The organism is Galbibacter sp. L-19 (assembly GCF_056857615.1).
Window position 1 is genome coordinate 57672 of record NZ_JBSXNL010000072.1, and the last position, 57671, is coordinate 115342.

40 protein-coding genes (2 of these 40 cut by a window edge) are annotated in these 57671 nt (G+C 33.5%); 18 read left to right on the forward strand and 22 right to left on the reverse strand.

The features are described from left to right. A protein-coding gene (locus AC13CQ_RS16335) for a triple tyrosine motif-containing protein (protein ID WP_474507059.1) crosses the window boundary here: on the reverse strand, positions 1–2145 show its 5' portion. It extends 744 nt beyond the left edge of the window; 2145 of the gene's 2889 nt are visible here — the first part of the coding sequence; it begins with the start codon at positions 2143–2145; the stop codon falls past the left edge of the window. 317 nt (positions 2146–2462) lie between these two features. Here AC13CQ_RS16335 and AC13CQ_RS16340 point away from each other — a divergent pair, with 317 nt between their 5' ends. From AC13CQ_RS16340 to AC13CQ_RS16360, 5 genes are all read left to right on the forward strand, one after another. Further along, positions 2463–5567: a SusC/RagA family TonB-linked outer membrane protein gene (locus AC13CQ_RS16340; protein ID WP_474507058.1), complete on the forward strand. Its 3105-nt coding sequence runs from the start codon at positions 2463–2465 to the stop codon at positions 5565–5567. 20 nt (positions 5568–5587) lie between these two features. Then, positions 5588–7120 (forward strand): RagB/SusD family nutrient uptake outer membrane protein, encoded by a 1533-nt coding sequence (locus AC13CQ_RS16345; protein ID WP_337901816.1) that lies wholly within the window; start codon positions 5588–5590, stop codon positions 7118–7120. Between the two features lie 261 nt (positions 7121–7381). After that, positions 7382–9097 (forward strand): cellulase family glycosylhydrolase, encoded by a 1716-nt coding sequence (locus AC13CQ_RS16350; RefSeq protein ID WP_474507057.1) that lies wholly within the window; start codon positions 7382–7384, stop codon positions 9095–9097. Positions 9098–9100: 3 nt separating this feature from the next. Beyond that, a complete protein-coding gene (locus AC13CQ_RS16355) occupies positions 9101–10501 on the forward strand; it encodes a glycoside hydrolase family 30 protein (protein WP_474507056.1) in 1401 nt (466 codons plus the stop codon). A 90-nt stretch (positions 10502–10591) separates the two neighbouring features. Then, entirely contained in the window at positions 10592–12901 is a 2310-nt protein-coding gene (locus AC13CQ_RS16360) for a glycoside hydrolase family 3 N-terminal domain-containing protein (RefSeq protein WP_474507055.1), read from the forward strand. A 97-nt stretch (positions 12902–12998) separates the two neighbouring features. Here AC13CQ_RS16360 and AC13CQ_RS16365 read toward each other — a convergent pair whose 3' ends face one another. The 5 genes from AC13CQ_RS16365 to AC13CQ_RS16385 form a co-directional block, all read right to left on the reverse strand. Further along, entirely contained in the window at positions 12999–13775 is a 777-nt protein-coding gene (locus AC13CQ_RS16365) for an enoyl-CoA hydratase/isomerase family protein (protein ID WP_335587075.1), read from the reverse strand. A gap of 12 nt (positions 13776–13787) precedes the next feature. Beyond that, on the reverse strand, positions 13788–15215 hold the full coding sequence (locus AC13CQ_RS16370) for an ATP-binding protein (RefSeq protein WP_040879545.1): 1428 nt from the start codon (positions 15213–15215) through the stop codon (positions 13788–13790). Positions 15216–15401: 186 nt separating this feature from the next. Then, positions 15402–16010, reverse strand: coding sequence for an FAD-dependent oxidoreductase (locus AC13CQ_RS16375; RefSeq protein ID WP_337901812.1), 609 nt, complete (start codon positions 16008–16010; stop codon positions 15402–15404). After that, positions 16010–16213 (reverse strand): hypothetical protein, encoded by a 204-nt coding sequence (locus AC13CQ_RS16380; RefSeq protein WP_474507054.1) that lies wholly within the window; start codon positions 16211–16213, stop codon positions 16010–16012. Before AC13CQ_RS16380 ends, AC13CQ_RS16375 begins: the two co-directional genes overlap by 1 nt. 27 nt (positions 16214–16240) lie before the next feature. Next, positions 16241–16813: a MarC family protein gene (locus AC13CQ_RS16385; RefSeq protein ID WP_008611700.1), complete on the reverse strand. Its 573-nt coding sequence runs from the start codon at positions 16811–16813 to the stop codon at positions 16241–16243. A 125-nt stretch (positions 16814–16938) separates the two neighbouring features. Between AC13CQ_RS16385 and AC13CQ_RS16390 the strand changes: the two genes are divergently transcribed. From AC13CQ_RS16390 to AC13CQ_RS16405, 4 genes are all read left to right on the forward strand, one after another. After that, a complete protein-coding gene (locus tag AC13CQ_RS16390) occupies positions 16939–17508 on the forward strand; it encodes a DUF3109 family protein (RefSeq protein WP_008611701.1) in 570 nt (189 codons plus the stop codon). 489 nt (positions 17509–17997) lie between these two features. After that, complete coding sequence (locus AC13CQ_RS16395; protein WP_008611702.1) at positions 17998–18978, forward strand: ribonucleotide-diphosphate reductase subunit beta; 981 nt, start codon at positions 17998–18000, stop codon at positions 18976–18978. Between the two features lie 114 nt (positions 18979–19092). Beyond that, positions 19093–21525, forward strand: coding sequence for a ribonucleoside-diphosphate reductase subunit alpha (locus AC13CQ_RS16400; RefSeq protein ID WP_008611703.1), 2433 nt, complete (start codon positions 19093–19095; stop codon positions 21523–21525). Between the two features lie 321 nt (positions 21526–21846). Continuing rightward, the gene (locus AC13CQ_RS16405) at positions 21847–22473 is read left to right on the forward strand and encodes an SDR family oxidoreductase (protein ID WP_008611705.1); all 627 of its coding nucleotides are present in this window, start codon (positions 21847–21849) and stop codon (positions 22471–22473) included. A 168-nt stretch (positions 22474–22641) separates the two neighbouring features. On the opposite strand, the gene AC13CQ_RS16410 is transcribed toward AC13CQ_RS16405, so the two are convergent. Further along, positions 22642–23598 carry a phytanoyl-CoA dioxygenase family protein gene (locus AC13CQ_RS16410; RefSeq protein ID WP_335587078.1) on the reverse strand — a complete coding sequence of 319 codons (957 nt, stop codon included), beginning with the start codon at positions 23596–23598 and terminating at the stop codon, positions 22642–22644. 218 nt (positions 23599–23816) lie between these two features. Between AC13CQ_RS16410 and AC13CQ_RS16415 the strand changes: the two genes are divergently transcribed. After that, entirely contained in the window at positions 23817–24659 is an 843-nt protein-coding gene (locus AC13CQ_RS16415) for an AraC family transcriptional regulator (protein ID WP_474507632.1), read from the forward strand. Positions 24660–24737: 78 nt separating this feature from the next. Here AC13CQ_RS16415 and AC13CQ_RS16420 read toward each other — a convergent pair whose 3' ends face one another. Together AC13CQ_RS16420 and AC13CQ_RS16425 are read right to left on the reverse strand one after the other, a co-directional pair. Further along, positions 24738–27017 carry an inorganic phosphate transporter gene (locus tag AC13CQ_RS16420; protein WP_008611710.1) on the reverse strand — a complete coding sequence of 760 codons (2280 nt, stop codon included), beginning with the start codon at positions 27015–27017 and terminating at the stop codon, positions 24738–24740. Between the two features lie 142 nt (positions 27018–27159). Further along, positions 27160–28362 (reverse strand): porin, encoded by a 1203-nt coding sequence (locus AC13CQ_RS16425; protein WP_474507052.1) that lies wholly within the window; start codon positions 28360–28362, stop codon positions 27160–27162. A 329-nt stretch (positions 28363–28691) separates the two neighbouring features. Between AC13CQ_RS16425 and AC13CQ_RS16430 the strand changes: the two genes are divergently transcribed. Continuing rightward, complete coding sequence (locus tag AC13CQ_RS16430; protein ID WP_456868155.1) at positions 28692–30032, forward strand: deoxyguanosinetriphosphate triphosphohydrolase; 1341 nt, start codon at positions 28692–28694, stop codon at positions 30030–30032. A 90-nt stretch (positions 30033–30122) separates the two neighbouring features. On the opposite strand, the gene AC13CQ_RS16435 is transcribed toward AC13CQ_RS16430, so the two are convergent. Both AC13CQ_RS16435 and dxs read right to left on the reverse strand, forming a co-directional pair. After that, on the reverse strand, positions 30123–31151 hold the full coding sequence (locus tag AC13CQ_RS16435; RefSeq protein ID WP_335587082.1) for a DUF3078 domain-containing protein: 1029 nt from the start codon (positions 31149–31151) through the stop codon (positions 30123–30125). A gap of 52 nt (positions 31152–31203) precedes the next feature. Further along, positions 31204–32973 carry a 1-deoxy-D-xylulose-5-phosphate synthase gene (gene dxs / locus AC13CQ_RS16440; protein ID WP_474507051.1) on the reverse strand — a complete coding sequence of 590 codons (1770 nt, stop codon included), beginning with the start codon at positions 32971–32973 and terminating at the stop codon, positions 31204–31206. 331 nt (positions 32974–33304) lie between these two features. On the opposite strand from dxs, the gene AC13CQ_RS16445 reads away from it, so the two are divergent. Further along, positions 33305–33754: a nucleoside deaminase gene (locus AC13CQ_RS16445; RefSeq protein ID WP_335588845.1), complete on the forward strand. Its 450-nt coding sequence runs from the start codon at positions 33305–33307 to the stop codon at positions 33752–33754. A 394-nt stretch (positions 33755–34148) separates the two neighbouring features. Here AC13CQ_RS16445 and AC13CQ_RS16450 read toward each other — a convergent pair whose 3' ends face one another. The 5 genes from AC13CQ_RS16450 to aspS form a co-directional block, all read right to left on the reverse strand. Further along, positions 34149–34307, reverse strand: coding sequence for a hypothetical protein (locus AC13CQ_RS16450; RefSeq protein ID WP_008611724.1), 159 nt, complete (start codon positions 34305–34307; stop codon positions 34149–34151). Positions 34308–34401: 94 nt separating this feature from the next. Continuing rightward, positions 34402–34596 carry a cold-shock protein gene (locus tag AC13CQ_RS16455; protein ID WP_008611726.1) on the reverse strand — a complete coding sequence of 65 codons (195 nt, stop codon included), beginning with the start codon at positions 34594–34596 and terminating at the stop codon, positions 34402–34404. An 83-nt stretch (positions 34597–34679) separates the two neighbouring features. Further along, positions 34680–34934 carry a cytochrome b family protein gene (locus AC13CQ_RS16460; RefSeq protein ID WP_008611727.1) on the reverse strand — a complete coding sequence of 85 codons (255 nt, stop codon included), beginning with the start codon at positions 34932–34934 and terminating at the stop codon, positions 34680–34682. Between the two features lie 4 nt (positions 34935–34938). Further along, positions 34939–36732 (reverse strand): chloride channel protein, encoded by a 1794-nt coding sequence (locus AC13CQ_RS16465; protein WP_008611728.1) that lies wholly within the window; start codon positions 36730–36732, stop codon positions 34939–34941. A gap of 63 nt (positions 36733–36795) precedes the next feature. Continuing rightward, positions 36796–38544 carry an aspartate--tRNA ligase gene (gene aspS / locus AC13CQ_RS16470; RefSeq protein ID WP_474507050.1) on the reverse strand — a complete coding sequence of 583 codons (1749 nt, stop codon included), beginning with the start codon at positions 38542–38544 and terminating at the stop codon, positions 36796–36798. Positions 38545–39018: 474 nt separating this feature from the next. Here aspS and AC13CQ_RS16475 point away from each other — a divergent pair, with 474 nt between their 5' ends. From AC13CQ_RS16475 to nadD, 4 genes are all read left to right on the forward strand, one after another. Further along, entirely contained in the window at positions 39019–39375 is a 357-nt protein-coding gene (locus AC13CQ_RS16475) for a toxin-antitoxin system YwqK family antitoxin (protein ID WP_335588843.1), read from the forward strand. A 151-nt stretch (positions 39376–39526) separates the two neighbouring features. Further along, the gene (locus tag AC13CQ_RS16480) at positions 39527–40399 is read left to right on the forward strand and encodes a YicC/YloC family endoribonuclease (protein WP_008611731.1); all 873 of its coding nucleotides are present in this window, start codon (positions 39527–39529) and stop codon (positions 40397–40399) included. Positions 40400–40432: 33 nt separating this feature from the next. Continuing rightward, positions 40433–41032: a guanylate kinase gene (gmk, locus tag AC13CQ_RS16485; protein WP_008611732.1), complete on the forward strand. Its 600-nt coding sequence runs from the start codon at positions 40433–40435 to the stop codon at positions 41030–41032. Positions 41033–41180: 148 nt separating this feature from the next. After that, positions 41181–41768, forward strand: a complete 588-nt coding sequence (gene nadD / locus AC13CQ_RS16490; RefSeq protein ID WP_008611733.1) for a nicotinate (nicotinamide) nucleotide adenylyltransferase — start codon at positions 41181–41183, stop codon at positions 41766–41768. A 240-nt stretch (positions 41769–42008) separates the two neighbouring features. Here nadD and lysM read toward each other — a convergent pair whose 3' ends face one another. After that, positions 42009–42506, reverse strand: coding sequence for a peptidoglycan-binding protein LysM (lysM, locus tag AC13CQ_RS16495; RefSeq protein ID WP_008611735.1), 498 nt, complete (start codon positions 42504–42506; stop codon positions 42009–42011). Between the two features lie 414 nt (positions 42507–42920). On the opposite strand from lysM, the gene AC13CQ_RS16500 reads away from it, so the two are divergent. Beyond that, a complete protein-coding gene (locus AC13CQ_RS16500; RefSeq protein ID WP_008611737.1) occupies positions 42921–43922 on the forward strand; it encodes an NAD(P)H-dependent glycerol-3-phosphate dehydrogenase in 1002 nt (333 codons plus the stop codon). A gap of 311 nt (positions 43923–44233) precedes the next feature. Here the strand turns inward: AC13CQ_RS16500 and AC13CQ_RS16505 are convergent, their stop codons facing one another. The 5 genes from AC13CQ_RS16505 to AC13CQ_RS16525 form a co-directional block, all read right to left on the reverse strand. Continuing rightward, positions 44234–44758, reverse strand: a complete 525-nt coding sequence (locus tag AC13CQ_RS16505) for an RNA-binding protein (protein ID WP_474506766.1) — start codon at positions 44756–44758, stop codon at positions 44234–44236. A gap of 641 nt (positions 44759–45399) precedes the next feature. Then, the gene (locus AC13CQ_RS16510) at positions 45400–47055 is read right to left on the reverse strand and encodes a glycerol-3-phosphate dehydrogenase/oxidase (RefSeq protein ID WP_474506765.1); all 1656 of its coding nucleotides are present in this window, start codon (positions 47053–47055) and stop codon (positions 45400–45402) included. 494 nt (positions 47056–47549) lie between these two features. Further along, complete coding sequence (gene pbpC, locus AC13CQ_RS16515; RefSeq protein WP_474506764.1) at positions 47550–49931, reverse strand: penicillin-binding protein 1C; 2382 nt, start codon at positions 49929–49931, stop codon at positions 47550–47552. Between the two features lie 158 nt (positions 49932–50089). Beyond that, entirely contained in the window at positions 50090–55621 is a 5532-nt protein-coding gene (locus tag AC13CQ_RS16520; protein WP_474507633.1) for an alpha-2-macroglobulin family protein, read from the reverse strand. A gap of 231 nt (positions 55622–55852) precedes the next feature. Beyond that, complete coding sequence (locus AC13CQ_RS16525; protein WP_474506762.1) at positions 55853–56920, reverse strand: isoaspartyl peptidase/L-asparaginase family protein; 1068 nt, start codon at positions 56918–56920, stop codon at positions 55853–55855. Between the two features lie 466 nt (positions 56921–57386). Here AC13CQ_RS16525 and AC13CQ_RS16530 point away from each other — a divergent pair, with 466 nt between their 5' ends. After that, positions 57387–57671: the 5' portion of a 3-hydroxyanthranilate 3,4-dioxygenase gene (locus AC13CQ_RS16530; protein ID WP_474506761.1), read on the forward strand. The gene runs 258 nt beyond the window's last position; the window shows 285 of its 543 coding nt (coding positions 1–285); it begins with the start codon at positions 57387–57389; its stop codon lies off the right edge, out of view.

The following is a 57671-nucleotide window of genomic DNA, read 5'->3' on the forward strand; positions in this document are numbered from 1 at the left end:
ACCAGGTTGTAAATGCGAGTATTCTTTAAAATTGGTTTCTGTCCATTCAGACCAGCCTAAATTAAGGCCTTCTAATTGGTATTGATATTCTATCTCGCTTCCCGAAATTAAATTGGGAGCGGCAAAGTCAATTCTGATAACATCGGTAGCATTTGGTAATTTATTTGTTCCCTTCTTATTTAATGGGATCTGTTGTTTTTGTTGTCCTTGAAACATACTTACTTGGGTAATTTCAGTTTGTTCTTCTACATTGTTATTGTCTTTTAAATCAAACAAATAAACTCCGTCTGTAGTTCCAATTAATACTTTATTGTTAGGGACGGGTAAAATACTTTCCATTCCTCTATTTAACTGCCCTTTTGCTTTTAAAAAAGGACGATTTTTTAGTGTAGGAATTGAGTCGCTATTTATAAAATAAGAAATTTCATTATCTTGAACAGCCCACGTAGTATCCTTTTTCTGAAGGATTTTACGGGTGTTTTTTGTTCGGTCAAAAACAGAATTTAATCTTTCGTAGGGTTTAAAAGTATTGTTGGTGTTATTGTATCTGTAAATTCCAGTATTACTGGTAAAAACTATTTCTCCCTCCCATTTAAAAACATTAATATTGAAAGGCGATTCAAAGCCATTGGTGTCTGTGTAATGATCTATTGAAAAAACATGATTATAATTATCATTAATTTTTATTTTGAAGACTCCTTTGTAGCCATGACATACCCAAAAAGTGTTGGATTCTTCTGATGCTATAATGTCTCGTGTAGACTCTTTAAAACCATCTATTTTATTTACCAGTTTAAATTCGTCTCCCTCTTTTTTTATCAAAAATAAACCGGCATAACCGCATGCCAGAAGTTGGTTTTCTTTGTTAGGAATTGCTAAGATTTTCCATGTTCCAAAAGTAGTTATTCGTTTTGCTTCTCCCTCTTTTAGATGGTATAAGCCTTTGTGGTGTGCAAGGAGTAGATTTCCTTTATATTCGTTTAAAGCCCATGCTTGGCCTTGAAGTCCTTCGATTAATTTAAATGAAATTTTAGTAGGATTTTCAGCTTTAAAATCAGAAACATACACCCCTTTATTGGTGGCAACATATAGTTTTTTATTGAATAATTTAAGGTCGTATACTTTAGAAGATTCAAAGAATTTATAAGAATTTGTATCGTAATTAATATAATCTAAGCCATTATAAAGCATTACCCATAAACCATTTTTAACTGGTAGAAAATCCAACACAGATGGATTTTGAATTTGGTTAAAAGCTTCGGGGCTTTCAACTAGTTTCCCATTAGAATTGAGCATTTTTATTTTAGAACCTAAAGTTCCAATTAAATAATTGTTGTCTTTTTGAACAGTGCTTACTACTTGATCTTCATGCCCATCAGTAAAAATATCTTCCCATAAAATAACTTCATTGGTTTTAAGGTTTCCTTTAAAAACTTCTCCATTTTCTAAAACGATAAATAGTTCATTTGGATTTTTTGTAGGAAGAATACCTTTAATGGCTATATTTTTTAGTTTTTCTGTTTGTAGAACTAGCGTAAGCTCGTCTGCTTTTGGATTGAAGCTTAAAATTCCAACCTTCATATCCTGTACGTAATAAGTGTTATTTAATATTGTTGCGTACATGAAATCTGTGGTTGATGGAATAATAGTTTTCCTGTTTTCATTAATCACAATGAGTTCTTTATAAAACCTCATTATTATAGTGTTGTCTATTTCATGTGCCTGTTCAAGATTTTCTAATTCTTTCCCTTCTAAGTTGAGCTTTTTTATAAATGAATTGTAATGATAATTACCAACGCTATCCTTTTTTATAGTTCCAAATTCGTTAAAACCACCTGCATATATAGTTCCGTCGGTAGCGGCTAAAAGAGAGCGTACAGAAGAGCTATTTGGAAGTTTAATTTTTTTCCAATTTTCTCCATCATATATTAGAACTCCGTCGTTATTCCCAAAGTAAAGTACCCCATCATTACCTATACAAGAGGACCAAAATTCGGTATCCCCCTTAAAGTCATTTCTAGTGTAATGAACTACTTCAGGTTGATTGGAAATTTCATTAAATATTTCTGAAAAATTAGACTGACAAATCCCATTATAAGCAAAAAGGAGTGTCAGAAATTGAAAATATAGTATGCGTAACTTCATTTTAACATTAAATAAAGCGCAAATTAACATTGATATTTTCAGAAAAGCCAATTAAAAGTTAAAAAATGTGAATTCTTAATTCATTTTATATCAGCTTATTATTTTTTTTGACGTGGTTATTGCGTAGTTGATTTTTTGATTGACGTAATTAAAGCGTATTGCGATATTCAAACAACACATTATCAAATTCTAATTTAGAACCCTTAGAAATTATGCCGAAATCGTTTTCGACCATGCCTATTTTATCAATATGATAATTGAAGTGTTAAAAATGATGATGGCAACAAGTAAACTAACTCATTTAATTCTAACTATTTATGAAGATTAACAAGTATTTATGGTTGTTCTTTATGTTTACGGCAACACTACTAGTTGCGCAGACTAAAGATATAACCGGAACAGTGACTGAAGAAGGTGGCGTTCCGCTACCTGGAGCTAATGTAATGGTAGAAAATTCCTCTAAAGTTACCATAACAGACTTTGATGGAAACTATTCAATTAAAGCTGAAGAAGGAGATGTTTTGACATTTTCTTATATAGGATATTTAACTAAAAGTATAACGGTAGGAGCAAATAGCACTATTAATGTTTCTTTAGCTACAGATACACAAGCTCTTGACGAGGTAGTAGTTGTTGGTTATGGTACGCAAAAGAAAAGCGTAGTAACGGGAGCAATTTCTAGTGTAAAAGCAGAAGATTTACAAAGTATGCCAATTAATGATGTTGGAGACGCACTTCAAGGAAGAACTTCTGGAGTTACTATGGCAGCAAGTAGTGGGCAACCTGGATCTGGATCTACTATACGTGTAAGGGGAATTACAAGTAGAGGAAACAGTGATCCTTTATGGGTTGTTGATGGTGTGGTTGTAGATAACGGCGGAATTAATTATTTAAATCCTTCGGATATAGAATCAATGGAGGTTTTAAAAGATGCTGCTTCTCAAGCTATTTATGGTGCAAGAGCTGCTGCAGGTGTTATTCTTGTAACTACTAAAAAAGGGAAACAAGGTAAAATGTCGGTGAGCTATAATGGTTATGCTGGGTTATCATCCCCTTCGCAAAAAGTAGATCTGACAAATGCATCGCAATATGCAATGTTGCAAAACGAAGCTTCTGTAAATGATGGAGGAAGTATTATATATTCTGATCCTTCAAGTTTAGGTAACGGAACAGATTGGCAAGATGAGATTTTTAATAAATCTGCTTTTAGACAGAATCAAGAAATAAGTATTAGTGGCGGAAATGAAGTATCTACTTTTTATGGTTCTTTTGGGTATTTAGATCAGGAAGGGATTGTAGCTTCAGATATTTCAAATTATGAGCGCTATAATGTAAGATTAAACTCAACTCATAATATTACAGATTGGTTAAGAGTAGGGGAGAATTTAGGATATTCTTATGAGAAAAGTGTAGGGCTTGGAAACACAAATAGCGAATTTGGAGGGCCGTTAAGTTCTGCATTAAACTTAGATCCTTTAACTCCTGTTGTTATTACAGATCCAAATGTGGCAAGTCAAGCGCCATATACAAATACTGGAGCTGTTAGAGATGCTAACGGTAACCCTTATGGAGTTTCGAGTTTGGTACAACAAGAAATGGCAAATCCATTAGCGTATATAAAAACTAGAGAAGGAAATTATGGTTTCTCTAATAATATTGTTGGGAATGCATTTTTAGAAGTAGAACCTATAGCTGGTTTAAAGTTTAGATCTAGTATTGGAACTAAGATGTCTTATTGGGGTGGAGAAAGTTTTACACCTATTTATTATTTAAATGCTTCTACAAATACAAACCAAACGAGCTTTAATAGAAATACAAGTAGTAAAATGGATTACAATATTGAAAATACTGTAATCTATACAAAAGATTTTGAAAACCATGGTTTTAGTATTCTTTTAGGGCAAGGAGCTTATAGAGATAGCTATAGTAAGAGTCTTGGTTTGACTAAATATGATATCCCTGTTGATAATTTTGATGATGGGTCTTTAAACTTTGGGGTTCCAATTTCTTCAACAGATCCTAGTGGTTCTGAAGGGACAGAACATAAAGTATCTTCTTTGTTTACCAGAGTTACTTACAATTACAAAGAGAAATATTTATTCAACGGAATTTTAAGACGTGATGGTTCTTCTAGATTTGGGGGGAATAATAAATATGGAGTTTTCCCATCAGTCTCTTTAGGTTGGGTGGTTTCAAAAGAAGGATTTTGGCCAGAGAATGAAGCTGTAAATACTTTAAAACTTAGAGGAGGATACGGTGTTGTAGGAAATGATAATATTGGAGACTTTGCTTACACATCTACTATTGGTTCAGGAAGAAACTATACTTTTGGAAGCGAATCTACAGATTATAGTCCAGGATATAGCCCGAATGCACCAGCAAACCCAGATCTAAAGTGGGAAGAAACGAGTCAGTTAAACATTGGTTTTGAAACACGTTTGTTTAGCAATTTTAGATTAGAATTCGATTGGTATAAAAAGGAAACTTCAGACATGCTTCAAAGACCATACATTCCATTATACGTAGGAGCTATAGAAAATCCTGCTAGAAATATCGGGACTATGGAAAACAGAGGTGTTGAATTGAATCTTGGTTATAATAAGGATTTTGGAGACTTCGGAATTTCTGTAAATGCAAATGCTTCTTACCTTGAAAATGAAGTTACTTATTTAGGAAATGAAAGTCATATTGATGAGGTTAGTTTTCAAGGGTTCGGAAATCAGTTAGTAACCAGAACAGAAGTAGGGAGACCTCTAAATTCATTCTACGGTTACCAAACTTTAGGGGTTTTTCAAAACCAACAAGAAATTGATGCGTATGTAGACGGGAATGGAAATGCTATACAGCCTAATGCGGCTCCTGGAGATTTTAAATGGCAAGATACCAATGGAGATGGAGTAATTGCTGAAGACGACCGAGTGCATATTGGAAATCCAACTCCAGATTGGTCTTATGGATTAACAATTAAATTGGATTATAAAAATATCGATTTTACAGTATTTGGTCAAGGAGTTGCTGGAAATCAAATATTCCAAGGATTGAGAAGATTGGATATTCCAAATGCTAATTACCAAGCATCTGCCTTAGGAAGATGGACAGGAGAGGGCTCTACAAATAGTCAGCCTCGTGTAACAAAAACAGATCCTAATGGAAACTTCTCTAGACCTTCAGATTATTACTTAGAAAATGGAGATTATTTTAGAATTAAAACCATGCAATTAGGATATACATTCTCTAATGAATTGGTGTCTAAACTTAAAATCCAACATTTAAGATTATACATTATGGGAGAAAACTTATTAACTTTTACAGATTATACAGGTTTCGACCCAGAAATTGGAGGAGGAGTATTTAGTGTAGATAGAGGTGTTTACCCTCAGGCGCGTTCATTCATGCTAGGAGCATCTATTAACTTCTTTTAAAAACAATACAATTTAAGCACATGAAATCAATAAAAAAATATACAATTCTTTCTGCAGTAGCCCTTTCTTTACTTGGGTCTTGTAGTGACGAATTCTTAGAAGTAGATCCAAAAGGACAGTTTTTAGAGTCTAATTATTATCAAAATTACGACCAAGCTTTTGCAGGGTTGGTTGCAGCTTACGATCCAGTAGGTTGGATTTCCGATAATTATGTAGCTAAAGAGATGTCGGCTAATATTGCATCAGACGATCATTATACTGGAGGAGGAAATTCTTCAGATGTTTTAGCAATGCAAGTATGGACTAATTATACATTAGACCCTGCAAATGGACCACAAGACAGGTTATGGCAACGTGGTTTTCAAGGTGCATTTAGAACAAACACTTTGCTTTCTAAATTGCCAAATGCAGAAATGAATGAAACAGATAGATCTCGTTTTGCTGCTGAAGCTAAATTTTTAAGAGCTTATTATTATTTCGATCTTATTCGTTTGTTTGAGCGTATTCCTTTAATAACAGAACCTATAGAAGCTTCAGAAGTATATAATATTCCGCAAGTGGATAGAGGTGTAGTTTTTGCTCAAATCGAAAAAGATTTAATGGAAGCTATGGACGATTTACCTATTAAAATTGATGTAGCTTCAGAAGGAGGTCGTGCTACACAAGGTGCAGCAAAAGCATTACTTGGTAAAGTGTATCTACAACAAGAAAAATTTACTGAGGCAGCAGCTCAACTTTCAGAAGTTAATGGAACGCCAGGCGGAACAAGTAAGTATGGCTACAAGCTTCTTGATAATTTCGGAGATTTATTTGATGGAAAACATAAGTTTAATGAAGAATCTATATTTGAAGTTTCTCATAGTTCATCTTCAAATGCTGTTTGGGATTGTATTGGATGTTCAGAAGGAAATCTTTTAAATGTAATGTCTGCTCCAAGATCTTATGCAGTAAAAGAAGAAGGTAGAGGAGCACCAGAATATATCTCAGGATGGGGATTCAACACCGTAAGTACAAGTCTTGCTGAAGCATATATTAACGCAGATGGTTCTTATGATGGAAGGTATAAATATACCGTTTCTAATATTGATAGTTTAGCGCAATTAGGAGTTATATCTTACGATCCTAGTTACCAAAACACAGGTTATTTCCTAGAGAAATTTGCTGGTAAAAAGGCAAATCAATCTACTGGAGGAGGGAATTGGGAACTTAATTTTCCTCAAAACTTTTATGATATTAGATTGGCAGATACTTATTTAATGGAGGCTGAAGCTCTTGTAAGAGGTGGAGGAAATACGGCTAGAGCACAAGCTCTTTTGGATGCTGTAAGAACTCGTTCTGGTAATGAGCCTATTCCAGCAACTTTCGAAAATATTTTTAAAGAAAGAAGATTGGAATTAGCGGGAGAAGGTCACCGTTGGTATGATTTAGTACGAACAGGAAAAGCAGCCGAAGCATTAAAAGATAGAGGTTATGTGGAAGGAAAGCATGATAAATTACCAATTCCATTATTAGAATTGAATAATACTGTTTTAGAGCAAGACCCTGCTTATTAGTATTATAATTTCAATTCTAGATAGTAAATAACTATAGTTTTGGAGTTAGCGTTAAGCAGATGATCCCTTCAATCATCTGCTTATTTTTTTATGTGGTAATTACCTAAAGCAGTTTTTAATCCCTCATGTAGGGTTTTATTCCTTAGAGCTTATCCAGAGTTTACCGAAGGGCTCTATGTTGAAATGGATTAAATTATTTTCCTTTGACTGCCTCGTAGATTTGTCTCTAGGTAGTTGATTTTATGAATTAATATTTTCAAGATGAAAAAAATACTTTTTATAGCAATTTTTATAACAGTTTGTAATTCGTATGCACAAGGTTTTCTGCATACTGAAGGACAAAAAATTGTTAATGCTGAAGGAAAAAACGTTGTATTGAAAGGAGTAGGGCTTGGCGGACATATGTTGCAAGAAGGATATATGATGAAAGTTCCATTTTCTGGTCAGCAGTATGTCTTTAAACAGCATATGGAAGATTTGATAGGTAAAACAGCAACTGCCGAATTTTACGAAAAATGGTTAACCAACCATACGCAAAAGGCAGATATCGATTCATTAAAAAGCTGGGGTTTTAATTCGGTACGTTTGCCAATGCATTACAATTTATATACGCTCCCAGTAGGCCAAGAACCGGTAAAAGGAAAGCAAACTTGGCTGGAAAAAGGGTTTCAAATGACTGATTCTTTGTTGAAATGGTGTGAGCAGAATAAAATGTATCTCATCCTTGATATGCATGCAACTCCAGGCGGACAAGGACATGATGTTAATATTTCTGACAGAGATCCATCCAAACCTTCGTTATGGGAAAGTGAAGCTAACCAAGAAAAACTAATAGCTTTATGGCAAAAATTAGCCGAAAGATATGTTGATGAGCCATGGATTGGCGCTTATGATATTATTAATGAGCCAAACTGGGGCTTTACGGGCAAAAACAAAAACGGACTCGACGAGCAAGAAAATAAGCCTTTAAAAGAATTAATGGTTGCTATTACCAAGGTTATTAGAAAGGTAGATAAAAACCACATTATTATTATTGAAGGAAATGGCTGGGGGAACAATTACAACGGAGTTTTACCGCCTTGGGATGATAATATGGTAATTAGTTTTCATAAATATTGGAACAACAATACCAAAGGCGATATTCAAGGTTTTTTAGATTTTAGAGAAAAGTACAATACGCCTATTTGGTTAGGGGAATCTGGAGAAAATTCTAATGTTTGGTTTACAGATGCTATAAGCTTGATGCAAGAAAACAATATTGGATGGTGTTGGTGGCCATTAAAAAAGCTTGGTTTTAATAATCCGTTAGAGGTAAAAATTAATAATGGGTATCAGCAAATTTTAAATTATTGGAAAGGGGAGGCTAAAAAACCTTCAAAAGAGGAAGCGTATAATGCTTTTATGCAGCTTGCGGAAAACGCTAAAATAGAAAATAACATTTTTCACAGAGGGGTTGTAGATGCAATGATAAGGCAAACTACATCCGAAGAAACAAAACCTTTTAAAAAGAACTTAATAAAAAAAGAGGGAGTTGTTAATGCTGTAGATTATGATATGGGGCATATAGGAAAAGCATATTTTGATACAGGCGCAGGAAATTATTACATTTCTACTGGAGGAGAAAGAACAGGCTGGAATAATGGTAGAATATATCGAAATGATGGCGTTGATATTTTTGAAGAGGAAAACTCTGAGACATTGTATGTTGGAGCTGTAGAAAATGGGGAGTGGCTTCAGTATACTTTTAATGCTTATAAAAAAGGAAATTATGAGGTTTCGATTGTTTTAAAATCAGCTTCTAAGGGGAAAATCAGCTTAAGTATTAATGGGGAATCATCAGTAGTAAATATTATAAATACAGATACTTGGAAGGCGGTTAAAACTAAAATCAACTTACATAAAGGAGAAAATAAATTAAAAGTTGAGTTTCTTTCTGAAGGGATTCAGTTTAAAGAATTAAAATTTAAAAGATTATAAGTAATGTTCAATTTAAGAAATGCTTTCCTCTTGAGTTTTGCAGTGAGTGTAATTGCTTGTCAGCCAAAAAAAGAAGTGGATAATAACGCCTCGATTTGGATAACAACTTTGGATAAAAAAATGTTATTGAAACAGGTTGAAGTAGAGCAGATTAAAAATGTAAAACCAACCCATACAATTACCATAGATACTACAAAAACGTATCAAGAAATGGAGGGTTTTGGATACACTTTAACAGGCGGGAGTGCTATGTTGCTTCATAAAATGTCGGATAAAGTAAGGGCATCTATCATACAGGAACTTTTCGGGAATAAAGAAAATAATATTGGTGTTAGTTATTTAAGAGTGAGCATAGGTGCTTCGGATTTAGATGAAAATACATGGTCTTATAATGATTTAGCGTCTGGGGAATCCGATGAAAGTTTGGAGCGCTTCTCACTTGCTTATGATACCCTTTACTTAGTACCAGTATTAAAAGAGATATTAAAAGTGAATCCACAATTAAAAATTATGGGTTCTCCATGGTCTGCTCCTACATGGATGAAAACAAATAACGATACACGGGGTGGAAGTTTAAAAGAAGAATACCACCAAGTGTATGCAAATTATTTTGTAAAATACATTGAGGCAATGACATCTCATGGGATTAATATTGATGCAATTACGATACAAAATGAGCCTTTGCACCCAGGAAATAATCCTAGTATGTTGATGTTGCCAGAACAGCAAAAAGAGTTTATTAAGAATAGTTTAGGTCCTATTTTTAAAGAAAATAATATGGAAACTAAAATTGTGGTATACGACCATAATGCAGATAGACCAGATTATCCAATTTCTATATTAGATGATCCTGAAGCGGCCAAATATGTTGATGGCAGTGCTTTTCATTTATATGGAGGATCAATTGAAGCGTTGACTGAAGTGCATGAAAAACATCCGAATAAAAATTTATATTTTACTGAGCAGTGGGTGGGAGCACCAGGAAATTTTTCTAAAGAAATGGAGTGGCATACCGAAAACTTAATTATTGGAGCACCACGTAATTGGTGTAAAACTGTTTTGGAATGGAATTTGGCGGCCGACGAAAATCAAGATCCACATACAGATAGAGGTGGTTGCGACCGTTGTTTGGGAGCTATTACCATTCAAGGGGATAAAATAACTCGTAATCCAGCATATTATATTATTGCGCAGGCTTCAAAATTTATAACGCCAGGTTCAGTTCGAGTAGCTTCTAGTACAGCCAATATTATTCCGAATGTAGCTTATAAAACTTCAGAAGGAATTGTAACGATTATTCTGAATAAGACAGAAGAGCTTCAGCAGATTTCAGTAAAAATAGGAGAAAAAAATACATTTGTAAGCTTGCCTGCAAAATCTGTAGGGACGCTCCTTGTTGATTAGGAAACTCAAAACAGGCTTGAATTAAAGCTTACCTAGTGAGCACAATTAAAACCTCAGGAATTTGTCTTGAGAAAAATTATTTAAGAAAAGATGAAATTAAAAAACATAACAACTGTAGTATTTGCTGGCCTTTTTGGGTTCTTAGCATTGGCTCAAGAAAATGGCGCTAAGTATGAGCAAGAAATTGAAGCGCTTATTAAAAAAATGACCGTAAAGGAAAAGGTGGGTCAAATGGCGCAAATTACCTTAGATGTAATTGGAAAAGGAAACGACCGTTACACAAGTTTTGAGCCTTTACAGCTTGATGAAAAAGAAGTTAAAAAGGCTCTTGGAGATTATCATATCGGGTCGGTTTTAAATACAGCAAATAATAGAGCTTTACCAAAAGAAAAATGGTATGAAATTATAAAAGAAATCCAAGATTTTTCAATTAATAAAACTAGACTTGGAATCCCGAATATTTACGGAGTGGACGAAATACATGGGGCTACTTATACTGCAGGAGCAACTATGTTTCCTCAGCAAATAGCACAAGGGGCTGCTAGAAACCCAGCTTTAACAAAACAAGGAGCAGCAATCACCGCTTATGAAACGCGCGCAAGTAATATTCCATGGTCTTTTTCTCCTGTTTTAGATTTGGCACTAGACCCAAGGTTTTCTAGAATGTGGGAGTCTTTTGGAGAAGATCCATATTTATGTTCGGTACTTGGAGTAGCAGCAATAAATGGGTACGAAGGCGATGATAATAATATTTCCAATCCAACAAAGGTGGCTGTAAGTTTAAAACATTTTTTAGGATACCATGCAACAATATCTGGAAAAGACAGAACCCCTTCTTACATTCCTGAGGATGCTTTGAGGGAATATCATCTTCCTGCTTTTGAGGCGGCTATAGCAGCTGGTGCTCATACAATTATGATTAATTCTGGAATAATAAATGGAGTTCCTGTACATGCTAATTATGAATTATTGACCACACTTTTAAAAAAAGAGTTAGGGTTTAAAGGTTTAGTGGTTACCGACTGGGCAGATATTGAAAATTTACATCGTAGAGACCGTGTTGCTGCTACCGATAAGGAGGCAATTATGTTGGCAATTAATGCAGGAATAGACATGTCTATGATTCCATATAATTATGAGGTTTTTTGTGATGGTTTGGTGGAATTGGTTAATGAAGGAAAAGTTAAAGAGTCTCGTTTAGACGATGCAGTACGTAGGATTCTTAAAGTAAAATATGAACTTGGACTGTTTGAAACTCCAAATACAAACTATAAAGATTATCCTGAGTTTGGAAGTAAAACTCATGAAAAGGCTTCTTATGAAATGGCGGCTGAGGCCATTACTCTGTTGAAAAACGATTCAGGAATACTTCCGCTTAAAAAAGGAACAAAAGTATTGGTGGTTGGTCCTAATGCCAATTCTATGCGTACACTAAATGGAGCTTGGACATATTCTTGGCAAGGAGAGAAAACTCCAGAATTTGCTGCACAATACAATACAATTTTGGAAGCTGTTCAAAATGAAAATGGTAAAGAAAATACCACTTTTGTAGAAGGGGTTGCTTATAAAGATGGAGGGAGTTATTATGAAGAAGAGAAAAAAGATTTTGATAAAGCAATTGAAGAGGCTAAAAATGCAGAAGTAATCCTTCTTTGTTTAGGGGAAAACACATATACTGAAAAGCCAGGCGATTTAAACGATTTGTATCTTTCTGATTATCAAACAGAATTAGCTTTAGAGCTAGCAAAAACAGGAAAGCCTGTAGTTTTAATATTAAATGAAGGTCGCCCACGAATTATTTCTAAGTTTGAAAGAGAAACAAAAGCAATTGTTCAAGCTTATTTGCCAGGAAATTTTGGAGGAGATGCTTTAGCAGATATTATTTTTGGGGATGTTAACCCTTCTGGAAAATTACCTTACACCTATCCAAGATATCCAAATGCAACTATTTCTTACATTCATAAACCTTCCGAAGAGCAGAAAAAAGCAGAAGGGGTTTATAATTATGAAGCAGATTACAATCCGCAATTTCGATTTGGAGATGGTTTGAGTTATACTACTTTTGAATTCAGCGCTTTAAAATTAAGTTCAAAAAACATAAAAAAAGGAGAAAATGTTGAGGTTTCTGTAGTTGTAAAAAATACAGGAAAAAGAGAAGGGAAAGAAGTGGTAGAATTATATACTTCAGATTTATATGCTAGCAGCGTAACTCCAGATGTTAAAAGGTTACGCCGTTTCCAAAAAATAACTCTAAAAAGAGGAGAAAGCAAAACCGTAAAATTCACTTTAAATCCAAAAGATATGAGTTATTTTGGGCGTGAAGGAAATGAGATTTTAGAAGCTGGAGAGTTTGAAGTAATGATAGATAACTTGACAAGTAAATTTAAACTGACCCTCTAATTTAACCTACGAATTGGTTCCCCCGAACTAATTTTAAGACATCTTTAGAGCAAAGTCGATAAATTTATTTCGACTTTGCTCCTAAAGACAAATACTATTATTTTCCAGGGAAGTTTGCTTTTCTTTTTTCTAAAAAAGCGGTAGTTCCTTCTTTGAAATCGTCAGTTCCAAAACATTCTCCAAACGATTCTATTTCTTTTTTGTAACCATTGTTGCTGTAGCCAGCATTTATAGAATTGATAGCAGCTGCAATAGCTACGGGAGAATTGTTTATAATTTTTGTAGCTATTTTTTTACAACAAGGAATTAGGAGTTCTTGTGCCACCATTTGGTTAATTAATCCAGACATTAACGCTTGTTCTGTGCCAATCATGCCTGCGGTTAAAATCATTTCCATGGCACGTCCTTTTCCAACTAGTTGAGGAAGGCGTTGTGTACCTCCATATCCTGGAATTACTCCTAAAGAGGTTTCTGGCAATCCCATACGTGCATGATCGCTTGCTATTCTAAAATGGCATGCCATAGCCAATTCTAATCCGCCTCCTAAGGCAAAACCATTAATGGCAGCAATTACTGGAGTTTGCATTCTTTCTACCTGATTGAATAGCAATTCTTGTCCTTTAGCGGCAAGTTGAGAGCCTTCGTAAACCGAATAATTAGCAAACTCGGCAATATCTGCACCTGCAACAAAAGCTTTTTCTCCAGCACCAGTAATAATAATTACTCGTACGTCTTCATCTTCATCTAAATCTTTAAATGCATGATGGAGTTCTTCAATAGTAGCTTTATTTAATGCATTTAGTTTTTTGGGTCTGTTGATGGTAATTAAACCAATTTGGTCTTCAATTTCAATCAAAATGTTTTCAAAATCCATAGCTGTTTTTTTTTATTCAGAATGCGACTTAAATTTAGGAAAAGAAACTGTAAAAACAGTGCCTTTATCTAAAACAGACGACATACATATATGTCCGTTATACGTTTCTACAATATTTTTTACCATGCCTAAACCTAATCCCATACCACTAGTTTTGGTAGTAAATTTAGGTTCGAATATTTTTTCTTGATTTTCTTCAGCAATCCCAATTCCATTATCGGCAATAGAAATTTTTATAGTATCTTTTTCAGAATATACGTTTACAACAATTTTACCTTCTCTGTCTTCTGGAATTGCTTGAATAGCATTTTTAACTAAATTGGTAATAACTCTTATGAGTTGTGTACGGTCTAGTTTGGCAGTAATTTCTTTTTCATCAGCAATAAAACTTATATAGTCTTCATTAAAAATATCTACAGAAAGTCTAACCACTTCAATAACGTTGAGGGTTTCATTTTGTTGGGCTGGCATATTTGCAAAACTTCCAAAAGCAGAAGCAATATTGCTCATAGTATCGATTTGCTGAATAAGGGTTTTGGAAAATTCTTCTATTTTATGTTTTGCATTTTCATCGTTGGGGTCAAATTTACGTTGGAAACTCTGGACACTTAATCGCATTGGAGTAAGCGGATTTTTAATTTCGTGCGCTACTTGTTTAGCCATTTCTCGCCAAGCTTGCTCTCTTTCGCTTTTTGCCAAAAGAGTGGCGCTATTTTCCAACTCGTCAATCATGCCATTATAAGCATCTACTAAGGCGCCGATTTCTTCACTTGGGTCGTCCAAATAAATTTTTTGATTACGTCTGCTAAGTCTAGTTTGATATAATTTCTCACTAATAGCTTTTAAGGAACGGGTAATATATTTTGAAATAATATAGGCTAGCATAACTGCCAAAACCAACAATAAAATATAGACAGCAGCTAAGCGAAGTAAGAATTCTTTTAACTCATCGGTATTAAAAGTGTCGTCCTCGTAATAGGGAATGTGGAGAATTCCGATAGGTTTGAATTTAGGATCTAAAATATAGCTGTAAGACGATTGAAATCTGTCTCCCGCAGCTTTTGTTTTTTCTACATATCGTTTGGTTATGCTAGATGATAAACCATGAATTATTGCTTGGTCTAGCTTGCCATAATCATTGGCTGCTTCAATTCTAGGCTTGGAACTTATAATGAGATTTCCTTCGAGATCGTATACATTAAAATTAATATCTAATACATCAGACGCCTCGTAAATAGCATGTTTGTACTCTAAAATATACTTTAAATTCTCCGTCTTTACTTCCCAAGTGGTATTTTTTAAGATATAATCAATTTGAGCGTTAAGTTGGTCTTCTTTACGTTGGAGGTATTCTTTGTGGTAATCTTCTGCCTGATCTTTGTACTGAAATATTGTTACCCCTGCAATGAGTACAGAAGCTAAAATCACTATAAAAATCATAGTGATAAAAATGCGAGTACGAAGCGATAATTTATTGTACACAGACTAAATTTTTCCTCATGGATTAGTTTAAAAATGCAATTACTGAAACTAATTTCACCCTAAATATAACAATAATTACGCCAAGAAATAGCCCTTGTAAAGCGTGTCTTTTGTTTTATTGCTGAAGTTTTAAAAATGAAGCGTTTATTCTGCTATTTTATCGTGTACTTTAGTGTGCTTTCCGCCGTTCCAAAGAGTTAAAATATCGGTGCCTACTTGAGCGCCACTTCCTGCGGCAATAGCAAACTGACTGCGCCCACCAGCTAGCGTTCCAGCTACATACAATCCTTCTGTAATTAAATGATTGTTGTTTTTAAGTTGGATTCTATTTTTATCAGCAGGACTTAAAGCATGTGGTTCTATGTAGTGTTTCAAACCATCTATGTCAAACATATCGGTATATCCCAATGCAACTACTATAATCTTAGCTTCGTAACTTTTTTTATTGGTAATAACGGTATAAATCCCTTTTTTTTCTTCAACAGAAAGAACTTTTTCATTTTCAATTTGAAGAACTTCTGGGTATAAATTAGCAAGTTGTTCTTTACCTTCCTTTAAAATTTGTGCTCCTGTAGTTCCTGGTGCAATACCTAAAACATTATTAAGCAAAGCCGATTGTAGGTGAGATGCTTTTTGATGCATTACAATACCTACTTTTTTATCTTTTGCATAGGGGGCTTTTTTTGCAGAACCCAGTACAAGCGCACATTGCATTCCAGCAGCTCCACCTCCAATAATTAAAGCGTCTAACATTACTCTTTTTCTTTAACTTTTTGCTGAATTTTTTTTGACTGATAAAAAATCATTAATAGTAGGATAGCGCAAAATGCAGCTATAATTCCAATTACAGCAATAAGACTATCTCCAGCAAAAGGATTATTTAGATCCAACATTGTTACGTTAAACCCTATCATGGCTACTGCAACTAAAATAAGTATAATTGTTAAAGTTTTCATCCGAAGTGAGATTTGAAATATTTTAATTTAAAATAAACCTGTTACGTTACTAGCAAATAACTTAACAGAAATGGCTAGCAAAATTACACCAAAAATTTTACGAATCACAGCCAATCCAGATTTACCTAGAATCTTTCCAATTCTGCTAGAAGATTTTAGCACAGCATATACTATAATTATATTGATAATAATAGCCAAAATAATATTTTCTACATGGTATTCTGCTCGTAAAGATAATAAGGTTGTCATTGTTCCAGCCCCAGCAATTAAAGGGAATGCTAGCGGTACAATAGAAGCAGTTTCTGGAGCATCATCTTTATAAAGAGAGATTCCTAAAATCATTTCTATAGCTAAAAAGAACAGGATAAAAGAACCTGCTACCGCAAAAGAATTGACATCAATCCCAATAAGTTTTAAAATCTCTTCTCCAATAAATAGGAAAGCAATCATAATAACAGCAGCAACAATAGAAGCTTTTTCAGATTGAATATGACCTACTTTATTCCTTAAGTCTACTATAATTGGCACATTTCCAACAATATCGATAACTGCGAAAAGGATCATTCCGGCAGTAGCTATTTCTTTAATGCTAAAATTCATTTCTTACAGATTTTGAAAATCGCTGCAAAGCTATAAATAACTAATTGATTTATAGTGGTAAAATAGATTAAAAAATAGCGAATTTTTTTACACTTTCAGCCCATCAAAAATGGTATATTTGCAGCATGTTTCAATTAGGAAAAACCATAGTATCCGAAGAGATTTTGGAGAACGATTTTGTATGCAACCTGTCGGCTTGCAAAGGTGCTTGTTGTGTAGATGGAGAGGCAGGAGCCCCAGTAGAAGATGAGGAAACGAAAATCTTAGAAGAGATTTTCCCTAAGGTAAAACCTTTTTTACGCAAAGAAGGCATCGAAGCTATTGAGCGCGATGGAACCTTTGTAAAAGGGGAAGATGGAGAGTGGGAAACGCCTTTGGTAAATGGAAGTGAATGTGCATATGTTACTTTTTCCGACAATGGAACTGCCTTGTGCGGTATTGAACAGGCATATAATGCTGGAGAAGTTTCTTGGAAAAAACCAATTTCTTGCTATCTATATCCTGTTAGAATAAAACAATATCAAGAGTTTGCTGCTGTGAATTATCATAAATGGCATATTTGTGATGATGCTTGTTCTCTAGGAAAAGAACTTCAAGTGCCTGTATATAAATTTGTAAAAGATGCTTTGATTGAAAAATTTGGAGAAGCATGGTATTCAGAATTAGAAGAAGTAGCCAAAGATTTGGGGCATTAATCTCTTGTGGATATTTTTTAAATTCCTGAACTTTGTTGTTAGCTTATTTTGAGGTGGTTAATTTTAGACAATATATTTTGACTAATTACTTAAAAAGTTTCTTACATTTTCTAAACAGGCTATTATATTTTTTCATAATTTTTATTTCAGAAAAAGTATTTAAAATTCAATTTTTTTTACAGCACCTCTAGCGTTATTTTTATGTTGCTGAAAGTCATTGGTTTAATGTTTTTGGCTGATTATCGCAACATTGCAAAATATTCTAACGTTGTTTTTTGTTTAAAAAATGCTTATTTCAACAAATTGATTAACAATGCCTTAACATCCCTTTGTTTATCAGCGCTTAACATACATTTCAACAGTGCATGTTAAAAACTTTTAAAATTATTAATGTTAATAACCTTTCAATTTCGCCGTCATTTTTCAATCTTTGTTAGTCCCAGGTCACAAGAAATTTTCAAATAATAAAACGCTTAAAATCAGTAAGAAATGTCAACAGCTATAGAACCAATTTTACAAGAGAACAAAGACAGATTTGTTATTTTTCCAATTCAACACCACGATATCTGGGAATGGTATAAAAAACAAGAAGCATGTTTTTGGACTGCTGAGGAAATTGATTTACACCAAGATTTAACAGATTGGAATAATAAGTTAAATGATGATGAGCGTTATTTTATAAAACATATTCTAGCGTTTTTTGCAGCATCAGATGGAATTGTAAATGAAAATTTAGCAGAGAATTTTGTAAATGAAGTGCAATATTCTGAAGCTAAATTCTTTTATGGCTTCCAGATTATGATGGAAAATATTCATTCAGAAACATATTCATTGTTAATTGACACTTATGTGAAGAATGAAAAAGAAAAAGGACAACTTTTTAAAGCAATTGAAAACTTTCCTGCAATTAAGAAAAAAGCAGATTGGGCTTTAAAATGGATTGAGTCTCCAAGTTTTGCAGAACGATTAATTGCCTTTGCTGCTGTTGAGGGAATTTTCTTTTCTGGAGCTTTCTGTTCTATTTTCTGGTTGAAAAAACGTGGTCTAATGCCAGGATTAACATTTTCAAACGAATTAATTTCTCGTGACGAAGGGATGCATTGCGACTTTGCAGTTCATCTTCACAATACACACTTGAAGAATAAAGTAAGCAAGGAACGTATTAAAGAAATTATTGTTGAAGCATTAGACATCGAAAGAGAGTTTATTACCGAATCCCTCCCTGCAAGTTTAATTGGAATGAATGCTAAATTAATGACTCAGTATTTGGAATTTGTTACCGATAGACTTCTAGTAGAAATGGAATGTGAGAAAATTTATAATTCTACCAATCCTTTTGATTTTATGGATATGATTTCGCTTCAAGGAAAAACTAATTTCTTTGAAAAAAGAGTTTCAGAATACCAAAAAGCGGGAGTTTTAAGCAAAGATGACGAAGATCAGAAAATAAGCTTCGACGCAGATTTTTAAACAACGATATATTTAATAGGAGGCAACTCCGTAAATAAAAAATACACCTTAGTTCAAGTCTTGGGAAAACTTGAACAGGACTAACTATCCTTTAACTTTAAAATTTTGTAGCGTATGTATGTAATTAAAAGAGACGGTAGAAGAGAACCTATAATGTTCGATAAGATTACGGCACGAGTTCGTAAACTTTGCTATGGGTTAAACGAATTGGTAGATCCAGTTAAAGTTGCCATGAGAGTTATTGAAGGGCTTTATGATGGAGTAACTACTTCAGAGCTTGATAATTTGGCAGCAGAAATAGCGGCTACTATGACAACCACGCATCCAGATTATGCGCGTTTAGCAGCTAGAATTTCGGTGTCTAATCTTCATAAAAACACTAAGAAATCGTTCTCAGAAACAATGGCCGATCTTTATAATTACGTAAATCCAAGAACAGGAAAAGCGGCGCCACTACTTTCTGATGAGGTTTATGAAGTGATTCAGAAAAATGCAGATAAATTAGATTCGCTAATTATTTATAATCGTGATTTTGGGTATGATTATTTCGGATTTAAAACATTAGAGCGTTCTTACCTTCTAAAGCTAAACGGAAAAATTGCAGAGCGTCCGCAACATATGTTGATGCGTGTTTCTGTTGGAATTCATTTAGACGATTTAGACAGTGTACTTGAAACATACGAGTTAATGTCTAAAAAATATTTTACACACGCTACCCCCACTTTATTTAACTCTGGAACCCCAAAACCGCAAATGTCTTCTTGCTTTTTAATTACTACCAAAGAAGATAGTATTGATGGGATTTACGATACTTTAAAACAAACTGCTAAAATATCTCAATCTGCCGGCGGTATTGGCTTATCTATTCATAATATCCGCGCTACAGGAAGTTATATTGCTGGAACTAATGGTACTTCTAACGGAATTGTACCTATGTTAAAAGTTTTTAATGATACAGCTCGTTATGTAGATCAAGGAGGAGGAAAGCGTAAAGGATCGTTTGCAGTTTATATAGAACCTTGGCATGCCGATATTTTTGATTTCTTAGACCTAAAAAAGAACCATGGAAAAGAAGAAATGCGTGCTCGCGATCTTTTTTATGCCATGTGGATGCCAGATTTATTCATGAAACGTGTAGAAGAAAATGGGGAGTGGACACTTATGTGTCCGAACGAATGCCCGGGACTTTGCGATGTGCATAGTGATGAATTTGATGCCTTATATTTAAAATATGAAGCAGAGGGGAAAGGAAGAAAAACAATTAAGGCAAGAGAACTTTGGGAGAAAATATTAGAATCTCAAATTGAAACAGGTACGCCTTATATGCTTTATAAGGATGCTGCCAACAGAAAATCAAACCAAAAGAATCTAGGTACAATTCGTTCTTCTAACCTTTGTACCGAAATTATGGAGTATACATCTCCAGATGAGGTTGCAGTTTGTAACTTGGCTTCTATTGCGTTACCAATGTTTGTTAAAGGAAATGAATTTGACCACAAAGAATTATATAAAGTAACTAAGCGGGTAACTAGAAACTTAAACCGAGTTATCGATAGAAATTATTACCCTGTAGAAGAGGCGCGTAATTCAAATTTCCGTCATCGTCCAATTGGTTTAGGAGTTCAAGGATTGGCAGATACTTTTATAAAACTGCGTATGCCTTTTACTTCTGATGAAGCTAAAAAGCTAAATCAAGATATTTTTGAAACTCTTTATTTTGCTGCCGTTACTGCTTCTATGGAAATGGCAAAAGAAGAAGGTCCTTATGAAACTTATAAAGGATCGCCTATTTCTCAAGGAGATTTTCAACACAACTTATGGGGAATCAAAGACGACGAACTTTCTGGAAACTGGGATTGGGATAAATTGAGAAAAGAAGTTAAGAAAAACGGAGTTAGAAACTCACTTTTAGTAGCGCCAATGCCTACAGCTTCAACTTCTCAAATTCTAGGAAACAACGAATGTTTTGAGCCATATACCTCTAATATTTATACCAGAAGAGTACTTTCTGGGGAGTTTATAGTTGTAAATAAACATTTGTTAGAAGATTTGGTTGATTTAGGATTATGGACCGAAGAATTGAAGCAAGAATTAATGCGTGCTAATGGTTCTATTCAACATATTGAAACCATTCCGCAGGACATTAGAGATTTATATAAAACGGTTTGGGAGTTAAGTATGAAAGATATTATCGATATGTCTCGACACAGAGGATACTTTATCGACCAGTCGCAATCTCTTAACCTGTTTATGGAAGGGGCAAATTACGCCAAACTTACTTCAATGCATTTTTATGCATGGAAAAGCGGACTTAAAACGGGAATGTATTATTTAAGAACTAAATCGGCAGTAGATGCTATTAAGTTTACTTTGGATAATACTAAGAAAACGGAAAAAGTACCAGCAGAAGCGGCCGAGGTTAAGGCATCTGTAGCTGGAAAAGCAGCGCCTGTAGCAGTAGAACCGTTATCGCCACAAGAATTAAAAGAAATGTTGGCAAAATCGAGAGATGCTGAAGACGACGATTGTTTAATGTGTGGATCTTAGATCTTTTCATTTATATTGATAAAAGGGAAGTTGGTAATTACCAGCTTCCCTTTTTGATTTTTATACAGATAATTTTCCTCGATAATTGAGGTTTAAGTGCTTCAATGCTTACGACGAAATTTTTTTAGTTCGATTTTTATCAATGAAAATCGACAAAGGAGATTCACGAAAACAAAAATTAAAACAATAACAGTGAGCCAAAAAATGAACAGAAAACTTATTTAGAACGGAATTGCTTTCTGACTATTAAAATACTCTAAAACTTACGTTAATCAATATTAATATTTTGGACGAATTTTTTAGATATCTTATCTTAATGAAATGGAAAATGTATTAGTAGCGGGTGCCAATGGTACCACAGGAAAAATAGTAGTAGAACTTTTAAATGAATCTCAATATTTCTCGCCAATTGCGATGGTTCGGAAAGAAGAACAGCTAAAACAATTTCAAGAGAAAGGTGTAAAAACCATTTTAGGCGATTTGGAAGAGGATCTAGCGCATGCAGTAAAAGATGTAGATAAAGTTATTTTTGCTGCAGGATCGGGTGGAAAAAAGGTTGTAGAAGTAGATCAAGAAGGTGCAAAGAGATTAATTGATGTATCTAAAGTAGCAGCAGTTAAAAAGTTTGTGATGTTAAGTTCTATGGGAGTGGATAATCCAGAATCAATTGCTCAGTTAAAAGATTACTTAGTAGCAAAGCAAAAAGCCGATAGTCATTTAAAAGAAAGCGGCCTAAATTATACAATTGTTAGACCTGGAACTTTAAAAAATGATGCAGGAATTGGCAGTATAGCATTAAAAAGGAATCTTAATAAAAGAGGCGAAATAAGTAGAGCAGATGTGGCTCAAACATTAGTACGGGTGTTACACGATAATGCAGCAAACAATGCAGTGTTTGAAATTATTGAAGGGGATACTTTAATTGCAGAAGCAATAGATAAATTTTAAGATTTTAGAGAGTTAGCTCTATTATTGTTTTGAATAGTGAATTACAAAAAAAAAGTAGCTATCTAAAAAGTATCCAAGCTCAGTTTGACAAGTTCAAATTACTTTTTAGATAGCTACTTTTTTTATAGAAGTAAAATTTTACGTTTATAAATTGGCGTTAGTGTTTTGCTATTTACGCTCCCATTTTTTTAATCCTAAAAGTTTTTCACCTAATTCGGTAAGTTCAGCCGTAGGATAATTCTGTTCCCGTTTATGTGGATCTCCAGGAAAGGCATATCCCTCGGGAGCTGTTTTATTTCTCCAAGAATTAATACGCCATTCTTTTAATTCGCTATTGTTTTCTTCCGCAGGCATCATAGAAATATACTGAGCTATTCTTACTTTGTCTGAGTTGTTTGGGCGTATTCCATGAGGTTCACTACTATTAAAAATAAGTAAATCTCCAGCTTCCATTGGTACTTTAACAATTTTATCCTGTAGATTACTCACATCTGGTTTAAAATGATCTCTATCTTCTGGCTGTGTAAGTTTCCAGGTGTCGTAATTTTTATACAACCACGGAATGCATTGAAAACCGCCCATGTTTGGGTCTGTTTGATCTGCTAAAGCTAAAACACCTTGTACGTTTTGGGGCTTTGTTTCTGGATCATAATCCCAATGTATAAACCCTTTATATTCAAACCCTGGTTTTAACGGAAAATTTAAATTTGCTCTGTCAATAGTTACCCATAGTTTTTCTATTCCCCATACATCTACAAAAGCATCATATACTTTTTGAGTTTGTCTATTATTCCATAAATGCTGGTTGTTATATACTTCTATCATTCCAGTACCCGTAAGTTCTTTCATCTTCATTTCGGTATACGCTTGTGCATACCAAGTTTTACTATTATTAGGGTTTTTACTTTCAAATTCCCATAAAAAATCAGCAGTTTCAGTTGCTTGTTTTTTTGATACTGCATTTTTAATTACCACATAGCCGTTGTGTTTCCAAAATTCCCATTGTTCCATGGTAAGTACTCGCAATGTGTTTTCTGATGCATTCTCTCTTAACTGATGTACGCTACTTTTGGACATCGAAGGGTTTCCAGGAATATCTTGATGGTCATTTTTAATTTTTCTCATTTTTATGCTATTTTAATTATTTAATATTTATTTTTTAAGCTTTTTACTTGAAACAAAATTAAAATAGATGTGTTTTTATTAATTTATCAATTTTAGCATATATTTGAAGTATTTTGATAATTTTAATGAATAAACTATCATTTTAATCAATTTAGAACAATTGAGTACATATTTGAAGAATTGCTATATCATGTCTACATTCATATAAAACCAAATAAATGAAAACTCAGCTTGAAAGTATTCAGCCTAATTTTAATAGTTCCTTTAATTTACTAAGGAATGATTATTTAAGTGATACTTTTTTATGGCATTTTCATCCAGAATATGAATTGGTTTATATTGATAATGCTTCTGGAACAAGACATGTAGGAAATCATATTTCAAAATACAAGGAAAGTGATTTGGTTTTTATTGGGAGTACTATTCCACATCTTAATTTTGATTATGGAGTAAAAACACCCTACAACAATATTGTATTGCATATTCATCCAGATTTTGTAGTCAATGTATTAGAGAAAACTCCAGAGCTTTTTCTTATTTTAAAGATGTTCCAGAAGGGACAGCATGGGCTTTCTTTTCCTGAACCTATCAAGGTTCTGGTAGGAAAAAAAATTAAAAAATTAGGGAATCTTAATGCTTTTGATAGGTATCTGGAAGTATTAAAAATATTTGAAATAATTGCTAATTCTGATTTTAAACTGCTTCATGAAAAACCTTTTATGAATCAGTTTAGTTTAAAGGAACAAAAAAGATTGCAACTTATCTATCAATATACAGAACAACATTACCATAGCAAAATAACAATTAACACAGTGGCCAACTTATGCAATTTGAGTAATGAAGCTTTTTGTAGGTATTTTAAAAAGGTTACAGGAAATTCTTTCATCACTTTTTTAAATCAATACCGTATTAGTAAGGCAAAAACGATTATGATGAGTGGTAAGAATGTTTCGGAAGCTTGTTTTGAAAGTGGTTTTGAAAGTTTGTCTTACTTCAACAGAATTTTTAAGAAAGTAACTCAAGAAAATCCTAGTCATTTTATAAATCAGCTTCATAAGTAGAATGTTTATATTAATTCTAGGCAAAAAAAATTGGATAGCAAAGCTACCCAATTTTTAAAATAGTATGTTTTAGAAATGTTATTTCTCTTCTTCGGTAATAATTTCAGCTTTAGGAACCGAGCTATCATATTGATCATTATAAAGCTCTAAAAGATTCATAGTAGCTACTACAAGGTCTTTAGTCTCTGTTAATAAACTGAAATAAAGCGAAGTGTTTTTTGGACTCGATTCTTCCGTACGAGTTCTAGAAATTTGTTTTTCAATTTTCTTACTCACACTTTTTAATAAACCTTCTTTTTCTTTAAGAATAGAGCTAATATCGTCAAAAGTACGTGCATCAAAGGTCTTTTTGATGTTTTTAAATAAAGACTGAATATCATTCTGAAGGTCTAATAATTCTCGAGTTTGATTAAACTTTAGCTTTTTATGATTGTTATTTACGTGTTTGTAAGACGATTTTCCTATGTACTCTAAAGATTGAGCCATGTCTTGAAGATAGCCTAAAACATTAATGTAAAAATGACTAGCACCAACGCTAGATTCATCTAAATTTTTAATAAAATAGAATACACTTTCTTGCAATTCATCAATCTCAGAAGTTAGTTTATCATTTCCTTTCTTAGATTTTTTGAGCTGTTTTAAATCTTCTTTTGAGAGACCAGTAATAGCATCTGTATAAATTTTATAAGATCTATTAGCTACCGCTCCAATGTTGTCTGCACTTTCCTCAATAACCCCTTGGATAGAGCTGCTTTCTGCTCTATTTAGGCTGTCTTCTTCTTTTATTCCGCTAGATTTCTTTTTGTAGTTAATATAATTTCTTACTAAAAGAACAATTGCGAAGAATAATAAAATAGCAATTGCTGCTGGCCCACCAATGTATATTAAGTATGCCATAGTAGCCGCTGCAATAAATGCAGAAAAGGCTGTGAAAAACCATCCACCAATAACATTAAAAACTCCAGCTACACGGTAAACTGCACTTTCACGCCCCCAAGCTCTATCTGCCAAAGAAGACCCCATTGCAACCATAAAAGTTACATAAGTTGTAGACAAAGGTAATTTCATTGAAGTGGCAATAGAAATTAAAATACCAGCAATCATTAAGTTTACCGAAGCTCTAATTAAATCGAAGGCAGGAGCTTCGTGGTTTTTATCTTTACCAGTTTCTACTGCAGGTTTTTCAAATTGGGCATTTAGTTTGCGTTGCGTTTCTTTAGGAAGTAATAAGTTGATGCCTTGACTAGTTTTTGTAGAAGCTCTAACAACCCATCTAGATAATAAATTAGGCTGAAATTTCTCTTTTCCTTCGTTCTGTCTAGAAAGTCTAATTTCTGTTTCAGCAACAGATCTAGCTTTTTTAGAAAACCATAGTGTTAACACCATTATTCCTCCTGCAATAAAAAGTAATAGTGGTTCTGTTGGTACTTTTTCTGCAAGAGAACCCATGGCAAATTGATCTGGTGCAACGCCAGAAACCGACCAAGCTTCATAAGAGTGATAAGCTGCCATTGGAACCCCAATAAAGTTTACCAAATCGTTACCAGAAAAAGCCAATGCAAGTCCAAAAGTCCCCATTGCTATTACTATAATGAGGATGTTTCTTTTGAAGATTTTCATGTATAACTGTGAGAATAATGTCCAGAAGATAAAACTTCCTATTAGAACAAAAATCTCATTTCCTTCTGTAATTTCTTTAATGTTACTGTAATAAGGAGTTCCTTTTAGTCCTTTCATAAAAATGAAATAGGTAATTCCTGTTAAAGCGAATCCACCGAAAAGAGCTCCAAAATGCTTCATCTTTTTTTCATAATGAAAAGAAAATATAAGTCTGGATATAAACTGAACAATTGCACCAACTGTAAAAGCAATAACTACGGAGAGTAAAATCCCAGAGATAATTACAAGAGCTTGATCTGAGTTTATGTATTTTGATAAATCGGCTAGTGTTTCGGTGTCTGATGCGCCAATTTTTATTAATGCTACTGCTACTGCGGCTCCTAATAATTCAAAAACAATAGAAACTGTTGTAGAAGTTGGCATTCCTAAAGTATTGAAAAAGTCGAGTAATAGAATATCTGTAATCATTACAGCCATGAAAATAATCATGATCTCATTAAACATAAATTCTTTAGGAATAAAGATCCCTTTACGGGCAACTTCCATCATTCCGCTAGAAAAAACAGCTCCGATAAAAATTCCTAAACTGGCAATTATCATTATAGATTTAAACGAAATTGCTTTAGAACCTATTGCAGAATTTAAGAAGTTAACGGCATCGTTGCTAACTCCTACAACAAGGTCGGCTATAGCAAGAATTGCCAAAGCTACAATCATTAATAAGTAGATATTCTCCATAACATCAAATATAATTATTCTTATTTATATAACTACTTACCATTCAGTTTTTTACAAGCAAGTAGTCTATTGTCTTGATACTAAGTATCAAATATTTTTACTCGATAATCGAGATTTAAATGCCCCAAGGCAGTTTACTATTTTAAAAATGAACCTCAATTTGTAGTCTAGCTAGAAGCTGATTGCTATCTTCAACTATTGATAAATAGCTAAAATCTGTTTGAACTTTTAGTTTATGACCAACAATGTATTTTGAAATTCCTAATGTATATTGGTTTTCTGTGCTTTTTAAAGTTAACGATCTGTCTAGATCTATATTAGTATAACGGGTACTTACTTCCCAGTTATTTTTAAATAAATATCCAGTTTGTAAATTTAAGCCATTTCCTACAGCTACAATGTCTCCTGTTAAACTTCCGTCAGAATTTTTTGCAATAGGGTCATCGGCATTTCTATCGGCATATTCTCCCATAAAAGAAAAACCATTATATTTAAAAACAACATCTACAAATAGTGTAGAAATATCTGTTTGATATTCTCCAACATCATTTTGCATAAAAGTCCCCATATTACTACGTGTTTTTATAGCATCATCATTAAAATCGTAGGTGGCGGCAACCATAAGTTTCGGTTTTTCTTCTCTTTTTAAGGCTGAGCCTTGGTATTCGTTATTACCTTTAAAGGCTCCAAAAGGAAGTAATTCAAGTCGACTAGTGTATTGATAGCCTCCTTTATTTCCTACGGTTACATTTCTTCCTTCTCCTTGAGAAAATGCAAAGCTCTCTCTTATTAAAAAATTAGGAGTAGCGTACCAAAAGTGTCTTAGTTGTGCTCCAATGTCTCTGTCAATATTGAACTGTGCATTTAGAAGAGAACGATCTACAAATTGAAGATTCCCAGAAGAGATTACACGCTCTACGTTTCCAGGAAGCTTTGTTTGTCCAGCCCAAAGGCTAAAGTTTTTATAAAAATTCCATTTAATTAAGGCATCGTATATGTATCTAGGCGTGTTATTAGTGTAAATAGAACCGCCAGAAATATCCCTGTTGGATAAACCGATTTCAATTTTGTACGTAAGTTTTTTACTGAGAATGAAGCCGTCAAATTTTAAACGGGCTCTACGAATTAAAAAATTGGTTTCAGAATTGTTTATCTCACCATTCGCTTCGTTCCATGTAGCGGTGCCTAGCAACTGCATTCTAGTAGCGAATTTCATACTCCATGTGCTGTCTTTTCCAACGATATTTAAAATTCCTTTACCAAAGCGTGGTGCTTTGATTTCTTGTGCATTCAATAGACTGCATGAGAAACCAAACAGCAATAACGCTGTTAATAAATATTTCATTTCCTTCTTAGTTTTTGTCGCTGCAAAGAACAGATTGTAATGTTAAGAAATTGTTTCCTGAATATTATATAATTAAGAATAATATACAAAAAAAGAGGCTGCCTTTTCAGACAGCCTCGCATATTTCGGTAACTAAGTCGACAAAAACTAAAAGCTAATGAAATATCTATATGTTTAAACAATACGGCAAAAATCAATTTTTAGGTTGAATACAATGTAAATAAATAATTAAGTTAGTATTAATTTTAGCTAATATTAGAGTTATTATTTTTAAAAAGTTTCTTTTTTTAACCATTCTCTACAGTATCTTGCAAGTCTAAATTTGTAGTATGAATTGGGAACAATTACTCTCGCTTAAAAGGTTTAACGACACGCATAAAAGACTTCGAAAAGAACAAGATGAAACCCGTTTGGGGTTTGAAGTTGATTATGACAGAATTATATTTTCTTCTGCTTTTAGAAGTTTACAAGATAAAACGCAGGTAATTCCGCTTTCTAAAACAGACTTTGTGCATACTAGACTTACCCATAGTTTGGAAGTATCTGTGGTAGGGAGAAGTTTAGGAAGAGCAGTAGGGAAGGCAATTTTAGAAAAACATCCTTATTTGGCAGAGGTGCATGGGTACAAGTTTAACGATTTTGGGGCAATTGTTGCCGCTGCCGCGCTTTCTCATGATATTGGGAATCCTCCTTTTGGACATAGTGGAGAAAAAGCTATTGGGGAGTATTTTAAGAATGGAAAAGGAGAAAAATACAAATCGCAATTAACCGATAAAGAGTATCAGGACTTGATAGATTTTGAAGGTAATGCTAATGGATTTAAAATTTTAACTGAAACTCGTAAAGGAATTATCGGTGGTTTACGATTAAGCTATGCTACTCTCGGAGCTTTCATGAAATACCCTAAACAATCCCTTCCAAAGAAACCAACTGGTAAAATAGCGGATAAAAAGTTTGGATTTTTTCAATCTGAGAGGCCTGTTTTTGAAGATGTAGCAAATGAATTAGGACTTTTACAAACTAGAACTGGAGAAGAGTTATCCTATGCTCGGCATCCATTAACATTTTTAGTAGAAGCTGCAGACGATATTTGTTATACTATTATAGATTTTGAAGACGGAATAAATCTAGGGTTAATCCAAGAAGAATATGCGTTGGAATATCTTATAAAACTTGTTAAAGATTCTATTAATACCGATAAATACCATTCTCTTACTACAAAAGAAGATAGACTTGGTTATTTAAGAGCACTTTCTATTAACACATTAATTGCCGATGCAACTAGGGTCTTTATTGAAAATGAAGACGCTATTTTAAAAGGAGATTTTCATGTTTCACTACTAGAAAAATCTAAATATAAAGCGCAAATAGAAGATATAATTAGTTTAAGTGTGGAAAATATATATCGAAGTAATGAAGTGCTTCAGAAAGAAATAGTAGGATATAAAATTATAAATCAGCTTTTAGATGTTTTTTGCGGGGCTGTCATGAGAAAAAGTGAGGATTGTGCTACCAATTATGATAAACTTATATTGAATTTACTTCCTGAAAAGTATAAAATAACTACGGGAGGCTATGAGTCTTTACTTTCTGTTACGCAATTTGTTGCTGGCTTAACAGATGGAAATGCACTTTTGATTTTTAATAAAATAAATGGAAACTTGGTTTAGTTGTAGCTCATTTACCTTAATGTAGAACTTATCTACATGCATAATCAGAGCGCGTGCTTTGAGAAATTAAAACCCTCTATCTATGAGGGATTAAAAATTATAAATAACTCCTACGCCCAACGATTGTTTAAATTGAATTCGGGGGCCATAAGTAATTTTTTCACTTGTATTTGGATTTTCAATTTCTTCAAACTTAATATCGTTATCGTAAATAAGTTGGGTGCCTATATTTGCCACCACATAGTCGTTTACTTTAAATTCTACGTCTATTAACCAGTTAATATCTATATTTCCGAAGCTGTTCAAATAATCGCTATATAATGTTAATCTATTAGAGAGAAACATGTCTTCGTAAATTTTAGTTTGATAGGAGTTGGTTATTAAAAAACCTAATTCTGTAACTATATTTTTACCATCTTTTATTTTTACTCCATTAGCGTCGTAAATTGCTTTGTCAACACCAAATGCTCCTTGGTCGGCTAAATCTTGATCCAATACAATAGTTGATTTTTGAGTTATTGGAGAGATGTATAATTTAAAATCTTTATTTTCAGGAGAAAATTCACTACCAAAACCGAAGAGGAAATACCCCGGTGCCATAAATCCTGAAATTGGGTCATCGGTATTTGGATATTTATAACCGTTGGAAAATTGAGTGTTAAAGTTTGCTTTGGCAGAGAAATACCAGCTTGATAAATCTTCCATTCTAAAGCCTAAGGTGGAATTTACTGCAAAAGCATCTTCTGTTTTACGTATTTTTTGACCTTCTTGTACATTCAAACCATAACGCATAATCATTTCGTTATTCCACTGTACTTTTTCATGCTTATAATTTCTTTCGAATTGTGCATTTCCCAAACCGCTAATAGAATTGTTTCCCCCGGCACTCCAGTTTACAAAAGCAATTTCGCTAATATTAACACCTATTTTATTAATGCGCTTCCATCTTGGAGGTAGCGGCTTATATTCTTTTATAATTTTGGATAAATTAACGGTGTCCTTTCCAGAAATAATAAAAACTTCTTTAGTTCTTGAATTGGTATAAACATGTTGGTCGTCATCTTGTGCTTGAGCCAACGTTAAGAACATGAAAAAGAAGAGAATGAAAGAAATTCTCATTTTAAAACTTGAATATTAGTTAGGTTGTACAAAAATGGTAAAAAAAGCTATCTTATAAAAATTTATTAATTTGATATGCAATACTCTCAGGATCTATACCTGCAATTTGCTGTAGTTCTTCAACGGTTCCTTGCTCAATAAATTGTTCGGGAACTCCTAAGAATTTAATCTTTTTTGTGTAATTATTAATAACAGCAAATTCGGCTATGGCGCTTCCCATCCCACCTTTTAAAACCCCATCTTCAACGGTAATGATGGTTTTATATTTGGTGAAAATTTGATGCAGCATTTCTTTATCTAAGGGTGCAATAAACCTTAAATCGTAATGAGCAATTTTATCGGTTTCTGTGCTTTCAATCGCTTTTGTTACATTTTTAGCCATATTACCTATGCTAATAACGGCAATTTCACTTCCTTCTTTTAGTAAAACACCTTTTCCAATCTCAATTTTTGTAAATGGTTGTTTCCAATCTAAGGTAACACCCCTACCACGTGGATACCTTATGGCTATTGGAAAGTCCAATCCCAATTGAGCGGTATACATTATGTTGCGAAGTTCAACCTCATTTCGGGGTGCGAAGATGATGAGATTTGGAATGCATCTTAAATATGCAATATCAAAAACACCATGGTGTGTTGCTCCGTCTTCTCCCACCAGTCCAGCTCTGTCCAAACAAAAAATTACAGGGAGTTTTTGCAGAGCTACATCATGTACAACTTGGTCATATGCGCGTTGTAGAAAGGTTGAGTAAATATTGCAAAAAGGAATTAAACCTTGGGTTGCCATTCCAGCAGCTAGGGTAACTGCGTGTTGTTCTGCAATTCCAACATCAAAGGCTCTTTCTGGAAATTGTTCCATCATGTATTTTAAAGAGCTCCCAGTAGGCATAGCAGGAGTAATTCCAACAATTTTCTCATTCTCTTTTGCAAGCTCTATAATGGTGCTTCCAAATACGTCTTGATATTTTGGAGGCTGTTTAACGTTGGGTTTTATTATGAGTTCGCCAGTTAGTTTGTCAAATTTTCCTGGTGCATGGTATTTTACTTGGTCTTCTTCTGCTTTTTTTAAGCCTTTTCCTTTAGTGGTGATAACATGTAAAAACTTTGGCCCTTTTATTTTTTTTAAACGTTCTAATTCTTTTAAAAGGCGTGGTAAATTATGGCCATCTATTGGACCTCTGTAATCAAAGTTTAATGCTTTGATGATATTATTTTTAGCAAGCTGTCGGTCTTTTTTTACATTGGTAAGATATTCTTTAAGAGCACCAACACTTGGGTCAATTCCTATAGCATTATCATTTAAAATAATGAGCAAATTGGCATTGCTGACGCCTGCATGATTTAGTGCCTCAAAAGCCATTCCGCTAGCAATAGAAGCATCTCCAATAACTGCAATATGTTGTTTTTCGGTTTCGCCTTTTAGGTTTGATGCCATTGCCATTCCAAGCGCTGCTGAAATGGAAGTGGAGCTGTGTCCAACCCCAAAAGCATCGTATTTGCTTTCCTCTCGCTTTGGAAACCCGCTGATGCCATTTAATTGTCTATTAGTGTGGAAGATTGATTTTCTACCAGTTAAAATTTTATGACCATAGGCTTGGTGACCAACATCCCAAATTAATTGATCTGCGGGAGTGTTAAAAACATAATGTAGTGCAATGGTAAGTTCTACCACGCCTAAACTCGCTCCTAAGTGCCCTTCTTTTGTTGCAACAATATCAATAATAAAATCTCGCAATTCTTTTGCTAAAAGGGGAAGTTCTTCTTTGTTTAATTCTCGAAGATCTTCAGGGAGGGTAATGTTGTCTAACAGCGTTTGCTTCATCTTACAAAAATACAAACAAAGCATTATTATTTTGCATAATTTGTCTCTAAGTTCAATGCCTTAGTTATAAGCTTTTATTAGCTGAAGTTGAATTTGATTTTTTTATTTGAAGCTCTATTGAAGGATTTATTTTAAAAAGGAGTCATCACCAAAAAGGAAATGAATAAAGCAAAGGTTTTATAGTAATTTCAGTTTAGTCTTTTCTCTTTTTCTTACAGCGAAGCGGTCTTATTTCTTTGTCTAGATTGTACTGTATATTTATATGAAATATTGAAATAAATACTTGTTCTTGCTGAAAAATATTTTTATTTCAAATTGTATCTTTGTTTTTATGATAGAACCTTTTGACGATTCCTATTTTATGAAAAAAGCCATGCAGGAAGCGGAAGCTGCTTTTGATAGTGGTGAAATTCCTGTTGGGGCTGTGGTAGTGGTAGATAATAGGATTATTGCTCGTGCACATAATCTTACGGAAACCTTAAACGATGTTACAGCCCATGCCGAGATGCAGGCAATTACTGCTGCTGCCAATTTTTTAGGCGGGAAATACTTAACGGGTTGTACGCTTTATGTTACTTTGGAACCTTGCCAAATGTGTGCCGGAGCTTTGTATTGGAGTCAGATTAGTAAAATTGTTTATGGAGCAACCGACGAAAACCGTGGGTTTAAAACTATGGGAACAAAATTACATCCCAAAACTGAAGTTGTTTCTGGTGTAATGGAGCAAGAAGCGTCAAGCTTGATGAAACGTTTTTTTATTGAAAAACGTAATTTGAACTAATCTAATCTTAAACTATTAATAGATAGCATTTAACTATTGGTTTATCTGTTAGTCTATTGTATCGAGGAATTTTTAGTTGAATATTACTAGGAAGACTTCTTTTTCTTCAAAAGAATAAGATTAAAAATGCTAATACTAAAAGCGGTTACCAAGAAAGAGACTCCAATAATTCTATTTTTCAGTATAAAAAACTAAGCACTCCTAATACTATAAATATTATTGTGAGTGTAAACATTACATATTTTACTCGATAATCGAGATTTCAATACTCCGAAGCTTGCCTCGAAATGTTTTTTTAGTTTTTCCTTCTAATGCCTCGTGAGTTTGTTCCGAGGGGGGTTACTTGTTTCATTTTGAGTAATGGCTTTTAAAAAATTGATACCCTCTTTTAAAGCTAATCGTTGGTTTTGTTTTTATACACTAAATAGATAAGTCCGATTACAAAACCGATGGCAAGTAAAATATAAGCTATTATTTTTAGAGCAAACACAAAAAGTGCTATTAAACCTGCTAGTGTACAAAGAAGTCCGATTATAAAAAGTGTAGATTTCATTATTCAGTTTTTTATGAATGTATGAATAAGAAAACATTAAAACAAAAAAAGTCGTCCGTTTGGACGACTTTAATTCTACAAAAATAAAATATCTTTAGCCGATTACTTGCACGTGTGCAGCAACCATACCTTTTCTTCCTTCTTCTTCTTCGTATTCTACTTTGTCACCTTCGTTAAGCTCAACACCTTTAAGTTCAGTTACGTGAACAAAAATGTCTTTACCTGTTTCGTCGTTGGTAATGAATCCATAACCTTTTGATTCATTGAAAAATTTTACTGTACCAGTCATTATAAATTGTAATAAAAATTAAAGTTCAAATGTACCAATTAAATTGAAAGGACAAATAAAATTATAAGAATTTCTTGTAAAAATTATTGATTTTCAGTGTTTTCCCCCTTTTTGCCGTTCATTTTATCAACATTATCCTTGGTTAACATATAATCTGTTATTTTTTTGCCTTTGGAGCGAGAGTATAAAAAGAGAGGTATTAATATGAAAGCGAAAGAGATAACAGCAATCCCGATAATTCTATCTCCTAAAAGGTCATTATCTTCCCATTTATAATAATAGCCTACAGCTATAGCTATTAAAATTGCAAAAAACACTATTTGAACAACTCTTTTCATTTTTCTATTTTGTAAAAGATATTAATTTCCTTCTGTAGGCTGTTAATAATTTAGATTTAGAAACAAAGCCATAATATTTTCCATCTTTAATAACAGGAAGGTTCCAAGCGCCACTATCTTGAAATTTTTGCATAACCTTGGTCATGTTATCGGTTTGCATTTTAATTACTTCGGGTGGATTTTGCATCACATCGCTAGCCTTTATTTCTTCATATAAACTTTGATCAAACATAATAGATCGGATATCGTCTAATAAAATAATACCTTCTAAATAATTTGTTTTTTTATTCAGAACAGGGAAAATATTTCTATTAGATTTTACAACAGCACTGTGGACAATTTCACCTAATGTCATATCTGGATAAAGAGGTACAAAGTTAGTTTCTATTACAGTGCTAATATCCATTAATGTAAGAACCGCTTGATCTTTGTCGTGAGTTATAAGTTCTCCTTTTCTGGCCAATTCCATGGTATACACAGAATGCGAGACAAAATATTTAGTAATAGCAAATGAAATGGTTGCTGTAATCATTAAAGGAATAAACAATTCATATCCTCCAGTTAGTTCTGCAATTAAAAAGATGGCGGTTAGTGGAGCGTGTAACACTCCTGCCATAAGTCCTGTCATTCCTACTAATGTAAAATTGCTTTCAGAAACTGGGGAATTTAAAATCCCTATATTATTTAGCACTTTAGCTAAACAATTTCCCATGATGCTTCCCATAAAAAGTGTTGGTGCAAAAATTCCACCTACACCACCAGCGCCAAAAGTAATGGCACTAGCAATTATTTTAAAAAGGATTAAACCTATTAATAGCGCTACTACAACCCATACATTGTCTAAATCAATATTAAAGAAATTGTTTTCTAATGCCGCTTTTGGATTGCCTTGTACTAAATGGTTTATTACTTCATAACCCTCTCCATAAAGAGGCGGGATGAAGAAAACTAAAATCCCTATGGCAATACCTCCAATGATTAATCTTTTAATAGGAGAATTCATTTTTTCGAAAAAATCATGAATCCAGGCGTATACTCTTGTAAAATATATAGAAGTAAATCCTGCAACAACACCTAATAAAATAAAGAAAGGAACGTCGTTAAGTACAAATCCGTCTTCCAATTTAAAAGGTAATAAAATATCACTTCCGAAGAAAAAATAAGAGGTAATAACTCCAGACAGTGAAGCTAATAAAAGTGGAAGTAAGGATGCTAAAGTTAAGTCGAGACTAAATACTTCAACAGCAAAAATTATAGCAGCAATTGGCGCTTTAAAAATAGAAGCCATGGCACCAGCTGCGGCTGCTCCTATAAGTAAAGTTCTGCTTGCTTGATTCATATGAAAAAGCCTTGCAATATTGGAGCTAATTGCAGCACCTGTTGCAACTGTTGGCCCTTCCAGTCCTACAGAACCTCCAAAACCTACTGTAAAAGGAGCGGTAAGAATACTCCCTACCATTTGAAATTGCCTCATAATTCCCTTCCGTTTTGAAATAGCAAAAAGAGTAGAGGGGATACCATGACTCACACGGTTTCTTATTATATATTTCATAATAAGAAAGGTAAGAGTTAGACCAATTAAGGGGTATACAAAGTAAAATGCATGATGGTATTCTTGAATAAGTTTACCTTCTAGTAATAACTGAATAAAATGGGTTAGGTTTTTAAGTACAACAGCACCTACTCCCGAAGTAAATCCAACTAGGATACTTAGAATGTAGATAAATTGTTGTTGAGAAATATGTTTAGCTCGCCAAATTAATATGCGGGTAAATAAGTTCTTTTTAGACTGTGGCATCGCCCATATTTTTATATAGTTTAAAAAACGCTTGTAAATATAATACTTACAAGCGTCTGTTTTTTAAAGATTTAACTTTATATGAAGTTCTTTTAATTGCTCTTCGTCAATTTTGGCAGGAGCATCAATCATAACATCTCGACCAGAATTGTTTTTTGGAAATGCAATAAAGTCTCGAATGGTTTCTTGACCTCCAAGAATAGCCACCAATCTGTCAAATCCAAAAGCGAGTCCTCCGTGTGGTGGCGCCCCATATTGGAAAGCGTCCATTAAGAAACCAAATTGAGCTTTTGCTTCTTCTTCGGTAAATCCTAAATGTTTAAACATTAATGCTTGTAAGTCTTTATCGTGAATTCTAATAGAGCCCCCTCCAATTTCATTTCCGTTAAGTACTAGATCGTAGGCATTGGCTCTTACATTTCCTGGCTCGGTATCTAGCAATTTAATATCTTCTGGTTTAGGCGATGTAAATGGGTGATGCATAGCGTGGTAGCGCGCTGTTTCTTCATCCCATTCTAATAGCGGGAAATCTAACACCCAAAGTGGAGCAAATTCGTCTGCTTTTCGTAATCCTAAACGTTCTGCCATTTCCATACGTAAAGCACTTAGTTGTGCTCTAGTTTTATTAGCAACGCCAGAGAGTACGCAAATTAAATCGCCTGCTTTAGCGTTTGTGGCTTCTGCCCATTTTTTAAGGTCGTCTTCGTTGTAAAATTTATCTACGGAAGATTTAAAGCTTCCATCTTCATTACATTTTACATATACCATTCCTAAAGCGCCAACTTGTGGACGTTTTACCCAATCAATAAGTTTATCAATTTCTTTTCTAGTATAGGAAGCAGCTCCTGGAACGGCAATACCAACAACTAATTCAGCATCATTAAAAACTTTAAAATCTTTATGTTGCGCTACTTCGTTAAGTTCTCCAAACTCCATTCCGAAGCGAATGTCTGGTTTGTCATTACCATATTTTCGCATGGCTTCATCATAAGTTATACGAGGGAAATTGGTAATATCTATTCCTTTTATTTCTTTTAAGAGATGACGTGTTAGTCCTTCAAATACATTTAAAATGTCTTCTTGTTCTACAAAAGCCATTTCGCAGTCTATTTGTGTAAACTCTGGCTGTCTGTCTGCACGAAGATCTTCGTCTCTAAAACATTTTACAATTTGGAAATATTTATCCATTCCCCCAACCATAAGCAGTTGCTTAAAGGTTTGTGGAGATTGTGGAAGTGCGTAAAACTGACCTTCATTCATTCTAGAAGGGACCACAAAATCTCGTGCTCCTTCTGGAGTAGATTTAATTAAGTAAGGAGTTTCTACTTCTATAAACCCTTCATTAGAAAGGTAATTTCTTACTTCAATCCCTACTTTATGTCTAAAAATAAGACTGTTTTTAACTGGATTACGACGAATATCTAAGTAACGATATTTCATACGAAGGTCGTCTCCACCATCCGTTTCATTTTCAATAGTAAATGGAGGTGTTTTGGATTCGTTTAAAACAGTGATGTTTTTTACTAAAACCTCAATAGCTCCTGTAGGAATATTAGCATTTTTAGATTCTCTTTCAATAACAGTTCCGTCAACTTGAATTACAAATTCTCTTCCTAAACGCTGTGCTGTTTCCAATACTCCATTAGGGGTACGTTCCTCATCAAAAATTAGCTGAGTGATTCCATAGCGGTCTCTTACATCTACCCAAACCATAAAACCTTTATCTCTTACTTTTTGTACCCATCCAGAGAGGGTTACTTCTTTATTGATGTGCTCTTTGCGTAACTCGCCACAAGTATGACTTCTATACATGAATTCTTAACATTTAATAAGATGCAAAGGTAATAAGTTCTTAGGTAAAAGAAACTTTTTCAGTTGTAAATTACAGCACTGCCTATAAAGTGTTTTTTTTTTGATTTAAATCCCTCATTGAGGGTTTTATTTCCTAGAGCCTGTCTTGAGTTTACCAAAGGACTCTACGTCTAAATGGATTAAATTATTTTCTTTTGAATACCTCGTAGGCTTGCCTCGAGGTAGTTGATTTGACCTGTTTGAGTATTGATTTAAGTCGAAAAATGATCTTTTTTTTACCCTCATTGAAGTCTCCAATGTTAAGTTTTAGTCGAAAATGAAAAATTAACATTGAATAAATAGCTGATTATTAGTAATATACAAGTTTAATGTTAATTTAACGTTATGTAAATGTGTTTTTTGTGTAAATTATTTCGTTATCTTTGTTATGATAATGTAAAGTACTAATAATTTAATAACGAAAAATATAGAATCATGAAAAAATCAATTTTAATTTTTGCGATGCTTTTTTCGTTAGTTATGGTAGCTCAAAATGCTGAGAATAAACCAAAACTGGAGAAAGAAGGAGAAATGGTAAAGGCTACCTATTTCCATGACAATGGAAGTATTGCTCAAACTGGCTTTTATTTAGATGGTAAACTGCACGGCGAATGGAAATCTTATAATGAAGAAGGGAAGAAAATTGCAATGGCAGAATACAATAATGGAAAGAAAACAGGGAAATGGTTTTTCTGGAATGAAGATTCATTAAAAGAAGTAAACTACGAAGATAATAGAATTGCAAAAGTAACTACTTGGAACAACTCTAATTCTGTAGTAACTGTAGATTAATTGTAACAAAAATAGAATATTTTAAAACCACGTTTTTACGTGGTTTTTTTGTTTTTAGACCTAATTTATAAGCTCTTTATGGGGAGTGTTGAATTTCAAGTTTTTAAAACCTATTGGATTTCGTACTTTTGCCTATCGATAAAAGAAAAACATGATACAATCAATGACCGGTTTTGGGAAGAATATTATTCAGCTTCCTTCAAAAAAAATCACCGTAGAATTAAAATCATTAAACAGTAAAAATCTAGATCTCAATGCCAGAATTCCTTCATCTTATAGAGAAAAGGAAATTGAGCTGAGAAATATTATAGCAAATAGCTTAGAAAGAGGAAAAATAGATTTTAGTCTGTTTGTGGAGATTACCGGAGAGGTTTCTAACACCAAAGTAAATACTGCAATTGTACAAGGGTATATGGAACAATTGAGGGCAGTTAATGTATCTAATTCTGGTCAAAATGATGATATTGAACTTTTAAAAATGGCGGTAAGAATGCCAGATGCTTTAAAAGTAGAACGAGATGAAATAGATGAAACGGAATATGTAGAAATTAAGGCAGCACTACAAGAGGCATTAAAAGAAATTAATAGTTTCCGTTCTCATGAAGGGGCAGTATTGGAAAAGGATTTTGTTGCTCGAATAGAGAATTTATTGGACTTACTTAAACAAGTGGAGGCTATAGATCCAGAACGAATGGATAATGTTAGAGAGCGACTAAACAAAGCGGTTGCAGATATTAAAGAAAATGTAGACGAAAATCGTTTTGAGCAAGAGTTGATTTTTTATCTAGAGAAATTTGATATTACAGAAGAAAAAGTACGTTTGGCAAACCATTTGGATTACTTTTTACAAACGCTTTCTTCGGATGATTCTAATGGAAAAAAACTAGGATTTATTAGTCAAGAAATTGGAAGAGAGATTAATACCATTGGTTCTAAAGCTAATTTTGCACCAATGCAGCAAATTGTAGTTCAGATGAAAGATGAGCTAGAAAAAATAAAAGAACAAATGTTAAACGTATTGTAGTTTAACAAGTAAAATACTTCAGAAGAACATTCTATGCAGCATACCAATAACGGAACAGGGGGAAAGTTAATTATATTTTCAGCGCCATCTGGGAGTGGAAAAACTACTATTGTAAGACATTTACTTAATTACCCAGAATTGAATTTAGAGTTTTCAATTTCGGCAACTTCAAGAGAAGCAAGAGGAGAAGAGGTGGATGGAGAAAACTATTACTTTCTTTCTTTATCAGATTTTAAAAAACATATAAAAAACGATGACTTTTTAGAGTGGGAAGAAGTTTATAGAGATAATTTCTACGGAACTTTAAAATCTGAAGTAGAAAGAATTTGGGCACTCGGAAAAAACGTTATTTTCGATATAGATGTTGCTGGGGGACTTCGTATAAAAAAGAAATTTCCAGAGCAAACTTTAGCAGTTTTTGTAAAGCCTCCAAGTGTTGATGAGCTTAAAATTCGACTTAAAAAGCGTAAAACAGAAAGCGACGATAAAATTAATATGCGCATTGCAAAAGCTTCTGTAGAATTGGCTACTGCACCACAATTTGATACTATTATTAAAAACTACGATTTAGAAACTGCAAAAAATGATGCCTATAATTTAGTGGCTAATTTTATTGGGTTAAAAAACGAATAGTATCAACTTTAATAAAGTGGGTTTATTTTGATTAAAATAGGCGTTTTTACAAGTCTCTATAATAGATATGAGTAAAGCGAAGGTTTTAAAGTCAATTATTGCTGGTTTAAAATTCTTGAAATCATATATTTAACTTAAAGTTATTCACATGAAAAAAAAAATTGGGTTGTACTTTGGTACTTTTAATCCTATTCATGTTGGGCATTTAGCAATAGCTAACCATATGGTTGAGTTTAGCGATTTGGATGAGGTATGGCTTGTGGTTACACCACACAATCCTTTAAAAAAGAAAAGCACATTGCTAGACAATCACCATAGGTTAGAATTGGTCTATCGTGCAACCGAAGGTTACGATAAATTAAAACCCAGCGATATTGAATTTGGACTTCCGCAGCCTAATTATACAGTAAATACTTTGGTGTATCTAAAGGAAAAATATCCAGATAATTATTTTGCTTTAATAATGGGGGAGGATAATTTATTGAATTTCCACAAGTGGAAAAATCATGATATTATTTTAGCTGAAAACGATATTTATGTGTATCCAAGAGTTAAGAAAAATGAAAATACTCAAAACTCATTTGAAGCACATCCAAATGTAAAAAAGGTAGAGGCTCCTATTATGGAAATATCTTCTACTTTTATCAGAAAAGCTATTGCAGCACAGAAAAATATCAAGCCTTTACTTAATAATAAAGTATGGGAGTATATTGATTTAATGAATTTTTATAAATAAGGAAATGAGACAGTTTTTTTATGAACGTTTCTAAACTAAATTATAATAAGTTAAAAAATATGAGGCTGTCTAAAAAAGTATCTAAACTCTAAATGTTATCCTGAGCTTGTCGAAGGATTTTTTTGAATGTTGGTTGTGAAACTTCGACAAGCTCAGTTCGACAAGATTGACAAGCTCCTTTAGGTTTGACAATTATGAATTACTTTTTTAGACAGCCTGATAATTATGTGTTCATTAAGGTTATTCTTTTGTAGGAGGAATACGTAACACTTGACCAGGGTAAATTTTATCTGGGTCAGTTAGCATTGGCTTATTAGCCTCAAATATTTCAGGGTACTTCATGGCATTTCCATAAAATTTCTTAGCTATTTTACTTAAGGAATCTCCACTTACAACAGTATGGAATCTAGCTACTGGCTCCGTATGTTCAACTTCCATAAGGTCATCTACAACAGCTATTCCAGCACTATTTCCCACTACTAAAACCACTTTTTCTTTTGTACTTTGGTTGTAAGCTTTCCCTCGTATTGTTGCAGTGTCTTCAGAAATAGTAATGTCTAAATTCTCAACTTTTAATCCTAAATCGTTTATTGTTTCGCTCAAGCTGGCTGCAGCTTTTAAATTTGCTTCTTTTATAGCAGCTTGCTTATCTGCTGCTTGCTCTGCAGCTTCTTCAGCGGAAGTTTTTCCTCCAAAAATTTTTGCACCAGCATCTTTAATAAATGAAAATAGCCCCATAGTTTTTACTTTTTAATTTGAAAGTTAATGACTATCAATCTACGAAAATTATCATATTAATACAAATAAATTGAAAAAATATACTATCAATTTATCGTTAAATAAAATGGACATTTTAGAGATATAAATGAAGAAGTCGTTTTTAGAATTTTCTAAAAACGACTTCTTGTAAATAACCAACCAAAAAAAATCAACTAACCTAACTTAATTCTCTTTATTACGTATTTATAACGTGGAGTTTTCAATAAACATTGTATGAATTTTCACAATCTATTGTTAAACCTTTTTTTAGCATTCTAAAGTTTGTTTCGTAATTTTGTGAATTGTAATGAAATGATAAAATACTGATAATCAACAGTTAATATCTTATTTTAAAATTTAATTACTTTTGACTTATAAATGAAGAATAAATTAATGGAGAATACTATAAAAGTTGCTGTTTTAGGTGGGGGTAGCTGGGCTACAGCGCTAGTTAAAATGTTGTGCGAAAATTTGGATGAAGTAGGTTGGTATATGCGTAATAAAAATGCTATTCAACATATTAAGGAGCAGCAACACAATCCTAATTATTTAAGTTCTGTTGAGTTTAATACGGATAAATTAAAACTGAGTAATGATATTAATGAAATGGCATCTTATGCGGATTATTTAATTTTTGCTATTCCTTCTGCTTTCTTGCATGAAGAATTAGGGAAATTATCAACATCTTTAGATAATAAGGTGGTTTTTTCTGCAATTAAAGGAATAGTTCCAGAGAGCGGACTTATTGTGGGGGAGTATTTTCATAACCTTTATAATGTTCCTTTTGATAGAATTGGAGTTATAACTGGACCTTGCCATGCAGAAGAGGTGGCTCTAGAAAGATTGTCTTATATTACGGTAGCTTCTTCTGATGAGGAAAAAGCGGAGATTCTAGCAAATAAACTTGCAGGTCCCTATATTAAAACTAAAATTAGTGATGATATTATCGGTACAGAATATGCTGCCGTCCTTAAAAATATCTATGCTATAGCGGCTGGAATTGCACATGGGTTGGGGTATGGAGATAATTTCCAATCGGTTTTAATGAGTAACGCCATTAGAGAAATGAAACGCTTTATAAAACGAATTCATAAAATGAAGCGTAATATCAACGATTCTGCTTATTTAGGAGATTTATTGGTTACGGGGTATTCCATTTTTAGTAGAAACCGAATGTTCGGGAATATGATTGGAAAAGGATATACTGTAAAAAGCGCTATGATGGAAATGAATATGGTTGCTGAAGGGTATTATGCTACCAAAAGCGCTCATATAATAACCTCTAAGCAAAAGCGTAAATCTAAAACTCCAATTATTGATGCTGTACACGCAGTATTATATGAAGGAAAGGATCCTAAAAAAACATTTTTAAAACTTACTGAGAAACTTGATTAAAATCCCTCATTGAAGGTTTTGTTCCCCAGAGCCAGTTCTGAGTTTACCGAAGTGTTCTACGTCAAAATGAGTTGAATTTGTTCCCTTTGAACACTCCTTATATAAGATATAAATTTAAAATAAAACCCCGTGTTAAAGTTGGAAAACTCATTTTCGGGGTTTTGTTTTATATAAAAATAATTTATAGCTGATTGTTGTATTTACGGATGTGCCTTCCGTAATAAATAAAGCGGCAATCGTTGCTTAATAAATGCAGAATATTATATTCAATTTTATAAGTACCTATTAGAAGCTACGTTTTCTTATCAAATTTAATATCCTGGTAAAAACATATAATTATGATCTCCTTGCCGCAGCAGAATCCATGCAACCAGTTTATGAGATTCTCTGCTAAACAATAAAGAGCCAATAGGTTTTTCAGGATTTTTTTTATTGTAATAAGCAAAAGTATAGGGGGCATACTCTTCCATTTGCTCTTTTTTAAATGGAGCATATATCTCAAAATTTTTATAAAACCGTATGGGTTTGGCATCTAGATTTTCTATCCCTATACTGTCAATCGTTTTTTTGAAATAAATAAAAGAATCATTAATAAATTTAGTTCTTTCTGAGTTCCTATCGTAATCTACAATATATCTGTTCAGGATAGTATCATTAAAAATCTCATCTAGTTTATGGTCTGTTGTATAATATGCTAAGCTCTTAAGGTTTTGATATATTTCTTTTTCTATTGCAGACCAGTTGTCTGGATTCTCTTGCCCATAAATATTTAGTATCAAAAGGTTGAAAAATAGGAAAGAAACTAAAGTGACAGTTTTTATGAGTTTTAAATCCATTATTTTGAAAATATTAGTTAGTATAACAGGAATTTTTATAGGTAGCTTTTGTTTGAAGTTATATAAATTACTAGGTAAGATATGACTGCATAAATAGTAAGTACTCCTATTGTTGCTATGTCTTGAAAAGACTTAAATGATACAGAAATAAGGCCTATATAAGTAAGTAGATATCCTAATAAAATATAGGTTCTTTTTTTTGAAAAAATGAAAATCATTCCAGTAATTGTTAATATCGATATTAAAAGACCAATACGAAATAAATCTAAATCTTGAATACTATCTAATACCATAATGATCCATATAATCCCTGATGTTAGATAGAACTTTTGAACATCTATAGGAACGATTACTAATAATACTATTGAAAGTATTTTAATACAATTAAATGCTGCTTTTTTTTCATTGAAAATTATTATTATCCGATAAAAGTTAACGGAATTTATTGAACTCCAATTATATTGAGATTCAAATGAGGTTTCCAAAATACCCCTTGCTATTAATAAAAATGAATAAAAAGAGGATTTTAGTAATGTTATTTTTTAAACTGCTTATTTTATAATAGTTAAGATCTAATCTTTGTTCTTTTTTCTTATAGCGAAGCGGTCTTGTATTTTAAACCGGATATTAATGATTAAAAATTAATCTTTAATTACGCTATGTTTTTCTATGAGGGTTGAAATTTCTTTTTTGTAATTTTCAATAATAGTATTGTCCGTTTTAAAGAGTTTTTGATATTCCTCAAGAATTATGGAACTGTATTGTTTTACACTTTCAATATCAAAATACATACGTCCTGTTCTACGGATAAAAAAGTCTATTGGGTTTTGTAAAATTTCGTATTCAACAGTAAAATGAAATTCGGCTTTTATAAGTTTTTCAGGATTATCGTCTCCTGTAAAATTATGGTATAACTTTAAAATTTCTTCGGTTTGCTTTCCGTATGTATGTACTAAATAAAACGCATCATATTTTGAAAAACCATCTTTTTCAAGCTCTTTAAAAAGTTGTTTTCTGTACTGTTTTACTTCCCTGTAGCTTTCCCAAGTTCCACCAGAAAGTGGAATTTTATCGGTGTTGCATTTTGGAATTTTAATAGCAAAGTCTTCTTCCATTCTTTTGGCTATTTTATCTACAGTTCGTTCCGCCATTTTACGATAACCAGTTAGTTTCCCTCCAGCTATACTTATTAGTCCGCTTGCAGAAACAAAAATCTCATCCTTTCTAGAAAGTTCCGATGGAGATTTACCGTCTTCATGAATTAAAGGTCGCAATCCAGCCCATGATGATTGGATATCTTCCAACGATAAATTTATTTTTGGAAACATATGGTTTATGGCTTCTATAAGATACACCGCATCTGTTAAGTTAGTATAAACTTCATCCTTATTTTCGGTATAATTGGTATCGGTTGTGCCTACATACGTTATTTTTCCACGGGGAATAGCAAAAATCATTCTCCCGTCTGGAACATCAAAATAAACGGATTGTTTTACAGGGAATTTTTCAAATGGAAAAACAAGATGCACTCCTTTTGTTAAATGCAACCCATGTCCTTGTTTTGACTTATTTAGCAATCGTAATTCGTCTACCCAAGGCCCTGTGGCATTAATTACATATTTTGAGTTGATTTTATATGTTTCCCCCGTAATTTTATCGATTACTTCAACACCTTGTACCTTTTTGTTTGTGTATAAAAAATTAGTAACCTCTGTGTAATTAATAGGAACAGCTTGGTATTTCAGTGCTGTTTTTATGTTTTCTATAGTTAAACGGGCATCGTCGGTTCTGTATTCTGCATAATAACCAGCGCCTTTTAAAATTTTCTTCGGAAGTAAAGGCTCTAGGTTTAAAGCTTCCGTTTTATCTACCATTTGTCGTTGGTCTTCATCTTCTACCTGCGCTAATAAATCGTATACTTTTAACCCGATAGAAGTAAGCCACTTCCCGTAAGAGCCATTTTCAACCAAGGGGAGTAGCATTTTCTCTGGGAGGACTAAATGTGGTGCTAATTTGTGTACAATAGCACGTTCGGTACCTACTTCTTTTACCAACCAAAAATCGAATTGCTTTAAGTACCTAAGTCCGCCATGAATAAGTTTGGTAGATTTACTACTAGTACCAGAAGCAAAATCTTCTTTTTCTATCAGCGCTACTTTTAAGCCCCTTGAAGCGGCATCTAGAAGGATTCCAGCGCCTGTTATTCCGCCACCAATAACTATAAGATCAAAGGTAGTCTCTTTTAGTATTTTAGTGTTTTCTGAACGGTTGAGGTTGGAGAAGTTATATAGTTTCATGGATTGATTTTTCCTTTAAGAAAGATACAATTTTAAGCTATAAAAAGGTTAAGGGCAAACTCATACTTTACAAAACAAAGTGAAATTTAGTAAAAATCCATTTGAATCAATCTTAAATCTCAAAATTTTGACACTTTTTTTATTTTCAATAGTCTTAAAAATTGCTTTACATAAAAATAAGTAGAAATAAAAGGCTTCAGTTTAGAACTACGTTGATTATTTGTTGACTCCAATATCAACCCAAACGCCAGTGATTTTGTGCTTTTCATTTCTTTTGCTCGCCCAAAAGAAACGAAACAAAGAAAAAGGCGCCTTATCCAATGAATTTTTTCGACAACGGGGTCGAAAAACCGTAACCGAAACTCTGCGTCGCTGCACTCCTGATTTCAGAGCTTTCGGTCACTATTCTGCGGGTAAGGGATTTAGCTGCGCTAGCACCAACACTACTTTTAACGAAAGCTAAATAAAAAGTATGAGTTTGCCCTGTAAAAAGATTAAGAAGTTTTTTCGATTTCAATAAAAATTGTTTTTTCATTTCCCAATTCATCTATTGCAGTAATTTGATGTTTCCCTACGGAAGGAAGAATAGCAATTTCATGAAAAGTTTTAGTTTCACCAATATAGGTATTGTCCAAATACCAGAAAATATTACTATCTCTTTTGGGGTGCGCAATTTTACAAATCACTTCGTTGGTTTTACCTCTAAAGTTTTTGGTTAAAATTATTTTACTATTGTTTTCAGGATAAATAAAATCCATCTGAGAGGCATCGTTATTCTTACAAGCTATATTTAAAGGAGGCATGCTTTTGTAATTTGCATCACTGCTTTTATAATAAAATTCCATTAATGGAGGTAATACAAACCATGATTCAGAAATCATTTTTTCCAGTGGATAGCAAGAGGCGTTCACTCTAAATTGTTTTTTTTCGTCTAAATGAATCAATTTATGATAGGGACATACCTTAAAATTTGCTCCAGCATTAGGTACTTTTATAGTAGTATTTGGACAAATTGGAGACGCTAAATATCCGCTATTATTGCAGATAGTAACTTCTGTTAAAGCGTCAAAAGGAGTTTTAAACCAAGTAGTTTTTGGTAAGGCATCAAAGACATCAAACAATAGGGGAGCGGCACTATTTACGCCAGTTAATTGTGGTCTCCCTTCGCCATCCGCATTTCCTACCCAAACCCCTACCAAGTATTTTTTGGTTACGCCAATAGCCCAAGCATCTCTATTTCCGTAGCTAGTTCCTGTTTTCCAAGCTATTTCTTTAGAATTGTCAAAAAATTCCCATGCTTCTTCATTTTCTGGACGATTCACTTCTTTTAAAGCTTCAAGTGTTAAAAAAAAACTCCCAGCATCAAAGACATTTTTTTCTTGTGTTTTATTTCCGAAGTTATAATTTTCTTGCTGAAGAAATACGGGGTTTCCAAATTCATTAGAAAAATATTCACTAGAAGTTTCTGTAAAATGATTCACAGTAGAAGCCATTCCAGCATATGCTTTGCATAAATCCCATAAATTGCTTTCAGCGCCACCTAGAATCAATGAAAGGCCGTAATAATCTGAAGTTTTATTAATATCCTTTTGATGAAAATAATTGAGCTGTTCTCTAAATTTCTCCAAGCCATATTCTTGTAATAAACGTACCGCAGGGACATTAAGAGAGCGTGCTAATGCTTTTTTAGCCTGTACCGCACCAGCATACTGTTCATTAAAATTGGTTGGACTGTATCCAGCAATTTGTGTAGGAACGTCTGAAACCAATGTATTTGGTAGGAGTTCTCCGCTATCCAACATAGCGGCATATAAAAAAGGTTTTAAAATACTCCCTGTACTTCTTGGAGCTTGAATAACATCAACATCTTTTTGATGCTTTTTTGTAGTTGGGGTATTCCCTACATAGGCAATTACTTTTTTGGTTTCAATATCCATAACTAAAACGCCTGCATTATATACCTGGTTTTGGCGTAGTGTTTCGTAATGGCGTTTTACAATGGTATTTGTACGCTTTTGAAGTTCAAAATCTAGTGTTGACTTTAGTTTTTTTCCTTTATTTTTTGAGGAAGAAAATTGTAAGAAATGAGGCGCTATTTGTGGTAAAGCAAAAGGTTTTTCGGGTAATGTTTCTGTTATTGCTAATTTATAGGTTAATGAATCTATAATTTCTTCGTTCCATAATTTATGGAGGAGTTTATCCCTTTTTTCTAATAAACGAGATTTGTTTTTTCCAGGATAAATAAGGGCTGGAGCATTTGGTAGTACTGCTAATGTTGCTGCTTCCGCCCATGATAATTTTTCAGAAGAGATTCCAAAATACCGCCAAGAAGCTACTTCCAATCCAACTACATTTCCTCCAAATGGTGCGTGTGCTGCGTATAAATTTAGAATTTCGTCTTTTGTATCTCGAAGCTCTAAACGGGTGGCTTGTACCAACTCAATAAGTTTTTCGAAATAAGTACGCTTTTTTCCTTCTCTTGAAAGTCGGATTACCTGTTGTGTTAATGTACTTGCTCCCCGAACTACTTTTCCAGATTTTATATTTGCTACAAATGCTTTTGCTATAGAAACAGGATTAAATCCTGGATGATGATAAAAATAACCATCTTCAAACTGTATAATACACTGCTTAAACTTGTAAGGAACACTGTCGTTTGCTGGAAAACGCCATTGTTCATCATTGGCAATTTTAGCACCTAAAAGAATTCCTTCCCGACTTTCAATTACTGAAGAAGTTGGATTGTTGAAAAGCGACTTTGGAAGACAAAAATAATATCCTACTAACAGCAATAAAATGACAACACTTTTGTAGCGATGCGTTACAAAAAGGAACTTTTTTGCATCGTATAAAAAATGTTTAATTATTGAATTCATCTTGTCTTTTGCGTTTAAGCGAAAAATAGTAAGATTGCTTTAACCCCTTTAAATCTTTCCGATAGCTATAAAGTTATAAAGCGACAGCGTATTCTTAATTTTTCAATCATTAAATCCTTCAATCTTTCAATCTTTTCCATCAACACTTAAACACTAACTTATTTAATTACTTCTACCCATTTACCTTTTGTTCTCACCATATAATCATTATCATACATAGCTTCACATTGAATTCCTGGTAAATAATACTTTCCTAAGTAGGATGCATTTAATAGAATTCTAAATGTTTTGCTTTCATTTTTCTTTAAGTCAAAATAGAAATTAGCACTGCTATCTCTAAGGTCGGTATAATTAACTTGGTTATCTTCAAAATTTCCGAAATCGGTAAAACGGGTGTTTACAATTTCCCATCCGCTAGGGAAAAATTCTGTTAAAGCAACGTTTTTTAAGTCTACAGCTTTAGTGTTGGTTATAGTAACTTCAGCAATAAAATTAGTTCCTTGAGTTAATGTATTTATATCTATAGACTTACCGTTTTTTCCTTTGAAGCTAACCAGAGCTTTTAAGTTTCTACTAGATTCTTTTTCTTCTCCTACCGGAAGTTTCCCAGTATTAAGTACTCGTACAAAAACAGTATTTTCTGCATTGTTTTTTAGAGTAATAGTATTGCTTCCTTTTTTTACTGAAAGTACTCGGTTTGCTAAGGTTTTATCAGTCTCGATAGTATTGCTGTTTGTATTCAAGGTATAAGAAATGTGCATTCCTTTCCCGCCAATATAGTTAGCAAATTTTGCCATAGCAAGCAAATTGTAGGCTGTACTCTGTGTACTCATCCATTTATCTGAAGCCAATGTTTTGGCAACATCTTTTGAGATACTTTGAGCTTGCTCTTTATTTTTTAAAAGCACTAAAGTTTCTAAAGCCATAGCTCTATTTCTATCCGTAGAGCCATAGGTGTAAGCATCATAATCAACAGGTGCAAAATCTATAGTAGCGCTGTTAAAAACGGTTTTAGCAACCTGAAGCTGCCCAGCAAGTGCATAAGCTGCTGCAAGTCTATGTTTGGCTTCATTAGAAATGCTTGGAGTTTCCAATAACCTATTCATGGAAGAAACATCGGGTTTTCCCGCTAAAGCCAATGTATATAAGCGGTAAGCTTGTGCTAAACTTGAATTAGTACTAGAATTTCGCCATTGTTTAGCTTCTTGTTGTTGGTAGTGAATCCATTTCTGTTTAAAGCCAATAGGTAATACATATCCTTTGCTTTCTGCCTCTAATAAGAAATGTCCAGCATAAGAAGTCCCCCAGTCGTCGGTAAAGTTTTGTCCTTGCCAATAGGAGAAGCCTCCATTTGGAAGTTGAAAACTACTAAGACGATTAATACCTTTTTCGATATTTGTTTGAATACGTTGTTTTTTATCAATAGTAAGATCAAAAATATCTGCCAAAAATAATTGAGGAAAAATGGCAGAGGTTGTTTGTTCCACACAACCATGAGGATATTTAATTAAGTATTCCAATCGGTTAGTAAAATCCATTGGAGGCAATGTAGAAAACTCAATTTGAGCACTGTTACTGCCATCAATTCCAAAGGTTTCTAAATTAATAGTTTTTGAAGCTGTAGCCTCCAAAATTTCTTCTTGCACAATGGTAGAATACGGATTCGGATTTACAACATCCAATTCGATTTTATAACTTGCTTTTTCACCATTTGCTGTTGCATTTACTTCAATGGCTCCTATGCCTGTAATTTGATTTACCTGAAGGTCAAAATAAACCATTTTTTCATCAGGTTCTGTAAACGTTACCGTTTTGGTTTTTTCGCCAATTACTTCGTAAGCAACATTATTTTTAATAGAAACGGTTACATTTTTAATAGTGTTTTCCATGGCGAAAACAGTAACTGGAATACTAACTGTTTCTTTTGGAGTTATTTTTCTTGGAGCCGATGCAAGCAGCATTAAAGGTTTTTTTACAGGAGTAGATTTCTCTGCAATTCCGTAGGCATTTTCAGCAGTATTTCCTGCAATAATCATGGTGCGTACAGCTCCAATATATTTAGGAATTTTAATTTTATGCGTTTTTGCTTTCCCTTCTGGAAGTTCAAATGGTCCTAAATAGACAACCATAGGTTTGAATCGGTTTGCCTTTTTATTCTTAGCACCTGCCAACATTCCGTCTCCTCCAATACTAAATACTTGATCAATTCTACCGCCAAAAGCCCCAATAATATCATCATAAACATCCCAAGTTTTAACACCTAAAGCTTCACGAGCAAAAAAGGTATCCCAAGGATTTGGAGTTTTAAATCGGGTTAAGTCTAGTAAACCTTCATCTACAATAGCTAACGTATAAGTCATAGCTTTCCCATTCTTTTCACTCACTTTTACATTGATATTCTCTTCAGGTTTTAGAGAATTAGGCATAGATATTACTGGTTCTAAAATGGTTTCTGGATTATTAACAGTAATCGGAATTACACCATACATTCTAATAGGAGCGTCATTTACTGTGGTGGCATGCGGTTGAAGTAATGAAATATGAATATATACATTTGGGGTGTAGAGCGCTTCAATTGGAAGCTCAAATTTGGTTTCTTCCTTTTCAGGAATTATCCACATAGATTTTAAAACTTCATTTCCATTTTCAACGGTTACTAAAGCTCTTCCTTGGTTGCTAGAAGGAAAGGTTATAATTGCTTTTTCCCCTACATTATATGTTTCCTTATCAGAAGAAAAAACAAGCATGGTAGCCGATTCTGGGTCTTGGTTTTTAGATTTCCCAGCCCATCCTGGCCAATCAAAATAAACAGTTTTCCCTGTGGAATGTCCTCCTTTAGAATCCTCAATACGCACTAAATAACGTCCCCATTCTGGATATTTTATTTGGAATTTAAAACTCGATTTTCCGTTTTTATTAGTACTTACCGTAGTTTTAAATACTTCTTCTTGATAATTGCTGCTATTAAAAGTGGATAAATTATCTTCGGAAGTGTCCCACCACCAGCGCCAATCAATTTTATAAACCGATACATTAAGTTTGTCTACCGCTTTTGGTTTTCCATTTTCATCTACAGTAGCAACTTCAAAGGTGTGATTCTCGTCTGTTAGCAGCATACTTCTTTTAGCATCTCCGTCTGGAACTCTAAGTCCTACATAAGTGTTGTAAGGCGAATAATTTTTTGTAAATACATCGGTGCTGAAATCTCCCCCGTTTTCATAGACTTTTGTAATAAATGAAGCCTTTAACATTCCTGGAGCTTTGCCTTTTAGTTGTGGAGATAAATTGAAAGTAGTTTTTCCTTCCGCATTTATTTTTCCATCGAAAACAGTTTGATCTTCAGAAGAAAATTTAATGGTAGGATCGTCAAAAGTGTAATTTGGAAATTCTTTAAATGTTGTGTTTGTTACTGAAAAACGCCCTTGAATATCGCTCTTTAAGTTTTTTGCAATAGCGCCATGTAACCACGTAACCGACATGTTTCCTTGGATAGCTTCGTTGGCGGAAAGCACTTCTTTATTAAAATCGACTTTTATCTTTAATCGATTCGGTTTGATAGTTTCTATTTTAAGATTTTTTGTAAACGTAGCGCCACCTACACTTACTTTTGCAAGCCAATTTCCTGTTGGTGCATTTTGCTGTGTTACAACATTAAAATTATAAAACCCACCAACACCATCTGCTTTAACCTCTTTATGAATTATTTTACCATAAGGATCACTTAGCTCAAATTTTACAGGATGATTATCTGGAATAGGGTTATTTTTATCATTTAAAATAAAATTTAAAAAGAGGGTGTCCCCAGGGCGCCAAACTCCTCGTTCGCCATATAAAAATCCTTTAATTCCTTTTTGGAGTTCTGCTCCTGCAACATCAAATTTACTTACAGATAATGCGTTTCCGTCGTTTAACTTAAGATATGTTTTTTGATTATTACGTTCGGCAATAGCAAAGAAAGCAGGGGAGTTTGCGTCAAAAATAGTAGTGCCAGAGGTTTCGGTAATTACGTTTCCAATAGGTTGTTGTTGGTAGTTGTAAAAAGTAACTTTTGTTCCTGCTAGAGGTTTTGTAGAGATAATATCATTGGCACTTACAAAATAGCTTTGGTTTTTTCCTTTTTTAATGGTTAAAGCAATGTCACTAGCAATAACATTTGTTTTAACGGTTTTGTTGTAATAGTAAGAATCCTTGCACGGATCTTCGCGCTCATTCCAATTGTAATTGTAGTAATAGTCATTATCCCAATAGGTGTTGTCTGTAGTTGGCGACCATTCCTCGGAATTGTTTACCTCATTTTTAAAATTGTCAAATTCATTGAGTTCAAAAGTTTCACTTTCTTCACTATTGCAGGTATACGAACTGTATTTTTTTCCGAAGGAAAATTCCACTCTATAAATAGCGCCAGGGTCTGGAGTTATAATATCTCGAAGGTCAAGGGCGTATGCTCTCCAGTTTCCTGTATTTTTTGTAAGGTTGGTTTGAAGTTGAATTGCTTTTTTAGCAATTGGACGAGCAGTCGTGCGTAAATTTCCTTCTCCGTTGAGGTCGTTTTGCTGAAGAAATTGAAGAATATTATTTTCGTAAATTTTAATAATTGTAACATCTACGGCTTTTAAGTTAACTGCTTCGAAGTTAATTTTAAGGTTGCTAGAATTTGGTAAAATAGTACCGCTACTTAAAAGTCTAACATTCGGTTTTAGTTGTTCAAAGGCAATATTTTCACTAAAGATATTTTTAAGTTTAAAACCTTCCGAACTTTCTATTCCTTGAAAAATAGTAAGATTATTTACACCCTGAATTTTTTTATCTGGATATGCTTTTATAACATTCCCATCAATAATAAATTTTAGATTTTCTGCACCTTCAAGTGTAATTAATCCTTCAAGCTTTTGAGATTTTTTAATTGGGTCGGAAAAATTTATTTCTAAATATTGATTTTCCCCTTCGTACGTATTTACATCTACAATAGTAAAATTATCTTTTCCAGGAATTTTTACTTTTGCCTCCCCTTTGTCATGAATACCTTGGTTATTTCCATCCCATAATATTTCTATTTCCGAATCATTGTCAAAGCGCTGAATACTATCAATAGTAAAAAGAATTTGAGTTCCTTCTTGGATTGTTTCGTCAAATTTGATGTTAAGCGATTTACTGTTTTGATAAGCAGAAACTAAGCTTTTTGCAGTTTTTAAATCCATAACATCACTACTGCGCAAACTTCCTTCTAAATATTGCCAATCTCTGTTGTAGGATTGAAGGTTTGATGTAGTGATATTAAATTGTTGTTCAAGCGTTTTTACTTTAAAAGTAAAGTCCTCAAGGTTGGACGGAATGTCCTCAATAAAGTTTTCTAAGTCTAAGGTAAGTGTATATTCGGTGCCTTGTTTTAAACCTTTTTCAGGAATAAAAGCAATAGTCTGATTGTTTAAAGCAACCACTTTTCCAGCAGCATAAGGCTTTATCTCTAGTATTTTATCATCTAGAATCTTGTTCTCCGAAAGTTTACTAGAAGGGTTTTTTAATACAACTCTAATATCGGATTTTGCTGAAATAATTCCTGTAGAAACATCAGAAATGTATTCTCTATATTTCAACAGGTTTTCCTTTTGCTGCTGAATGTCATTTTCTTTGTTTTTACAACCAATAATTAAGATTGCTAAAATGAAGAATAGTATTTTTTTTACCTGCATGATGTTTTTTTATAGGCGGATTAGACTATCAACCAAGAGTTATATTTTAAACAATGTATTATTTTAATCCCTCATGGAGGGCTTTATTCCTCGAAGCCTGCCCTGATTTTACCGAAGGGCTCTACGTCGAAATGGGTTAAATTATTTTCCTTTGAATACCTCGGAGGCTTGCCTCGAGGTAATTGATTTACCAAAGATACGAACAGTATGCTATTCTATGCAGGAAATTAATTACTTTCCGTAGATAGCAATTTCTAATTCCCCATTTCCGTTAATAGAAGCGCGATACATCCCTGCGGTATTAAATTCCATCGCCATGTTTCCTTCATTGTCAATAGCAATAATACCTCCATCGCCACCCATGTTTGGCACTTTTTCTTGAATTACTATTCTAGCAGCTTCAGCCAACGATTTTCCGCCATATTCCATCATGGCAGAGATATCATAAGCCACAACTCCACGAATAAAATATTCTCCCCATCCTGTAGAAGAAACAGCACAAGTTTTATTATTTGCATAGGTTCCGGCACCAATAATTGGAGCATCTCCCACACGTCCCCAACGTTTATTGGTCATTCCACCTGTAGAAGTTCCTGCGGCTAAATTTCCATTTTTATCTAAAGCTGCACACCCAACAGTTCCAAATTTATCGTCTTTAATAAAAGGGTCGTAAAATGCAGTTTGATCATCATGATCGAGTTCTATTTTTTCTCTTTTTTGGGCTCTTTTTAAAGAATTCATTCTATTTTCAGTATAAAAATAAGAAGGATCAACTAGTTCAATTCCTTGTTCCTTAGCAAACTGTTCTGCCCCTTCTCTAGCAAACATAACATGTTCGGAATTTTGCATAACCGCACGTGCAAGATTAATGGGGTTTTTAACTGTGGTTACACCTGCCACAGCACCTGCATTTAATGTTTTTCCATCCATTATTGATGCATCCAACTCATTCTTCCCGTCATTGGTAAAAACAGCTCCTTTTCCAGCATTAAATAGCGGAGAGTTTTCCATTACATTAATTGTTTTTTCAATTGCATCTAAGCTACTCCCTCCTTTTTCTAGGATAGCGTAGCCTGTTTCTATAGCTTCTTTTAATTTTGTTCTATAGGCATTTTCCAGAGAGTCGCTCATATTCTTTTTTAAAATAGTCCCGGCGCCACCGTGAATAACAATTCCAAATTTATTTTTGCTTGGAGCTTCTTTTTGAGCAGGAGTTTCTTCCGTAGAAATTGTAGTAGTTTTTGACTGGCAAGAGAAGAAAAGAACCACAAAGGTTAATAAAAGGTATAGATTTCTCATGAAAATTATTTAAATTAGGATGTTAGTAGTTACTAAATTACTTTATTCCCAACTCTTTCCCAACTTGTATCCTTTTCTTTTTTTTGGAAATATTTATATAATGTCCCATTTCTGAAATTTATTCCCTCATTGAGGGTTTAATTCCCATACTTTTACTCGATAATCGAGATTTGAATGTTCCGATACTTGCGTCGAAATATTTTTAGGTTTTTGTTTTAATCCCTTATAGAGGGTCTAATTCCCCGAAGCCTGCCCTGAGTTTACCGAAGGGCTCTGCGTCAAAATGAGTTAAATTTGTTTCCTTTGAATACCTCGCGGGCTTGCCCCGAGGTAGTTGATTACATCATGAGCTTGCTTAAATCTTTTATGAGTAGAAAAAGATTAAACAACATTCATATTAAAATTAGTCATCTTACTACCATTTTTTCTATAAGTTACTTACTTTTATAGTTCATTTAGAAATAATATGGCAATTAAAAAACCTTTCAATTTAAATAAATGGGTAGAAGAAAACAGAGGACTCTTAAAACCTCCTGTTGGAAATAAAAACTTTTATAAAGAAGCCGACGATTACATTGTAATGGTAGTGGCTGGTCCAAATGCCCGTAAGGATTATCATTACAACCAAACGGAAGAGCTTTTTTATCAAATAGAAGGAACTATAGAAGTTCATGTCCAAGATGAAGGGGAGAAGAAAATTATGGAGTTAGGCCCTGGAGATATGTATTTACATCCTGCAGGAATTCCTCAT

What these genes read in the sequence shown, in the direction of transcription:
- lysM (WP_008611735.1), bottom strand. Translation starts at nt 42,506, where the DNA reads ATGGGGCTATTTTCATTTATTAAAGATGCTGGTGCAAAAATTTTTGGA.
- AC13CQ_RS16445 (WP_335588845.1), top strand. Translation starts at nt 33,305, where the DNA reads ATGATAGAACCTTTTGACGATTCCTATTTTATGAAAAAAGCCATGCAG.
- AC13CQ_RS16465 (WP_008611728.1), bottom strand. Translation starts at nt 36,732, where the DNA reads ATGCCACAGTCTAAAAAGAACTTATTTACCCGCATATTAATTTGGCGA.
- AC13CQ_RS16390 (WP_008611701.1), top strand. Translation starts at nt 16,939, where the DNA reads ATGTTTCAATTAGGAAAAACCATAGTATCCGAAGAGATTTTGGAGAAC.
- pbpC (WP_474506764.1), bottom strand. Translation starts at nt 49,931, where the DNA reads ATGAATTCAATAATTAAACATTTTTTATACGATGCAAAAAAGTTCCTT.
- AC13CQ_RS16365 (WP_335587075.1), bottom strand. Translation starts at nt 13,775, where the DNA reads ATGGATTTTGAAAACATTTTGATTGAAATTGAAGACCAAATTGGTTTA.
- dxs (WP_474507051.1), bottom strand. Translation starts at nt 32,973, where the DNA reads ATGAAGCAAACGCTGTTAGACAACATTACCCTCCCTGAAGATCTTCGA.
- AC13CQ_RS16415 (WP_474507632.1), top strand. Translation starts at nt 23,817, where the DNA reads ATGAAAACTCAGCTTGAAAGTATTCAGCCTAATTTTAATAGTTCCTTT.
- AC13CQ_RS16425 (WP_474507052.1), bottom strand. Translation starts at nt 28,362, where the DNA reads ATGAAATATTTATTAACAGCGTTATTGCTGTTTGGTTTCTCATGCAGT.
- AC13CQ_RS16380 (WP_474507054.1), bottom strand. Translation starts at nt 16,213, where the DNA reads ATGAAAACTTTAACAATTATACTTATTTTAGTTGCAGTAGCCATGATA.
- AC13CQ_RS16480 (WP_008611731.1), top strand. Translation starts at nt 39,527, where the DNA reads ATGATACAATCAATGACCGGTTTTGGGAAGAATATTATTCAGCTTCCT.
- AC13CQ_RS16420 (WP_008611710.1), bottom strand. Translation starts at nt 27,017, where the DNA reads ATGGAGAATATCTACTTATTAATGATTGTAGCTTTGGCAATTCTTGCT.
- AC13CQ_RS16500 (WP_008611737.1), top strand. Translation starts at nt 42,921, where the DNA reads ATGGAGAATACTATAAAAGTTGCTGTTTTAGGTGGGGGTAGCTGGGCT.
- AC13CQ_RS16510 (WP_474506765.1), bottom strand. Translation starts at nt 47,055, where the DNA reads ATGAAACTATATAACTTCTCCAACCTCAACCGTTCAGAAAACACTAAA.
- AC13CQ_RS16395 (WP_008611702.1), top strand. Translation starts at nt 17,998, where the DNA reads ATGTCAACAGCTATAGAACCAATTTTACAAGAGAACAAAGACAGATTT.
- AC13CQ_RS16475 (WP_335588843.1), top strand. Translation starts at nt 39,019, where the DNA reads ATGAAAAAATCAATTTTAATTTTTGCGATGCTTTTTTCGTTAGTTATG.
- AC13CQ_RS16410 (WP_335587078.1), bottom strand. Translation starts at nt 23,598, where the DNA reads ATGAGAAAAATTAAAAATGACCATCAAGATATTCCTGGAAACCCTTCG.
- AC13CQ_RS16360 (WP_474507055.1), top strand. Translation starts at nt 10,592, where the DNA reads ATGAAATTAAAAAACATAACAACTGTAGTATTTGCTGGCCTTTTTGGG.
- AC13CQ_RS16435 (WP_335587082.1), bottom strand. Translation starts at nt 31,151, where the DNA reads ATGAGAATTTCTTTCATTCTCTTCTTTTTCATGTTCTTAACGTTGGCT.
- AC13CQ_RS16505 (WP_474506766.1), bottom strand. Translation starts at nt 44,758, where the DNA reads ATGGATTTAAAACTCATAAAAACTGTCACTTTAGTTTCTTTCCTATTT.
- AC13CQ_RS16455 (WP_008611726.1), bottom strand. Translation starts at nt 34,596, where the DNA reads ATGACTGGTACAGTAAAATTTTTCAATGAATCAAAAGGTTATGGATTC.
- nadD (WP_008611733.1), top strand. Translation starts at nt 41,181, where the DNA reads ATGAAAAAAAAAATTGGGTTGTACTTTGGTACTTTTAATCCTATTCAT.
- AC13CQ_RS16345 (WP_337901816.1), top strand. Translation starts at nt 5,588, where the DNA reads ATGAAATCAATAAAAAAATATACAATTCTTTCTGCAGTAGCCCTTTCT.
- aspS (WP_474507050.1), bottom strand. Translation starts at nt 38,544, where the DNA reads ATGTATAGAAGTCATACTTGTGGCGAGTTACGCAAAGAGCACATCAAT.
- AC13CQ_RS16385 (WP_008611700.1), bottom strand. Translation starts at nt 16,813, where the DNA reads ATGAATTTTAGCATTAAAGAAATAGCTACTGCCGGAATGATCCTTTTC.
- AC13CQ_RS16520 (WP_474507633.1), bottom strand. Translation starts at nt 55,621, where the DNA reads ATGCAGGTAAAAAAAATACTATTCTTCATTTTAGCAATCTTAATTATT.
- AC13CQ_RS16400 (WP_008611703.1), top strand. Translation starts at nt 19,093, where the DNA reads ATGTATGTAATTAAAAGAGACGGTAGAAGAGAACCTATAATGTTCGAT.
- AC13CQ_RS16350 (WP_474507057.1), top strand. Translation starts at nt 7,382, where the DNA reads ATGAAAAAAATACTTTTTATAGCAATTTTTATAACAGTTTGTAATTCG.
- AC13CQ_RS16450 (WP_008611724.1), bottom strand. Translation starts at nt 34,307, where the DNA reads ATGAAATCTACACTTTTTATAATCGGACTTCTTTGTACACTAGCAGGT.
- AC13CQ_RS16430 (WP_456868155.1), top strand. Translation starts at nt 28,692, where the DNA reads ATGAATTGGGAACAATTACTCTCGCTTAAAAGGTTTAACGACACGCAT.
- gmk (WP_008611732.1), top strand. Translation starts at nt 40,433, where the DNA reads ATGCAGCATACCAATAACGGAACAGGGGGAAAGTTAATTATATTTTCA.
- AC13CQ_RS16525 (WP_474506762.1), bottom strand. Translation starts at nt 56,920, where the DNA reads ATGAGAAATCTATACCTTTTATTAACCTTTGTGGTTCTTTTCTTCTCT.
- AC13CQ_RS16405 (WP_008611705.1), top strand. Translation starts at nt 21,847, where the DNA reads ATGGAAAATGTATTAGTAGCGGGTGCCAATGGTACCACAGGAAAAATA.
- AC13CQ_RS16340 (WP_474507058.1), top strand. Translation starts at nt 2,463, where the DNA reads ATGAAGATTAACAAGTATTTATGGTTGTTCTTTATGTTTACGGCAACA.
- AC13CQ_RS16355 (WP_474507056.1), top strand. Translation starts at nt 9,101, where the DNA reads ATGTTCAATTTAAGAAATGCTTTCCTCTTGAGTTTTGCAGTGAGTGTA.
- AC13CQ_RS16460 (WP_008611727.1), bottom strand. Translation starts at nt 34,934, where the DNA reads ATGAAAAGAGTTGTTCAAATAGTGTTTTTTGCAATTTTAATAGCTATA.
- AC13CQ_RS16375 (WP_337901812.1), bottom strand. Translation starts at nt 16,010, where the DNA reads ATGTTAGACGCTTTAATTATTGGAGGTGGAGCTGCTGGAATGCAATGT.
- AC13CQ_RS16370 (WP_040879545.1), bottom strand. Translation starts at nt 15,215, where the DNA reads ATGATTTTTATAGTGATTTTAGCTTCTGTACTCATTGCAGGGGTAACA.